A 54,632-nucleotide genomic window follows, 5' to 3' on the forward strand; every position below is an offset into this window, starting at 1 on the left:
GCTGACCGAGGCCGACGAGGATGTCGCCGAGCTGATGATGTCCGGCGACGAGCAGGGCACGCTCTTCTCCCTGCTCGGCTCCCGCGCCGAGAGTCTCGAGTCCGGAAACCAGGCCCTCGACCAGGTGCTGGACCAGTACCCCGAGCACCCGCTCGCCGTCTATGCGCGCATGGTCAAGGGCTTCGGCGTCTCCAGGGACTTCAAGAACCTCACCCCCGGCAAGGAGCTCCGCATCCATCACGCCAACACCGAGGAGGGCATCAGGCAGCTCAGCACGGTGGTGGAACTGTCCGCCGGTGACGAGGGCGTCGACAACATCACTCTCGGCCAGGTGATGCGGCGGCTGGCACTGGTGGAGGCCAAAGCGGGCAATCCGCAACGGGCGACAGAGGTGATGGACGAGATGACGCAGATCTTCGACCGCAAGAACCTCAAGCCCCACGTCATGCGGGACATCCGGTCGGAGGCCGAACGGACCAAGGAAGAGATCACCCGCCGGTAGCCATGTCCCGCCCCTCCCCCTCCGACAGCCCGGGCGGCGGTCAGCGGCCGTCGCCCTGCGCATGATCCTGCGCGCGGCGACCGGCCCGCAAGGAGGGAACGCGCGACCGTCGGAACAGCGCTGGGGAGCAGTTCCAGTGCCTCAGGGGGTCGGTGCGGCGCCTTCGAGGGAGGCCAGGCCGGCTTCGATCTGCGATTCCGGGTCGTCCGGGCTGCTGCGGGTGCGCTGGGCCAGTGCCTCGGCTGCGGCCGTGACGAGCCGGTCGGTCATGTCCCGGTGGTAGGCCCTGAGCGAGGGCGTGGACCTGGCCAGTGCGCCGAAGCGCCTGATCATGGCAGCGGCCTGGTGGGGGTCGTCCTGGGCAGCGATCCACGAAGTCATGGCTCGCAACTCGTCGGAGAGGATCCGCAACGCCGCCTCGGCCCACCGAGCAGTCCGTGTCGCCCAGTCCGGCGTGCAGGGCGGCCAGCGTGGACTCGCCCTGGTGCAGGATGAGCGATTCCTTGGTGGGGAAGTAGAGATGTTCCTGGAGCGCGGATTCGACGGCGTCCGCGTATCGGAGATCGCCCAGGCCTGCGGAGTCTCGGGCACCAAGGTCTGGCACGCCGTCACCGACCCTGGGCTCGTACAGCTGTGGACCGCGACCGGAGCCGGCGCACGCCCGGAAGGATTCACCACCACCGTCGGCGCGCAGTTCCAGTTCATCGCCAAGCCCAGGCCCGGCTGGAGCGGCATCGTCGACTGCGTCGTGCTGGAGGTGGACCAGCCCCGGCTGCTGCGATTACTCGTGGACCGACCACGGCGGCGGTGAGACCGCCGAGGTTGCCTACCGCATCGAACCTCACGGCTCAGGAACGCGCTTCACCTACGACCACACCGGCTTCACGGGTACGGGCGGGCTCCTGATGACCCGGATCCTGGGGCACGTGCGGCGGAAGATGCTGCGCAACGGCCTGCCCGCCGTGCTGAACGATCTGGACGAGGACGGCAGACTCCGCCCCGGAAGCACGCTCAGGCCGATGAGGAACCGGCCGGATTCAAGGTCGTACGAGCAAGGCGGGTGAGGCTGCGGTCGTGTACGCGGCTGAGGACCAGCAGCGAGCATGTGGCGCCGATCAGGGCGCAGAACATGTCCCACTGGGTGTCCCACACGTCACCCTGGGTGGCGAGGAACGCGTCGGCGGCCTGTCCGCCCGTCACGGCCGCCGCCCACTCCAGCATCTCGAAGACCGCGCTGAAGGCGAGGCAGGCGCAGACAGTGAGCGGGGGAAGCCAACGGCTGCCGCGCAGGGGCGAGGTGCGGATGAGGAGTTCCCGGATCAGGATCGCCGGGACGAAGCCCTGCGTGAGGTGGCCGAGGCGGTCGTAGGGGTTGCGCTCCAGTCCGAGCCAGTCGCGCACCCAGTCACCCGCAGGCACCTCCGCGTAGGTGTAGTGCCCGCCCACGACGAGGACCAGGGCGTGCGCCGCCAGCAGGCAGCACAACAGGTTGCTGAGCGGGAACCGCTTGCGCAGCAGGAACGCCAGCGGCAGACCCACCATCACCCACACCGTCTCCAGCACCCAGGTGGTGGGGTCCTTGGCACCCCACGCCGACGCCATCAGCGCGACCCCGACACCGGCCGCGAGGACGGCGGGCAGCCGACGGCGTGCGCGTCGGGGGCTCGTCCGTGCGGCGTCCGACGGGGCGTCCGGCGACGGGCTGGCGAACGTGTGCAGTGCGGACATTGCTGGCTCCTGGTGTCTGAGGTGGCACCATCCTCGGACGGGTCGTGATGCGGCGGCATGAGTACGTCTACTCATCGCGCCATGAGGCGTGCAGAGAAATACCTACGCCGCTGCGCCTCGGGCGGGTGACTCGTCTTCACTTCGACCGACTGCTCCAGGAGTCCCCCGCCGGGGTTCCTGCGCCGGCCCTGGCTCCGCAGGGCCTCCGTCGCGGGCGCCGGCGGACCTGAGCCTGCGCGCATACGGAGCTGTCGGCATGCGAGGGGCAGTCCCCGCCGGGGCGGGGTCAGGAGCGATAGTGGCCCAGGGTGCGCAGCCCGGGCAGCGCCTTGTCGTCGAAGTCGAACAGGGCGAGGTTCTCCCACGCGTTGCCCGACGTCGGGTCCTCCGGGTTCCAGCCGCTGCCGGCGCGGTACGTCCACACGCCTTCCCAGTAGCAGTAGCCCAGCCCCTTGCCGTCGGGGACGGCGGCCGCCAGGTCGGCCACCGCGCGCAGCCATGCGGCCTGCCCTTCGGGCGTGGCCGGGTAGCCCGCGGTGAGCTGCGAGGGGCTGTTCATGATGTCGTTGGTCTCGTCTTCGCTGCTCAGCGAGAACGGGTAGGCGGTCTCGGCGATCACGCAGGGCTTGCCGTAACGGGCGGTGATGTCGGCCATGTTGGCAGCGGCCTGGTCCAGGGAGCCGTGCCAGAAGGGATAGTAGGACAGGCCGATGACGTCGAAGTCGACGCCGTAGGACACGGCGTTGTCGAACCACCAGCGGTACAGGCCGTTGTCGCCGCCGTTGGCCAGGTGGAGGATGGTGCGGATGCGCGGGGTGGTGTCGCGTGCGGCGCGCAGGCCGGCCTTGAGGAAGGCGGCCAGGTTGTCCCAGTGGTCCCAGTTGCCGGTCGGCCAGAGCATCCCGCCGTTGAGTTCGTTGCCGATCTGCACCAGGTCGGCGGGCGTGCCCTGGCGCTTGAGGGCGCCGAGGACGTCAGCGGTGTGGTCGTAGACGGCCCTGGTCAGGCCCGCCACGTCCAGGTCGGCCCAGGCAGCCGGCTTGGTCTGGTGCGCCGGGTCGGCCCAGCTGTCCGAGTAGTGGAAGTCGATCCAGAGGCGGATGCCCGCCCGCTTCAGGCGGCGGGCCAGGGGCAGAATGTGCTTCTTGTTGTTGTAGTCGTCTGCCGGGTCCACCCAGACCTTCAGCCGGGCGTGGGTGATGCCCGCCTTGGCGAGGATGTGGACCGGGTCGTCGAGTCGGCCGTCGGCGCGGCGGTAGACAGCGCCGTGGTCCTCGTTCTTCGGCAACGAGGAGATGTCCATCGCACGGATGGGGAGGCAGCGAGGCGAGGGACTGTCCGTCGTGGTGCTCGCCAAGGCCGGTGCGGCGCTCATGGTCGGTACTGCCAGCGCGGTGGCACCGGCTGCGGTGAGAATCGTGCGTCTGCGCATCTCAGGGGTCCTTTCTCAGGGGCGACTCGGAGAGGGGACGGGGGTTTGTACGGCGGCGTACTGCTGCGCCACCCGGTCGGATCTGCCATCGGCACCCGTCGGCGAGCCGTGGCAGGTGTGGTTCACGAAAGAAACGGAAGGCGCCCGGCTCGTCATCCTCCACGAGGCTCAGGCGGGTGGACCTGCCGCGGGACGTCGGTGGGGCACCGGCCGTAACCCCCGGCCAGCTGGTCGGCGACCTTCGCGGCCGACGCCCGTCTTCCCCGTCGGCTCGATGCCCTCCTGCCGTAGCCCGCGCTGCCGCTGCTCGGACTTCACGTCACCCCACATGCGCGCGGCAGTGGTCGAACGGGGAGGAAGGCATGTCTTGCTCCGGGGGGATCGGCGGGTTGGCGCCAACCAAATCCGTGAACGTACACAGTCCGGGTCGTCGGTTGACACCTTTGATCTAGAGGTAGATAACCCGAGGCGCGATCTGCTGGCAAGAGGAAGAACGAACTTCACTGTGAACGCTCACAGCGCCCGCGGGGTTGAGGCGCCAGGGTCACTGCCCTTGCTTGCCTGTGGCAGCACCGGCGAAGGACTCGGGGAGCCGGGATCAGGGCGGCTCCGGCCGGCACGCTCGCGTACCCGACCCTGTGCGCCACGGCGGCCACCGAATGCTCTGTGGTGACGAGCAGGTTCTCGGCCAGGTAGCGGATCGGTGAGCGGCCGAGGACCTGGCGGAAGCGCTCGTCCAGTGTGGAGCGGGACACCGCGACGGCGGCGGCGAGCTGCTGAACGGTCCAGTGGTGGCCCGGCGCGGCATGCATGCGCGCCAGCACCGGGGCGAGGATTCGCCGTCCGGTCGGTGCCCGGCACCGGGGAACCGGATGTCAGGGCGTAGTCGATGCTCGACCGGATCCACGTCGCCGCCGGCCCCTCGGGCAGGCGCATCACGAAGAGGGGCGGCAGCGCCGTGAGGGCAGGGTTGAACAGCGGATGGTCACTGTGCAGATAGCCGCACACGATGTCGGTACGTCCGCCGCCCGCGCCATGACGCAGCAACCATGGCGCTGTACCTCGACGTCCACACGATCAGCGGTGGCGTCACCGCGGCAGACGCGGCAATGGCTCACAGGGCGGACCTGGAGACGCAGGACAGGTTCGGGGTCCGCTATCTGCGCTACTGGGTCAACGAACCGGAGGGAAAGGTCTTCTGCCTCATCGAGGCCCCCTCTGCGGAGACCGCCGGCGCGGTGCACCAGGAGGCGCACGGCCTGCTCGCCGACGACATCTTCCCCGTTCAGGAGGGCGACGACTGAGAACCGCCTGCCGGGACAGTGCGAGCCGGCCGGGTGCAATACGTCGCGGGACTCGCCGCCCGGACCTGGAGCTGCGCGGCGTACTCCAGGTGCCGGACGGGTCGTGGGCGGGCCCATGTCGGCAATGCGAGTGGGAGGAGTCAGCCCGGCTGTCGTGTGGGCCTGGGCGGCGCCGACGCGGCTTCTACTCATGTGGGTTGAGACCTCGGACGCCTTCCCCGACAGCGCGTCAACGAGCAGGCGTGCCCCCTTCACCTGGCTGGCGCCAGGTATTGACGGCGAGCAGTTCCCGCAGAAGTTCGACGACGAGATCCGGCTGTCCTACGAACGGTGAGTGGCCCGTCTGCCACTCGCGCGTGTCGGTGCAGCGCGAGGCCATCTTCCGCTGCAGGCCCGGGTCGATGGCCCGGTCCTGGGCGCAGACGACGTAGGTGGAGGAAGTGCGCTTCCAGCTGTGGTGCTCCGGGATGCCTCGCCCGCAGCCGGGGGCTTGCGTACGCAGGAGGCCCGCCGCCCAGGCGGCGAGAGGTTCGGGACAGTCGCCGTAGAGGGTGCCGACGGCCCGGTCGGCGTCCAGGCTGGTCGAGCCGTCGGGCTCAGGGGTGATCGCATCCCGCAGCTGAAGGGACGCGCCACCCAGAGCGGCGGCGCTCTCGCCCGCGTCCGGCACGAAGGCCGCCAGATAGACCAGGTGTCCCGCCCCGCGCACCCCGGTGATCACTGACCCGCCGTAGGAGTGACCGAGCACGGTCGGAGGCTCCGGCAGCGAGTCGATGACGGCCTGGACCGCGGCTGTGTCAGCGGGCAACGAGCCCCGGTGGAGCTCGGGAACGACGACCTCGATTCCAGCTGTCCGTAAGCGTTGTGCTACCGGAGCGAAGTGTCCGGGACGGTGATACAGGCCATGAACGAGCACTACGGCGGCCAATGCGTACGCCTCCTCGGGTCGGGTCGGGTCGGGTCGGAGGAGTGATCCAGGGCGGTCAGCCGTATCGCCGCAGCAGTCCGTCCACGGACGCCTCCGTCCGTTCTGCCAGTACTACGGACGTCAGATCGTCCCGCCCCAGGTCGCGCCAAGGCCAGGCGGCCTCGCCTCGTCGGGGCGGTAGGTCCACGACATGGCTGATCCGCAGCCCCGGCAGAGGGCGGCCTTCGTACGGCGGCGGATTGCGGCGGATCACGTCCAGGGCCCGCCCCCGCAGGGGGCCGTCCGCGGTCCGGACACGCTCTGTCCGTGTCAAGGCGCGATGAACAGAGTCGGGAAGCGGGGCGCGAACCAGGGTTTGCGTCCCCAGGCCAGGACTCGTCCCTGCCCGATGGCTCGCCATGGGTTGAGACGGCCCAGCGCTATGAGGAGGAAGGCCACGGGCTCGATCAGGATGGTGCAGTCCGGTCGTTCCAGCGGTGTCGCGGACACCCGCACGGCGCCGTCGGCCAGGCTGACGCCGAACGCCGCGCCGCCCCGCAGCCGGATGGCGTAGCGGACGGCCAGATCCGCGATGGCGACGGTGTCGACGACGCGTGGCATGACCGCGAGCATGAACGGCATGCACAGCCCGACCCGGTCACGGTCGATCATGTGCGGGCGCTTCAGTGCACGAGCAAGGTCGTAGCCGTGGCCCAGCATGTGCGTCAGCAGGTAGGACGCGAGAACTTGCCGGTCCATCGGGCCAAGCGGTGTCATGAGCACCGGGTGAGTAGTGCTCTCGTCCTTCGCGGCCCGTTCCACGGCGTCGAGGAACAGGTCGGCCTGCGCTGTGATCATCGACGCCAGCGGCTGTGCGCCGCGTTGCGCGAACGCGCCAAGGGCCTGCGCGTTGGCAGCGGCCAGACTCTGCGGCGTACCGTCCCCGTAGGAGCTTTCGTGCCCAGCCGCGAGGTCGGCCATCAGCTCATTGGCCAGTGCCAGATGGGCGGCCGCCTCTCCGACCGTCCATTCCGAATCCGGTACGGGGGCGGTTGTGTCGCGTGCGCTGCTCAACAGCACGGCGATGTCCTCGGCGGTCTCCCGTATCGCTCGTGCGAGGGCGTCGGGTAGCGGCCCGCGAATGTCCTGCTCCGCCATTGGCTGCACGTTGCCTCTTCTCTCCCGTCCGCCGCGTCTCTCGCGTATGCGGCGCGCCGAACCCAATCAGACTCGGGGGCGTCCGACAAGCCTGGGCGTCCGCTGTGCGGTCCGGCCTCAGGGTGCGGTCGGATGGTTGCCGGCGGATGGGCGGTGCCGGTGCTGACCATGGCGCGGGCTGGATGGGTGAGTCCGATGTGTGTGCTGCTCGCGGCCACAGCGAATGCCGTCCTCCCTGCGCCTCCCGTAAAAGAACGCTCGTTCTTGACCGATCATTCTTTTATCGCATACGTTCATGGGCATGGGACGACCACGCGCCTTCGACACCGATCAGGCCGTCAGTACCGCGGCCGCCCTCTTCGCCACCCATGGCTACGAGGGCACCTCGGTGGACGACCTGGTCACAGCCACAGGCATCCACCGAGGCAGTCTCTACAAGGTCTTCGGCTCCAAACGGGGCCTGCATCTGACCGCCTTGCGCAACCACCTCGACCACGAAATCCACCCGACCAGCGCCGCCATCGCCACCCTCACCGACCCCGCGCAGGCACTGGCAGCAGCCATTGCCTCCTACGACAACGGCCCGGCCGCCGGCCTTCTCCTCCTTGCCGCCGCCGAACGCGCCCCCCATGACCCACAGGTTGCCGCGCTGGTCGCGGAAGGCATCACCGCGCTGGAGGACGCCCTGCGCCCGACCCACGGTGACGCAGCCCGTCAACTCGCCTCCACCGTCCTCGGCGCCCGCCTGCGCCTGCGCGCCCAGCCGCCCTCTCCCAAGGAGCACTGACATGGCCCTGATCTCCGTCGACCGCGAACGCGGCCTGCTGACCGCCGAATTCCAGGGCCTCGACAAGCTCTGGACGTTCAAGAGCCGCCTGGAAATCCCCCTCACCCACGTCCGGGGCGCCACCCACGACCCCGGCATCGCCCGCGAACCGAAGGGCATCCGCGTCGGTGGCACCCACTTCCCCGGTGTCATCACCGCCGGCCGCTTCCGCCGTGACGGTGAACGACTCTTCTGGGACGTGAAGAACCCGGACAAGGCGGTCGTCATCGAACTCGCCGACGCCGAGACCTACGACCGCCTCGTCATCGAGGTCGACGATCCCCGCGCCACCGTGGCCCTCATCGAACAGACCATCGCGCGCGGCTGAACAGTGACTTCCGGCTATGACGCCCTTCTGGGGCCCTGTACACGCTCATCGACAACCATGCGCCGCCTCGTCGCCGGATCCGGTCGACCGCCAGGCTGACGGACGCGGAACCGCTGCGCCCACGCCCGACTGCGGCATTTGTTCCCCTATCGGCTCTGTCCGCAGTTTCGTGAGCCCGTTCAGAAGGACCGGTAAATCCCCTCAGGATCATGTCGGCCTGCATGGTTGTGCGGTCAATGGATCCTTCTCCTCGCGGTTCACATGCCGCGTTCACGGCGTCGGCTCGGCGAGCGAGAGGTGCGGACCGTGGCACTGGAACCCGATCATCACCTGATCTGGGCCGGGCAGGTGATCCTGGCTGACAAGGGCTTCGCCGGGCGGGAGTTCGAAGGATTCGTCACCGACCGGCTCGGAGCTCACCTTGGAGCAGCGCGGATGTCGCACCCCAGCCGGGTGTTCCGACACCACCGTCGACGCACAACAGCCCCGTGCCCCGTCCGACATGGAACTGCAAGCCGAATCCGGTCCGCGACCCGAGCAACATGGCAGCCTTTCCAGCCTTGGCGCGGCGGTGGAGCGGCAACAGGGATGACGGCCCACTGGAACTCAGTCGTCGTTTCCGGTGTTCTCACTCGGCAGGAACGTCTGGCGGGCCCAGAGGCTCAGCAGAGCCATCCCTCCGACCAGCACCGGCACCGGATCACCGGCGGGAGGCGCCAACACGTATCCCAGCGCGGTGACCGTGCAGACCGTAAAGGGAATGAACGCTGCCGCACTCTCCATCCCCCACCGCAACGTCGGCTGAGCGGTGCCCAGAACCTTCGCCCCACCGGGCACCCAAGGGCCGGCGGCGACCACCAGCAGGCCCACGGTGTTGCAGATGCCCGCCAGCTGACAGGACATCGCCTCGGGGCTGTGCGGGCCGACCGTCCACAGGCGCAGGGTGTCGCCGGTCAGCATGAGGGACAACCCGACGATCCCCACCCACAGGGTGGCTCTCCGGTCGCTCCGTACGAGACGGCGCAGGGCGAACAGAAAACTGAGGAACAAGACCTCCGCGGCCCAAAGGACGCCCACCATCCCCGTGCCCAGTCGCCAGCCACCACTGGCGCCCCGCAGCAGCACCCATCCCGTCATGAACACGGCCCCTGCCGTGACGACCCCGTCAAGCACGCGCCGCAGCAACACCCTCCGGCCCGTTCCGGCATCGGCCGCGACCACCAGACCCGCCATCCCCAGGCCGACCGCCAGCGTCACTCCGAAGACCACCACCGAACCGAGCAGCGACGGCTCGTCCGGTGCCGACCCCGTCGGCTGGGACGACAGCACGTTGACCGCCTCCCGGTACACACCCCCGGCCACCGCCGAACCCCCCAACAACAGCAGCCGCATCCGTACCCGTCCAGCGGCCCCCCACGCACGGAGCACCAGGGAGACCGCCAACCCCCAGCACCCGGCGGTCGGCCCGAAGGCCACTGTCCATGCCGCCACGTTCCCGGCCGCCCATGTCCTGCTGAATGCCAGCGCTGTTGCGACGAGGCAGGCCACACCCGCCGCGCCCCAGGCCCATGCCCCGGTCCGGCGGCAGCGGCCCGCCCAGCCCCTGAGCACGTCCGGAGACTTTCCCAACCCCGACATCAGGTGCGCCTTTCCCCCTGTCCCCCCGCCCGCCGGGCCTGCAGCTCCCGGATCCAATCAGAGACGGTAGGAGACTCACCACCTGTCCCGACCTCAATGATCGGGTCATTCACCCGTACTGCGTAAGGAAAAAGAGATCACCGGCCCTCGGCCCAGCGGTGCGGGGAGGGTGGAGGCCGACGGTCCGTCGGCCGTGCCGGTGCGGGCCGGCCCCCACCCTTTCAGGGCAGCGCGTAGATGGCCCCTGGTCGGCGGCTCAGGGTGCCACCGCGCGGCCCGTCTGCGGAGAGATCACGCCGGAGCAGAGGCCGCGCGCGGCCAGCCCCTGCGCAATGCGCGGGATCGCGGCGAGCGAGTTGGCGGCCCAGTCGTGCATGAGGATGACCTGACCGTTGGTGAGCCGCCCTGCGGCCTGCACGATCGCATCCGTACTGGCGCCGTTCCAGTCCTGGGAGTCCACGTTCCAGAGGATCTCGGTCAGCCCGTACCTGGCTTCCACCGCCCTGACCGTCGCGTTGGTCTCGCCGTACGGCGGCCGCACCAGTTGCGGCGTGCCGCCGCCCGCCGCCGCGACGGCCTGCTGGGTGCGGAGGATCTCCGAGTCGATCTGCGCCTGAGTGAGCTGGGTGAGATGGGGGTGCGTGTAGCTGTGGTTGCCGACCTGCATGCCGGCCGCGACCTGTGCCCTGACCTGGGCGGGGTAGGCGGCGGCGTACCGGCCCTCGTTGAACATGGTCGCCCGCAGCCCGTTGCGCTGGAGCGCGCTCAGCAGGGCGGGGGTGTTCCCGGACGGGCCGTCGTCGAAGGTGAGTCCGACGTATCCGGCGCAGGCGGCGGCCCGGGCCGGCGCGGCCTGGACGGTGAGGGTGCCGGCGGCGGCCAGGGCCAGGGCGGCCAGGGTGGTCGTCAGGCGGCGAGCGCTCGGGTGCGTGCCGGCCGGGCTCATGCCGCCACCGTGATGGTGGAGCTCCCGCTGCTCTGATAGCCCTCGGTCGCGAGGATCATGTAGTACTTGAGGGTGCCGAGGGGCATTCCGGCGCGGGCCCAGGCGTCGAAGTGGTTGCCGGTGGTGATGGCGCCGCCGGTCCGCTTCGACTGCCGTACGCTCCAGTACTGGTTGAAGGTCCTGGTGCCTTCGACGGACGGCGCGTTGTACCGCGTCGTCTGGTAGATGTCGTAGGTGCCGCCGTCACTGGTCACGGCCCCCTTGTACGTGCCGGTCGGCCGGTAGGTGCCCCAGTTGTCGACGATGTAGTACTCGACGAGCGGGTTGGACGACCATCCGTAGAGGGCGAGATAGCCGTTGCCGGACGGGCTGAAGGAGCCGGAGTACGTCACGGTCCTGCGGGAGCCCGTGCTCCAGCCCTTGCCGGCGACGAAGTTCCCGGTGTTGCGCCAGCTCGTGCTGTAGGTGCCGCCGGAGTCCAGGGTCATGGAGACCGTGCCCTGCGCGTCGGTCCAGAACGAGTAGGAGAAGCCGTTGTTGGTGCCGGTCTGGTTCGCGGTGATGACGGTGGCCGCGCGGGCGGTGCCGGGCAGGACCAGCGTCGACGCGGCGCCCAGCAGTAAGGCGCATGCGGTCCTGCGGGAGGTGGGGTGTGCGGGTACGGCGTGCATGCGGGGGTTCCTCCTCCTTCTGAGGCCTGAACGAGTTCCGCAGTGTTGACCCGCCCTCGTCAACTGTCAATAGTTTCGGCCTCTACTCCGAAATGTTTCGAAGCCTTACAACGCAGATTGAGACAGAACTCACCCTCGGGAACCGAGAAGGTCGCGAGCGGATCCGAGAGGTGAGGCTTCGAATGTTTCGAAGACCTTCCGGAGTGATCGGTCGTCCTGATCAGTCCGCGATCAGTCCGCGATCAGTCCGTGCCGATGGTCGGCCGCACAGGCGGCCTTCCGAGCGCCTTCTCTCGCAGGGGCGAGCACCAGGTGTGCGCCCTGGCCTCCGGCCTCGGGGCGCCTGCAAGCGGCCCGGTCGCTCGCCGGTCATGCGCCCGGCGAGCGCAACACCGTTGAAAAGGTGACGGGTTGACCGAGGTCAGGTGCGCGTGGCCTTGCTGACCGCGGTGCGCAGGTCGCTCTCCCCGGGAAGCAGCGGCGGCAGGGGCGTGGCGTTGGCAGGGTTGAGCGAGTCGAACAGCAGGGCGACATAGCGGGCGCGCAGCGAGGGTGCCGCGCCGGGGAGGGCGAGGCCGGCGACGGCCATGACGAGGAAGTGCGGGATATCCTCGGCGGTGATGTCGGAGCGGATCTCTCCGGCCTGCTGTGCGCGGACCAGGAGCGGACCGAGTGAGGCGCTGAAGCGCTGGAGGACGTCCACGGCGACGTCGGCGAAGTTGCCGGCGAAGGTGACCAGCCCCCGCTCCTGGGTGATCAGTTCGAGCAGTCGCGCGGCGATGTCCTGCAGGGCCCGGCGAGAGTCCGGGGCATCGGCGGCGCGTTCGACGAGCGGGAGCAGATCGGTGTCCAGGATGTCCTCGAGCACGGCCCGGACGATGGCCTCCCGGTTGGGGAAGTGGCGGTAGAGCGTGGCGATGCCCACGCCCGCTTCCGCCGCGATCTGCTCCAGGGACGCCTCGCCCCTGCCGAGCACGGTCCGACCCGCGGCAGTGATGCGCTCGACGCTCGCACGGGCATCGACTCGGCGCCGTGGAGCGCGATCGTTCGTGGGTGCCATCCGTGACTCCTCCCGCCCCGCGACCTCACCGGGATGATAGTACGCTACCGAATTGATAGTGCACTATCGTTTTGATAGAACCCTCTCAGTTTTCGACGTGCTCTCGGCTGCCAGGCCGACGGGAGATGGGGAGAGTTCTGTGTCCGTTCTGCTGTACCGGCTGGGAAGGTTCGCCTACGGCAAACCCTGGTATGTCATCGGCGGCTGGCTGGCCGTACTGGCGTCCGTCCTGGCGCTCCTGGTGGTCTATCCCGTGCAGCTCAGCAGCGAGGTGCGGATCGACGGCACCCCGGCCCAGAAGGTCATCGACGATCTGGCCACCTCGCTCCCCGAGGCGTCAGGCGGCCAGGGCATGCTGCTCTTCAACGCACCGGACGGCGTCCGGATCGATGACGAGAAGCATCGAACCGCCCTGCTGGCGGCGGTGGACGCCGTCTACCGCCACGACCACGTCATCGACACCCGCGAGGTCCTGGCCCGGGAAGTCGCCAAGGGCGGGAAGAGTCCCCTGCTGAGCGCCCAAGCGGCGGTGGCCCGTGCCGCCGGCCTGCTGGACTCCGACCGGACACCCGTCCCCTTGCAGGTCGGCGGCCGGCCGGTGCCGGGAGTGATCGTCTCCGCCGACGGCTCGACGGCGTTGATGCAGTTCCAGTTCGACGAGCAGACCTTCGCGCTTCCCTCCGGGACGATCAGCAGCACCGTCCGGGTCGCCGAGCGGCAGGCCTCGCGCGGCGGACTCGAGGTCCTGCCGTCCGCGGCCATGATGGAGATCCCCGAGATCGTCGGAGTCGGAGAGATCGTCGGCGTGGCCGTCGCGGCCGTCGTCCTGTTGATCACTCTGGGGTCGGTCGTGGCGGCCGGCCTGCCCCTGGCCATCGCCCTCGTCGGGGTCACGGCAGGAGTGGGCGGCGCTTTCACCCTCTCCTCCGTGTTCGAGATCCACTCGCTCGCCGCGGTACTGGCGCTGATGCTGGGCCTCGCCGTCGGCATCGACTACGCCCTGTTCATCGTCAACCGGGAACGCCGGCTGATCCTGGACGACGGCCTGGACGCGCACGAGGCGACCGGCCGCGCCGTCGGCACCGCCGGCAGTGCCGTCTTCTTCGCCGGCAGCACCGTCGTCATCGCCTTGGCGGGACTCCTGGTCGTCCGGATCACCCTGCTCACCACGATGGCCCTCGTCGCGGCCTCCACGATCGCGATCGCCGTCCTTCTCGCCCTGACCCTGCTGCCCGCACTGCTGGGTCTGGTCAAGGAACGCGTCTGCCCCGCCCGGATCCGGCACCGGGTCCAACCGCAGCGATCCGGCACCGGCCACGGCCGAGCCGTCCGTTGGGGAGCGCGGCTGACCCGCCACAGGTACGCCGCCCTCGCGGCCTCGGTCCTCATCCCCGTGATCCTGGCGGTACCCGCCGCCGACATGAGACTGGGCCTGCCCTCCGGCGCCGGCTACAACCCCGACACCGGGCAGCGGCGCAGCTACGAGCTGGTCAGCGACGCCTACGGACCGGGCTACAACGGGCCGCTCCTGATCGCCGTGCACTCCACCACGAGCGGAGCGCCCCTCACCCCCACCGCCCTCGCCGCGGTGACCTCGAACCTGCGAGCCGTCGAGGGCACCACCTCGATCTCGCTGGCCGGGATGAACACGACCGGCACCACGGCCATCCTCAGCCTCGTCCCCGGCAGCGGCCCCAACGACGAAGCGACCAAGGACCTCGTCACCGCCCTCCGGGACAAGAGCGCGCCGATCAGCAGGGTCCACGGCGTGGTCATCGGCGTCACGGGTTTCACCGCTCTCGCGGTCGACGTCTCCGACCGGCTCGCCGACGCCCTGCCCATCTACCTGACGACCGTCCTGGGGCTCTCCCTGATCGTCCTGCTCCTGGTCTTCCGCTCCCTCATGGTCCCGGTGACAGCCACCCTCGGGTTCCTGCTGAGCATCGCCGCCACCTTCGGCCTCACCACAGCCGTCTTCCAGTGGGGATGGCTGCAGGGCCTGATCGGACTCGACGCCACCGCACCGGTCGTGAGCCTGCTGCCCATCATCATCACCGGCGTCCTCTACGGGCTCGCCATGGACTATCAGATGTTCCTCGTGACCTCCATACGCGAAGCCCATGTCCATGGTGCGACCGCGCGGGACGCCACCGTCACCGGCTTCGCCCGCGCGAGCTCCGTCGTCCTGGCGGCGGCCACCATCATGGTCTCCGTCTTCGCCGGGTTCGTCTTCAACGCCCAGCCCATGATCAAGCAGGCCGGCTTCGCGCTGGCCGTCGGAATCCTCATCGACGCCTTCGTCATCCGTATGACACTCATCCCGGCCACGATGGCACTCGCGCAGGAGAAAGCCTGGTGGATCCCCGCCTGGCTGGACCGACTGCTCCCCGACCTCGACGTCGAGGGCGACAGGCTCGCCCAGAAGATCCCCCCGTCCCTCCCTGCTGCCGAGCAGCCGCACACGGCGGCACGACAGGCCGGAACCACCGGCTGACCGACGCCACACAGCCGGGCGTCCCTTCCGGCACCGCCCGCGGGCTGCCCCTCGGATCCCGGCAGGTGATCCGAGGGGCGCCGCATGACATCGGCGGCACCGCCCCTGCGGCCGTCGGCGCAACCGCCCTCGTGGAGCCAGGGCGGCACACCGCCTCGGGCAGATCGAAAAGGGCTGCGTGCGTGCCCTGCGTCGACGGTCGTACGGCAGGGAGGCGACGGCATTACGTACATCGCGTATGTATTTCTACCGACGTGCCCCTGGCACCTGTGCCGTTTCCTTGCGTTCATGACGACACCGGGCGTGAAACCGCAGATGCCGAAGAACGTCAGGCTGGCGGTGGTGGGGGTATGGGTCCAGGCCGTGCTGAACCTGGCGGCGGGCGCCCTGTTGCTGGCCGTGGTGAACGACGCGGCGGACCATGGCCAGGACGAGGGGGCCGGGCCGCTCCGGTTCGTGGCGGTGCTGTCGCTGCTGATCGCGGGGGCGCTCCTGCTGTGCGGCGTTCTCGCGGGCACGCGGTCGAACGGTATTCGTGTCACGGTCATCGTCATCGAGGCCCTGAGCCTGCTGAGCGGTGTGCTGGGCCTGTTCCAGGGGGGCGGTGTCTCGGTTCTCCCGGGTATCGCCCTCGCCCTCGCCGTGCTGCGGGGCTTCAGCTCCGCGGAGGCCAGGAACTGGTTCGACCGGTGAGACACGTACCGAGGCACAGCCCCGGGCCGAAAGCACCTGACACCGACGGCGTCCTCCGCGCGTGCACCGACCTCTTCACCACATCAACAGGCCCTGCCACCCGGACGGTCCGGCAGGGCCGCCGACCTCATCATGGGGGAATCACATGCGTATACGCACTGCGGCCACCGCGCTATCCGGCGCCGTCGTCCTCTCCGCGCTCGTCCTTCCGGGCACCGCCCAGGCAGCGGAGGACCCCGGGGCGGCGACGGGTCTCACCGGCTTCGCCTCGGAGGGCGTCCAGCGCAGGGACGCGCTGGGCGGCACCACCTTCAAGGACGGTGTCGTCAACAACGGCAAGGACATCGTTCTCGGCGTCACGGGCAAGAAGGCCGTTCCCGTCACGTTCACCGCCTTCGACGCAGAAGGCGTTGCCCTCACCCAGGCCTTCCTGTGGCAGGGCACCGACAGTTCGAGCACGGACACCATCACCGGCGGCCTGGAGTCGGACGCCTACCCCACCTGCACGGAGACACCGGTCCAGGACGGCTACAGCTACCGCTGCAAGACCGTCTTCACCATCGACCCCGCGGTCGCCTTCAAGGACGGCAACGGCACCGCGGGGACCTGGAAACTCTTCCTGGGCGCCTACGACCTCTACGCGAACGCCAGTTACGACGACGACGTCGCCAGGACCAGGATCAAGCGCGCGGCCAAGCTGACCGCCGACGCCTCCCCGGAGCCGGTGCGCAAGGGCAGGACCCTCACGGTCACCGGCAAGCTGACTCGCGCCAACTGGACCACGGGCAAGTACGCGGGATACGGCACCCAGCCCGTGCAGTTGCAGTTCCGCAAGAAGGGCAGCAGCACCTACACCACCCTCAAGACGGTCAAGACCACCAGCACCGGCGCCCTGCGGACCACCACCAGGGCCGGCTCCGACGGCTACTACCGCTTCGTCTTCGCCGGCACCACGACAGCCGGCTCCGCGGCGGCGACCGGCGACTTCGTCGACGTCAGGTAGGCAGCGTCCCGGCCGAGACCGCGGTGGCCGGTCCGCCTGGGCACACCGGTCACCGCCGAGGGCATCCGGACCCGCTCAGTCCTGCTCCCCGCGGGTGTCCCCGAAACGGCTCCCGGTGCGGCGGCGGGCCATCAGCGCGGCCAGGGCCGTGCGCGAGGAGACCCCGGTCTTGCGGAAGGTGCGCGAGACATGGGTCTCGACGGTGCGTCGGCTGAGGTAGAGCCGGTCCGCGATGGCCTGGCTGGTGAGCCCCTGCGCCACGAGTCCGGCTATCTCCAGCTCCCGGGCGGTCAGGGAGGCCAGCCGCTCGGCGAGTTCGCCGCCGTCGGGGGAAGCGTACGGAGCCTCGGAGCCGCCACCGGGCGGACGGGTGGCGTCGGCGAGGCCGACCAGCAGGGCGCTGGCGCCCGCCTCGGCGAGCCGGCGCCCCCTGAGCCAGGCGCGCGTGCCGTCCCGGCCGCGGCCCGCCGCCGCTTCCAGCGGGGCGCCGAGCAGCAGGGAGTGGGCCTCCCAGAAGACCGCGCCGCAGCGTGCGCTCTCCGCCGCGGCCTCGGCGAACAAGTCCGCCGCCGCTGCGGTGTCCCCCTGCGCCAGCGGCAGATGCGCGGCGCTGCGCAGCGCGGACGCCCGCTGCATCGGCAGCCCCAGCTGCTCGGCCTCCTTCCGCGCGCGCTCGGCCCAGCCCCGGGCCTCCTCGGACCTGCCCGTCACCAGGGCGGACGTGACGAGGATCTCCAGGTAGAGCGGTCGCATCGAGGGCTGGATCCGCTGCAGTTCGGGGCCGCCCGCCTGCAGCATCGCGTCCCGGGCGCGGACCGGATCGCCGGCCATGAGCGCGGCCCAGCCGAAGATGCACCAGGCGGTGGAGGCCCACCAGTCGACCCCGTTGCCGGCCGCGGCCACCGCCTCCTCCGCCACGGCGAGGGGGCGCGGATCGCCTGGCGGGCAGGCGGCGACGAGCGCCGCGGCCTTGCTCGCCAGGACGAACGCGAGCAACTGGCCGCTGCCGATCCCGCGGGCGATGTCCTCGGCCCGGTCGGCGAGTTCCAGCGCCGAGGAGATCCGGCAGGTCTGGACCCGGACATGCGACAGGCACAGCAGCAGATGGGGCACGACGTAGAGCTGGCCGCTGCGGCGGGCGATGTCCAGACCGCGCTCGGCGTGCCGCTCCGCGTCCGGGTAGTGCTCCAGGAACGCCTCCGCCCAGCCGAGACGTGCCAGTGGTTCGCACAGCGCGGTGAGGTCGTTGTCGGGCAGGGAGTCGACCAGGGCGGCCGCCTGCCGGGCGAGCCGGTGCGCCGCGGCCATATTGCCTTCGTACGCCTCTCCCAGGGCGGCGACGGCGAGGACGCCCGCCTCCCCGACCTCGTCCCCCGTCGACTGCGCCGCCGTGAGAGCCGCCTCGACCTCGGTGCGCACCTGGGCGTACGAGGTGCTGCTGTCCTGGGGCGCGGCCGAGCCGAGCTCCAGGCCGAGCCGCACGACGTCGGCCGGTGCGGGGCCGCGGGCCAGCTCGCGGCGCAACAGCGCGACCGCCTCGGTGCAGCGCCCCAGATGACGCTCCACCAGCGCGCACAGGACGACCGCGCGCACCCTGAGGTCCCGGTGCTCGGCGGCGGTCGGGCCACCGGGTGACCGCTGCGGGGTGGCGATCAGCTCCTGGAGCAGGTCGCGGCTCTCGCGCAGGCCACCGCACGCGGCCAGCGCGCGGGCTCGTCGCAGGGCCAACTCGCCTCTGCGGGAGGTGTGTTCGGGCGTGTCCGGAAGGTGGCGGAGTGCCACCTCAAGCCAGTGGGCGCTGCTCGCCGGAGCCGTTCGGGCGGTTCGTGCGGCGGCCTCGTCGAGCACGGCCACCGCTGCCGGGTCCCAGGCGGTCAGCGACCGTTCCACATGGTGGGCCCGCTCGGCTGCCGGGGCGCCGACACGGGCCAGTTCCTGCGCGGCAAGCCGGTGGATCTCGACGCGCCTGAGGAAGGGCGTGCTTTCGTGGACGAGGGTGCGCACGACCGGATGGCGCAGGGTCAGCAGGCCTTGCGGGGCGGAGCGCAGCAGATCGCGGCGGGTGAGGGCGTGGATGTCGTCGGTGAACGCGGTGCCGGAGCGGCCGGTCACCCGGCTCACCATCGCCGGGGTGGCGTGCTCGCCCAGTACCGCCACGGCCTCGACGATGCCGCGCCGGGAGGGGGTGAGCACGGTGAGTTCGTCCAGCAGCAGGCTGCCGAGCCCGGGCGGCGCGGAGTACTCGGTCGGCGTGTCGCCACGGTGGGCCTGGAGGAGGGTCAGGAAGTAGAACGGGTTGCCCTCGCTCGCGGCGTACAGCGCGGCGGTCTCGGTCGGCGGCACGCTGGGGCCGGCCAGTTCGGCGCAGTCGCGGGCGCTCAGCGGTCTCAGCCCGAGTCTGACGACCCTGCCGGTGTCGAGTCCCCGGGTGAGCCCGGCGGCGAGGGACTCGGGGCTCTGGCGGTCACGGCGTGTCACGGCCAGCACGACGGGGCCGTGCAGGGGATGGCGTACGAGGTGGTCCAGCAGCTCCAGTGACGCGGAATCCGCCCAGTGCAGGTCGTCGAGGGCCAGCAGCAGCCCGGACGGGGCGGCGAGCCGGGCGAGCAGGACGGCCGTGGACCGGTGCAGCCCGAAACGGTCGGCCGCGCCGCTCCGCTGCAGGAGGGGCGCCACGGCATCCGTCTCCTGGAAGCGGTCCAGGGTGTGCGGGTCGAGGTGGGCCAGCGCGTCGGTGAACACCTGGAACGGCACCTGGCGCTCGTACTCCGTGGCCCTGCCGCGCAGAACCGTCATACCGCGTCGGTGCGCCCGCGCACAGACCTCCCCCAGCAGACGGCTCTTGCCGATGCCGGCCTCACCGGTGATGTCGACGAGTTGGGGACGGCCGCGGTCTCGGAACTCCTCGCCCCTCCCCGTGGAGCGCGCGTCGCCTGCCGTACGGTCGAGCAGCCCGTCGAGCCGGGCCAGTTCGGCGGACCTGCCGAGTAACGGAGCCCTGTACCCGCCGTCCCCAACCACCCCGTCCGCCGCCACGGTCGCCCCCTTGTCTTTACATTCCCCTCACACATCATTCTCTCCTGTTGATCGTCGCAACCGCCACGACGGCGGCATACGCGTGTGACCGCCGCTTCCTGCGAAGCGGCGGTCACACGCGTGTCGTCCGTCCGTCGTGAGCGTGGGGAGTCGAGTCGGGTGGCGGTCAGTCGGCCGGTGTCAGGGCGACCTCGGCGCTGCCGGAGAGGGACGGCAGGCCGTCCGGGGGTGAGTCCTGGTAGGTCGCGTTGAAGACCGCCTTCAGGTTGTCCGCACCGGAGTGGCCACCGTCCAGGAAGGTCTGGAACGATCCGGAGCAGCCGCTGCTCGACGACAGCGGGTGCCCGTGGGAGTCGTGGCCGAGGATGAACGAGACGGTGACCTTCGAGCAGTCCACCGGCTGGTCGTCGGTGACGTACACCTGCCAGGTGACCGTGTCGCCCCAGTGGAACGACGTCCCGCCGTGCGGGGCCGGGTCGGTGGTGAGCGAGACGACCGGTGCCTTGTTGCCGACGACGACGGGGACCGACGCGGATGCCGAGCGTCCGGTGCTGTCGGTGACCTTCAGGGTGGCGTCGAAGACGGCGTTGCTGGTGAAGGTGTGGCTCGGGTTCGCCTCCCTGGAGTCCACGGTGCCGTCGGCGTCGAAGTCCCAGGCGTAGCGCAGGGCGTCACCGTCGGCGTCCTGCGTGCCGGCGCTGGAGAACCGGACCGTCAGCGGGCTGGTGCCGTTGAGCACGTCCGCGGCGGCCTTGGGCTCGGGGGTGCGGTTGCCCCGGGTGAAGTCGATGCGGGACAGCTGGGCCTCGGGCAGCTCCGCGAAGTACCCGGTGCCGTACTCGAGGACGTACAGCGCGCCGTCCGGGCCGAACTCGGCGTCGATCGGGCCGTCCGTGGTGATCGAGGGGATCGCGTCCTCGATTTTCAGCACCTCGTTCTTGCCGCCGAGGGTGAGGGCCTTCATCTGGTCGCGGGTCCACTCGTAGAAGAGCGGCTTGCCGTCGAAGTAGCGGGGCCAGCGGTTCTCGGCCGTGTTCCGCTTGTCGTAGCGGTAGGCCGGGCCGCCCATGGGGCCGATGCCGCCCGTGCCGAGTTCGGGGAACGTGTCGGAGGCGCCGTAGCCGTAGACGATCTCCGCGTCCGTGACCGGGGGCAGCACGCTGCGGCCGGTGTTGTGGCGCGAGTCGTTGACCGGCCTGGCGCAGTCGAAGGCCCCGCTCGACTCCTGGGTGGCGAAGTCGTAGTCCTGGTAGGGCAGGTCGCGGGTCACGCAGAACGGCCAGCCGTAGTTGGCGGGGCGGTCGACGACCATCCAGCGGCCCTGGCCCGCGGGGCCGCGGTCGGGGTCGGCGTTGTCGGCGTCGGGCGAGTAGTCGCCGACGTACAGCACGCCGGTCCTGTCGTCGACGGCGAAGCGGAACGGGTTGCGCAGGCCCATGGCGTAGATCTCGGGGCGGGTCCGGGCAGTGCCCGGCGCGAAGAGGTTGCCCTTCGGGACGGTGTATCCGCCGTCGGGCTTCACCTTGATGCGCAGGACCTTGCCGCGCAGGTCGTCGGTGTTGCCGGCGGTGCGCCGCGCGTCGTAGGCCGGATTGCGGCCGGGGCGGTCGTCGATCGGGGCGTAGCCGTCGGAGGCGAACGGGTTGGAGTCGTCTCCGGTCGACAGGAAGAGGTTGCCCTTGGCGTCGAAGTCGATCTTGCCGCCGACGTGGCAGCAGATGCCGCGGTCGGCCGGTACGTCGAGGATCTTCTGCTCGGTGGCGTAGGCGAGCCTGTTGCCCACGAGCTTGAACCGCGACAGCCGGGTGACGCCCTTGTACCGGGCGAATTCCTCGGCCGTGCCGAACTGGGGTGCGTCCCCTTCGTTGACTCCCGCGGTGGCCGGGTCGTCCACGGGGGTGTCGAGGCGGGGCGAGTAGTAGAGGTAGACCCAGTGGTTCCTGGCGAAGCCGGGGTCGACGGCGATGCCCTGCACGCCTTCCTCGTCGTGCTGGTAGAGCCCGGCGGGGCTCTTCTTCATGTCGGCGGCGAGGAAGTTGACACCGCTCTTGGGGTCGTGGATCCGGACCTCTCCGGTGCGCGCCGTGTGCAGCACGCGCCGGTCGGGCAGGACGGCGAGGGCCATGGGCTCGCCCGGGCGGTCGTTGAGCGTGACCTTCTGAAAGTCCGACGCGGTCGGCGGTGCGGGGTCCGATGGGGTGGCCTGGGCTGCGGGGAGGGGCAGGAGCCCGACGGCTCCGGCCAGGGCGGCCGCCCCTACGAGGCTGACGATCCGTCTGCTGCGCACTCAGAACTCCTTTGGTCTGGGAAGGGCCGGGCGTCAGTTGCGGGTGCGCAGGGCGGCGAGGTTGTCGTAGCCGATCCGGGCGAACTCCAGGGACTGGCCGGGCGCGCTCGTGCTCGGCGCGTTGTCCTGCTCGACCATCGGGTTGTGGTGGTTCTTCGCCCCCACCCGGGTGAAGAACCTCCGGTAGTCGATGTCGCCCGTGCCGAACGGCACCATGTCGTAGCCGAGTCCGCTCTGGGGGTTGATGACGCCGTCCTTGGCGTGGAAGAGCGGGAAGCGGGGGGTGTTGCGGACCACGAGTGCGGCGGGGTCGAACACGCGCTCGCGCGGTGTGCCGTCGTGGGCGGTGTAGGTGTGGAACTTGTACTGGGCCACGTGCGCCCAGAAGACGTCCAGCTCCAGATAGACGCTCCCTCGGTCGGTCACGTTCAGGAAGTACTCCAGCTTCCGGATGCCGGAGCTGCGGGTCGGCCGGCCCTGGGCGTCGAGCGGGCCGCCGTCGAGCAGGAAGTCGTAGGCGCTGTCGTGGTTGTGGGTGTAGAGCTTGACGCCCTCGCGGCGGGCGATGGCCCCCAGGGTGTTCCACTTCTGGGCGGCGACGTCCCAGTCGGACCGGTAGGGGGTGTTCGTGGGGTCGGCGCCGGTGCCCATGTGTTCCATGCCGAGGATGTTGGTGATCTCCAGCCAGCGCTTGAAGGTGTCGAGGTCGGACGGCGTCAGCGGCCAGGACGGCGGGATGTAGCCGTGGCTGCCCTGCGCCCGCAGCCCGTAGGCGTCGAGCCAGGAGCGCAGCAGCCTGGCGCCCTTGACGGTGCCCAGGTCGGCGCCGCCGGGCGCGCCCGCGTGCTGGCCGTAGCCCGCGAACTCCACCTGGCGGTAGCCGAAGCGCGACAGCTGCTTGAAGACCTCGCGGAAGCCGGAGGGCAGATCGGAGGCGAGCGGGTCGCGGGCGATCGCGTCGCGGACGGTGTACAGGATGATGCCGCGCTTGTGCGGCGGGATCAGAGCGGAGTGACCCCGGTCGCCGTGGGCGGCCTCCGCTCTGTCCTGCGCCAGGGCGGGCGCGGCTCCGAAGACCGGGGCGGCGATCGCCGCGGCGGTGGCGGCCGTGCAGGTGCCGAGGAAGCGACGGCGGCTCACGCCGAGCGTGCGGCGCAGGGCGTCGTCGGTGACGGTTTCGTCGTGGAAAGCGGTCACAGTGGTTCTCTCCTTCTGTTTCGTCGTCACGGTGCTGCGGTGCCCGGCGGCTGCCGTCTCAGGTGAGGCCGGCGAGCCTGAGGAGCAGGGACTTCACTTCGGTGGCCGCTACGCGGCCGGATACCGCGCGGGGGGTGGAGACCAGGACGAGCGGACCTTCGTCGTCGCTCGTGGGGAGGCGGCCGTGGCTGCCGCGTACGGGTGAGGGGTCGAGGGGGACGACGGCGAGCCGGTAGCGCATGCCGAGCTTCTTGCGGGCCAGCGCCTTGGCCGCCTTGAGCCGCACGTAGGGGTCGTCGGGATCCATGAAGAGCTCGACGGGGTCGTAGCCGGGCTTGCGGTGGATCTCGACGAGCCGGGCGAAGTCGGGGGCGCGGGCGTCGTCGAGCCAGTAGTAGTACGTGAACCAGGCGTCCGGTGCGGCGACCGCGACCAGTTCGCCGGAGCGGGGGTGGTCGAGTCCGTTCGCCTTCTTGCCGTCGTCGTCGAGGATCTCGTCGAGGCCCGGCAGGTCCTCCAGCGCCTCGCGGGTGGCCGCCAGGTCCTCGGTCCGTCGGACGTAGACGTGCGCCAGCTGGTGGTCGGCGACGGCGAAGGCGCGGGACGTCATCGGGTCCAGGTACTCCATGCCGTCCTGAGTGTGGACCTCGAGCAGTCCGGCCCTGCGCAGGGCGCGGTTGATGTCGACCGGACGGCTGACGCGGGTGATGCCGTACTCGGACAGGGCCACGACCGTACGGCCCTCGGCGCGGGCGTCGTCCAGCAGCGGGCCGATGACGGCGTCGAGCTCGGCGGCGGCGCGGTGGGAGCGGGGATCGTCGGGGCCGAACCGCTGGAGGTCGTAGTCGAGATGCGGCAGGTAGCACAGGGTCAGGTCGGGCCGGCGGGTGCGCAGGACGTGGCGGGTCGCGTCCGCGATCCACCGGCTGGAGACGATGTCCGCGCCCGGTCCCCAGAAGTGGAAGAGCGGAAAGGTGCCGAACCGTGCGGTGAGTTCGTCGTGGAGGGCTGCCGGGCGGGTGTAGCAGTCGGGTTCCTTGCGGCCGTCGGCGTAGTAGATCGGCCGGGGTGTGACGGTGATGTCGGTGTCGGCGCCCATGGCGTACCACCAGCAGATGGCGGCGACGGTGTAGCCGGGGTGGGCGCGGCGGGCGGCGTCCCAGAGCTTGTCGCCGGCGACCAGGCCGTTGTGCTGGCGCCACAGCAGTACGTCGCCGAGTGCGCGGAAGTACCAGCCGTTGCCGACGATGCCGTGCTCGTCGGGGAGCGCGCCGGTGAGGAAGGTGGACTGCGCGGTGCAGGTGACGGCCGGGAGCACGGTGGACAGGGGGGCCTGCGAGCCGGAGGCCGCCAGCGCCTTGAGGCGGGGCATGTGGTCCAGGAGTCGGGGGGTGAGGCCGACGACGTCGAGGACGAGGAGCGGCGTGGGGCGTGTGCTCATGGCAGCTCCTTCAGGCCGAGGCCGGTGAGCAGGTCCCGGGCGAGGGTCAGTTCGGCGGCGATGCCGTCGACGAGCTGGGTCCTGGTGCGGGGGCGCAGCTCGGGCGGGAGGGCCTGCCAGGTGTAGGTCTCGACCTCCAGATGCCGGGTGCGCGGCTCGGCGCCTCCCACCAGCAGGGCCAGGGCCTCCTGGAGCACGTGCAGCGTGGAGGTGAGCGGTGGGGCGGGCGGGGCGTGCAGGGGGACGTGGAAGTGCGCGCGCCAGGGTGCGTCGTCGGGCAGGGCCCCGTCGGCCAGTGCCTCGCCGAGGTCGTCGGTGCCACGCAGTCCGGCGGGCGTGAGGGTGCGCGTCTGGTGCAGGAAGCGGGGTTCGGCGAAGGCGGCGAGGGCTTCGCGGACCTCCGGTCGGCGGGGCTCCTCGGCGTGCAGGGCCGCCGACAGCTGCGCTTTGGGGATGCCGATGCCAGCCGCCTCGAGCGCGGCCAGTGCCGTGGCCGGGTCCTCGAAGGAGGTGGCGAGGTGACACGTGTCGACGCATACGCCGACCCGGTCGCCGGGCAGGGCGGTGAGCGGTCCGATGGCGTCCGCGGTGGTCTCCACCGTGCACCCGGGCTCCGGTTCGAGGGCGATGCGGATCGAGTTGCCGGTCAGTTCCTCCAGCGCGTCGAGCCGTCCGGACAGCGTCGTCAGTGCCGCGGTGGCGGTGGCGGCGGCGCGCTCGTCGAAGCCGGTGCGCCAGGCGAGCGGAAGGGTGGAGACGGTCCCCTCGGTGACGTCGTCCGGCAGGAGCGCGGTCAGGAGACGGGCCAGGTCGGTGGTGTGCGCGAGGCGTTCGGGGTCGGCCCAGTCGGGCCGGTAGACGCGGTACTTGACCTCCGCGGCGCCGAACCCGTCGTAGGGGAAGCCGTTCAGGGTGACCACTTCGAGGCCGCGGTGGTCCAGTTCGGCCCGCAGTCCCCGCAGTGCCACCGGGTCGGTGATCAGCGCGCGGGCGGCGTCCTTGGCGAGCCACAGGCCGATGCCGAGGCGGTCGCGTCCCAGGCATCTGCGGACCGGCTCGCAGTGGTCGCGCAGCTGGGCGAGGACACCGTCGAGGGTTTCTGCGGGGTGGACGTTGGTGCAGTAGGCGACGTGGACGGTGGAGCCGTCGGGGTGTCGGAAGCGCATGCCCTACTCGCCCCCGCGCAGGACGGAGTTGCCCTCGTGCAGGCCCGGCGCCTGCGGCACGTCGAGCCGGAGACGGCCGCCGAGTCCGTAGAAGGCGACCGGGTTGCGCCACAGCACCCGGTCGACGTCGTCCTCGCCGAAGCCGGCCGCGAGCAGGGCGTCGGCGGTCCTGCGGGTCTTCAGCGGATCGCTCTTTCCCCAGTCGGCGGCCGAGTTGACGAGGACCTTCTCCGTTCCGTACGTCCGCAGAATCCGGACCATGCGGTCCTCGTCCATCTTGGTGTCGGGGTAGACGGAGAAGCCGAGCCAGCAGCCGCTGTCCTTCGCGTCCTCGACGGTCGTCTCGTTGAGGTGGTCGAGCAGCACCCGCTCCATGGGCAGGCCCGACTCGCGGACGACGTCGACGGTGCGGCGCAGCCCGGCGAGCTTGTCGCGGTGGGGGGTGTGGACGAGGGCGGGCAGACCGTGGTCGGCGGCGAGCTGGAGCTGGGCGGCGAGCGCCGCGTCCTCGGCGGGTGTCATGGCGTCGTAGCCGATCTCGCCGACGGCGACGACGCCGTCCTTGACGAGGTAGCGGGGCAGGGCGTCCAGGACCGGTGTGCAGCGGGGGTCGTTGGCCTCTTTGGGGTTGAGCGCGAGGGCGCAGTGGTGGGCGATGCCGTACTGGGCGGCGCGGAAGGGTTCCCAGCCGAGGAGGGCGTCGAAGTAGTCGAGGAAGCTGGCCGGGGAGGTGCGGGGCTGGCCCAGCCAGAAGGAGGGTTCGACGACGGCGCGCACCCCGGCGGCGGCCATCGCCTCGTAGTCGTCGGTGGTGCGGGAGGTCATGTGGATGTGCGGGTCGAAGATACGCATCACAGCTCCTTGGGCGCTTCGCCCGTCAGGGTCAGCACGCGACCGAGGTCGCCGGGGACGTCACGGCCGGCGGCGGTCCGCTCGGCCGCGTAGTCGCCGAGCATGCGGGCCAGTTCGGCGTCGCCGGCCGCCCGGTGCGTCCAGCGCGCGACCTCGTCGAGGGGGACGCCGGTGAACAGGCACTTCAGGACCGCGTGGCGCCAGGCGGGCGGATCGAGGTGGGCGGCGGCGTACGGGCCGACGGCGGCGCAGACCAGTCCGGTGTCGTTGCTCCGCAGGGCGTCCGCGACGAGGTGCACGGCGTGCGGTCCCTCGACCAGGGCCGGCAGGGCCAGGAGCACGGCGCGGCGTTCGGCGCCGCTGCCGTGGCGGTAGAGCCGGGTCAGGGTCTCGGCTCCTGCCCGGGCCTCGACCAGCAGCAGCGTACGGACGGCGTCCGCGTGCCGGTGGCCGCAGTGCCGTCCGGCGGCGGCGAACCGCAGCTCCCAGGGGTGGGCGAGGTACGGGGAAGGCGCGGCCGGTGGTGTTCGGGCCGCGCAGGCGGCCTCGGCCAGGGCCTCGTCGAACCAGGCGCGTGCGGTGGGGTCGGGCAGCATCGCGGCGACGGCGTCGCGGGTCCAGGGAGGGGGCTGCGTCATGACGTCGGCGCTCCCGTCGTGGCGGCGGCCGCCGTGGTCCGCAGGAACTGGAGGGAGGATCGGGCCAGTTCGGGCCCCGCGTGGGAGTGACGGGGCAGTTCTACGACGGTGAGGCCCCGGTAGTCGACGGCGGCGAGTGCGTCCAGCACGGGCGGGAAGTCGATCTCGCCGTCACCGAACGGCAGATGCTCGTGCACTCCGCGGCGCATGTCCTCGATCTGCACGTGCCGCAGCCACGGCGCGGCGGCCCGGACGCACTGCGCGGGCGGTGCCGGCTCTCCCCACTGGCAGTGTCCGATGTCGAGGGTCACGCCGAGGGCGGAAGGGTTGTCGAGCGAGGTGCGCAGGTGGTGGAAGTCGGCGAGCGTGGCGAGGAGATGGCCCGGTTCGGGTTCGATCGCCAGCGGCAGGCCGGCGGCGGCCGCGGCGTCGAGCACGGGCACGAGCGCCTCCTGGAGTCGCTCCCACGCGCTGTCGTCGTCGGTGCCGGGCGGGGTGACACCGCTGAAGCAGTGCACGGCGTGCGCCCCGAGGTCCGCCGCGACACCGACCGCCGTGATCAGCAGCCGGGTGCGGGCGGCACGCCCCGCGGGGTCCGGGTCGAGCAGCGACGGACCGTGCTTGCGGTGCGGGTCGAGCACGTAGCGGGCGCCGGTTTCGACGGTCGCGGTGAGACCGAGTGCGCCGAGCCGACGGGCCACCCGGGCGGTACGGGTGGCGAGATCGGGGGCGAGCGGGTCGAGGTGCATGTGGTCGAGCGTCAGTCCGACGCCGTCGTAGCCCAGGTCCGCGAGCAGGCCGAGGGCGTCGTGGAGTCGGAGGTCGGTGAGGCCGTTGGTGCCGTAACCGAGGCGGAGTCGCTGCCGGGGGCTCATGTGGGACTCACCTTCCGTGCGAGTGCGCGGGCCACGGGTGCGAGGCCCAGTACGGCGAGAGCGGTGCCGTTCGCCCCGGCCCGGGCGGCGAGCGCGGCCTGGAGCGGGATCAGGGCGCGGATCCCACCGGCGACGGCCCGCCGGGTGAGGGGCGGGGACGGGTTGAGGGCGGCGTGCAGGCTGGGTACGGCGGCCGTGCGGACGTACGCGGCGGCCGCCCAGGCCGGGACGATCCCCGTCGACGCACCGGTCCGTGCCGTCAGCAGGCCGAGCGCGGTCGTGGCACCGGCGGCGGCGAGGGGTGCGAGCGTCGAACCGCCGTGCTCCTCGTGCCGCGAGACGGCCGTCACCGCGTAGGTGTGAGCGGCCAGCGCGAGGGCGGAGCCGGCGGTGCGGAGGGCGGGTGCGGGCGATGCCGTGCCGGCGGCCCTTCGGCGGGAGCGCGTCGCGTCGGGGACCGTCGCGGTGGCCGTGGCGCCGAGCAGCAGGTCCAAGGCGCGGGCCGCGGCCATCGCCGCCGGGGCCGCGGGGGTGTGCTTGGCCCCGAGGTCGTAGGCCCAGACGGTGGCGGTCAGGGCCGACGCCGCCACGAGTGCGGGGCGGCCGGCACGGGCGGCGCACGTCAGGCCCGCCGCGGTCAGGAGTCCGGCCGCGGCCAGCGCCGCCGTCGGGGAGATACGGCCGGAGGGGACGGGTCGATGGGGACGGTCGACGGCGTCCTCGTCGCGGTCGGCCCAGTCGTTGAGCGCCATGCCCGCCTGGTAGAGGCAGAGCGAGGCGCAGACGGCGTACGCCGTGCCCCGGTGGGGCCGCAGCCCGGCGGCCGCGGCACCGGCGAGGGCGTCACCGGGCACGGTGAACAGCGCGGGGGCACGGAGGAGTTCGGCCCAGTCCCGCAGCCGCGCCCACGTGGCGGGCCGGATCACCGCGCCTCCCGCAGCCGGTCCGCGAACGCCAGCAACGCGGCGAACTGCTCCGACAGGGCCGACGGGCCGGCGTCGGGGTCCTTGAAGTAGAAGCCCAGTTCCGGAAGCGGTCCGGACAGGCCCGCCTCGTGGGCGCGGGCGACCAGTCGGGCCAGGTCCAGGACGAGCGGTGCGGCCAGGGCCGAGTCGCAGCCCTGCCAGATGGTCTGGAGGATCATGCGCGAGCCGAGGAAGCCCTCGAAGGCGATGTGGTCCCAGGCGGTCTTCCAGTCGCCGAGCACCGGTACGTCGTCGATGTGCACCTCGCCCTGCGGCGTGTGCCCGAGGGTCTCGGTCAGGACGCGTTCCTTGCCGGCGTTCTTCGCCGCCGCCGCGCCCGGGTCGGCCAGCGCCGCCCCGTCGCCGCCGCCCAGCAGATTGGTGCCGGACCAGGCCCGTACCGCCAGGGCGCGCTGGACGAACATCGGGGCGAGCACGGCCCGCAGCAGCGTCTGGCCGGTCTTGCCGTCCCGCCCCGCGTGGGGAAGCCCGCCGGCCGCCGCGGCGCGGGTGAGGGCCGGGGTGCGCAGCCCGGTGGACGGTGTGAAGTTGACGTAGGGGCAGCCGGCGCGGACGGCCGCGGCCGCGTAGAGGGAGCTGGGCGGCAGCCGTACGGCGTCGGGCGCGGGCGGCGGCTCCGTGGAGGAGACGTTGACGACGACCACCCGGGCCAGTGCGTGGCGCACCCGGAACGCGGTGAGGTCCGCGGTGAAGTCCGCGATGAGTTCCTCGTCGCCGCGGGTGTCGTCCGGGAGGGGGCCGCCGAGCCGTATCTCCTCGTCCGCCACCTGGAGTTCGGCCCGCACGGCGGGGGCGAGGCCGTACGGCAGGACGCCCGCCGCGGTGAGGTGTTCGGCTCGCTTGGGCAGCGGACCGTGGGCGGTGTCGTGGCCGCCGAAGACGAGTGAGGGCAGGGCCGGCAGACCGGTGCCGTCGAACGGTGGGGTCTCGGTGACCATGCCGGTCGGCGGATGCAGTCCGGCGGTGACCGCCGCGCATCCGGCGACGGCAGTGGTGGCCACCGATCCGCGGGCTCCGACGAACCAGACTCCGGTCCGGGGCTCCGATGCGTTCCCGTCGTGGGTCACGGGCTGCCTCCCTGCCATGTCGATGTTCCGGTGCGGTGAGAAGAACGAGTGATGTCCGAACGCTCGGCGAAGACGGATCAGGGCAGCGCGGACCGGCCCGGCGGCGCTCGGCTCTCGGCTCTCGGCGTCGGGGGAATTCAGCTACGGTCCGGCCTAGTCGCCGGCGCCCCCGAAGGCCGCGTCGAAGGACGCCGCGGGCGGGTCGAAGTCGAACTGCTTCAGATGGGCGAGCGCGCGCGGCGCGCCGACGAGGCGGTCCATGCCGGCGTCCTCCCACTCCACGGAGACCGGACCGTCGTAGCCGATCGAACGCAGCATCCGGAACACGTCCTCCCAGGGGACGTCACCGTGCCCGGCGGAGACGAAGTCCCAGCCGCGCCGCGGATCCCCCCAGGGCAGATGGGAGCCGAGCCGCCCGCCTCGCCCGTCCAGGCGCTTGCGGGCCTCCTTGCAGTCGACGTGGTAGATCCGGTCCCGGAAGTCGTAGAGGAAGCCGACCGGGTCCAGGTCCTGCCAGACGAAGTGGCTGGGGTCGAAGTTGAGGCCGAAGGCCGGCCGGTTGTCCACCGCCTCCAGGGCGCGTGCGGTGGTCCAGTAGTCGTAGGCGATCTCACTCGGATGGACCTCGTGGGCGAAGCGCACGCCCTCGGTGTCGCAGACGTCCAGGATGGGGTTCCAGCGCTCCGCGAAGTCCTCGTAGCCGCGTTCGATCATCCGCTCCGGTACCGGGGGGAACATCGCCACCAGATGCCAGATCGACGATCCGGTGAAGCCGACGACCGTGTCGACGCCGAAGGCGGCCGCGGCCCGTACCGTGTCCTTGATCTCGGCCGCGGCCCGCCGCCGTACGCCTTCCGGCTCCCCGTCGCCCCAGATGCGGGCGGGCAGAATCCCCTGGTGCCGTTCGTCGATGGGGTGGTCGCAGACGGCCTGGCCGACGAGATGGTTCGAGATCGCCCAGCAGCGCAGGCCGTACTTCTCCAGCAGGGCGTGCCGGCCGGCCAGGTAGCCGGGATCGGCCAGGGCCTTGTCGACCTCGAAGTGGTCGCCCCAGCAGGCGAGTTCGAGGCCGTCGTAGCCGAACTCGGCGGCCAGCCGGCAGACCTCCTCCAGCGGCAGATCGGCCCACTGACCGGTGAACAGGGTGAACGGGCGTGCCATGGTGCCTCCCAACGGGGTCCCTGCCGGTTCCCTAACGGACTTCGGCCTCGACGGCCTGGACGGGTGTGTAGACGGAGTTCTTCTGCGCGCTCTCCTCCACCGCGGCGAGCACCCGCTGCACCTGCAGACCGTCGGCGAACGACGGCATCGGGTCGGTGCCGGACGCGATGGCCTCGACCAGGTCGCGGGCCTGGTGGGCGAAGGTGTGCTCGTAGCCGAGCGCGTGGCCCGGCGGCCACCAGCCCTCCAGGTAGGGGTGCTCGGGCTCGGTGACGACGATCCTGCGGAACCCCGCCGTGGCGGCCGGCTCCCGGTGGTCCAGGAACTGCAGTTCGTTGAGCCGTTCCAGGTCGAAGGCGAGCGAGCCGGACGCGCCGTTCACCTCCAGCCGCAGGGCGTTCTTGCGTCCCGAGGCCATCCGGGTCGCCTCGAACGTGGCGAGCGCCCCCGAGGCGAGCCGACCGGTGAAGACGGCCGCGTCGTCCACCGTCACCGGACCGCGCCGGGTGCCGCCGGCAGCGGTCAGGCCGGAGGAGGCGCCGTCGAGGCGGGGGCGTTCCTTGACGAAGGTCTCCAGCTGGGCGGAGACGCCGACCAGCGGCTCACCCGTCAGATACTGCGCGAGGTCGACGATGTGCGCGCCGAGGTCGCCGAGCGCCCCCGATCCCGCGTGTTCCCGCTGCAGCCGCCAGGTCAGCGGGAAGTCGGGGTCGACCAGCCAGTCCTGGAGGTAACCGACCCGCACATGGCGCAGTGTGCCGAGCCTGCCCTCGGCGATGAGCCGGTGAGCGTAGGTGAGGGCGGGAACGCGCCGGTAGTTGAAACCCACCATGGCCAACTGCCCGCGTGAGCGGGCCGCTTCGGCGGCGGCGACCATGGCTTCCGCTTCGGCGACCGAGTTGGCCAGCGGCTTCTCGCAGAGCACGTGCTTGCCCGCCTCCAGGGCCGCGATCGCGATCTCCGCATGGCTGTCGCCCGGTGTGCAGATGTCGACGAGGTGCACATCGTCGCGGGCCACGAGGGCGCGCCAGTCGGTCTCCGCCGCGGCCCAGCCGTGCTTGTCGGCCGCCGCCCGCACCGCGTGCGCGTCACGGCCGGCGATCGCGGCCAGGACCGGCCGCAGCGGCAGGTCGAACACGTGCCCAACGGTGCGCCACCCTTGTGAGTGCGCGGCTCCCATGAACGCGTAGCCGACCATGCCCACACCGAGTGCCGGCGGTGCGGTCCGACCGTCCCTCTGTTCCATACGGATTCCTCCACGTCGGAGTGTCAGTGACTCGTCGCTGAGTGCGCGGGCGCGCGGCCCGGACCGGTCAGATGAAGCCGGTCGGCAGGTACTGGCCGACGTTGTCCTTGGTGACCACGGCCGAGTAGAGCGTCAGGGAGGAGGGGATCTCGAACTCGGCGAGGCCGCCGACACCCTTGCCCTGGCCGAGCGCCCGGGCGAGATCGATGGCGGAGGCGGCCATCGTCGGCGGGTACAGGACGGTCGCCTTGAGCACGCCGTCGTCGGCCTTGATGGCGTCCATCGCGGACTTGGCCCCCGCGCCGCCGACCATCAGGAAGTCGTCGCGGCCGGCCTGGTCGATGGCGCGCAGCGCGCCCACGCCCTGGTCGTCGTCGTGGTTCCACAGCGCGTCGAACCGCGACTGGGCCTGCAGCAGTTGCGCCATCTTGGCCTGGCCGGACTCGACCGTGAAGTCGGCCGCCTGGCGGGCCACCTTCTTGATGTTGGGGTAGTTCTTCAGGGCGTCGTCGAAGCCCTTGGTGCGCTGCTGGGTCAGTTCGAGGTTGTCGAGGCCGGCGAGTTCGACGACCTTGGCGTTCGGCTTGTCCTTGAGCCGTTCGCCGATGAAGTGGCCGGCGTTGAGACCCATGCCGTAGTTGTCGCCGCCGATCCAGCAGCGGTACGCCTGGGGGGAGGCGAAGACGCGGTCCAGGTTGATGACGGGGATGCCGGCCTTCATCGCCTGCAGGCCGACCTGGGTGAGCGCCTTGCCGTCGGCCGGCAGGATCACCAGGACGTCGACCTTCTTGTTGATCAGTGTCTGGATCTGGCCGATCTGCTGGGCGATGTCGTTGGAGCCCTCGGTGATCTCCAGCGTGACGTCGGAGTACTTCTCGGCCCGCGACTTGGCGTTGTCGTTGATGGCGTTGAGCCAGCCGTGGTCGGCCTGGGGGCCGGCGAAGCCGATGGTGACGGCCTTGCCCGGCTTGTCATCGGCGGCCGGGGCGTTGTCCGCGGCCTGTTCCTGCTTGGCGGGCTCATTGCTGGTGCAGGCCGTCAGCAGCGCGCCGGCGGAAACGGCCGCGGTGCCGAACAGCAGTGCCCTGCGGCTGGTGGAGGGGATTCTTGCCATGGCGGATCGACCCTTCGACTGGGCGGTGCGCGTCGGACGGGGAGGGAAGGTGAGGGGTGCCGTACGGCGGTGTCAGGTGTCGCCGTGCGCCGAGCGGCGCTGGACCAGGACGGCGGCGACGATGATGGCGCCCTTCGCGATCTGCTGGACAGCGGTCTCGAGGTTGTTCAGGGCGAAGATGTTGGTGATCGTGGTGAAGACCAGGACACCGAGGACGGAGCCGAGGATGGTGCCGCGACCGCCGCTGAGCAGGGTGCCGCCGATGATGGCCGCGGCGATGGCGTCCAGTTCGTAGAGGTTGCCGTTGGTGTTCTGACCCGAGCCGGCGAGCACGATCAGCATGAACGCGGCGATACCGCAGCACAGTCCGGACAGCAGGTACAGGTACAGACGCTGGCGGCGTACGTCGATGCCGGCGAGGCGGGCCGCTTCCGCGTTGCCGCCGACCGCGACGGTGCGCCGGCCGAAGGTGGTGCGGTTGAGCAGCAGCCAGCCGATGACGGTGACCGCGGCGAAGATCAGGACGAGGGGCGGGATGCCGAGCACGTAGGCGTCCCTGGCGCCGAGATCGAGCACGGATCCGACGGTCACGATCTGGGTGCTGCCGTCGGTGATCTGCAAGGCCAGGCCGCGGGCGGAGGCGAGCATGGCCAGCGTCGCGATGAACGGCACCATCCTGCCGTAGGCGATCAGCAGACCGTTCACGAGACCACAGCCCACACCGACGGTGACCGCGGTGAAGAGGATGCCCGCGAAGCCGAACTCCTGTGTGGCCACGGTCGTCGCCCACACCGAGGCGAGCGCCACGATCGCGCCGACCGACAGGTCGATCCCGCCGCTGGTGATGACGAACGTCATGCCGACGGTGACGACGCCGATCACGGACGCCTGGGTGAGGACGAGCTGGAGATTGCTCGTCGCCAGGAACGCGTCCGGTGCGGTGATCCCGCCGACCGCGACGAGGACGGCGAGGACACCGAGCAGGGACAGACTGCGCACGTCCCACCGCAGCCCGAGTCGGTGCGCACTCCCCTTTCCCCCGGTGGACTTGGCGGCGGACGTCGCCGCTTCCTGCTGCGCCGCGGTGACCGGCTGCGTCATGGCGTCGGACTCCCTTCCATCACAAGGTCGAGTACACGGTGCTCGTCGAGCTCGCGGGCGTCGGCCGTGTGCACGACGCTGCCTTCCCGCAGGACCAGCACCCGGTCGGCGAGACCCAGCACCTCGGGCACCTCGCTGGACACGAGGAGCACGGCGAGGCCCTCGTCGGCCAGTCGGCGGATCACCGCGTAGAGCTCCGCCCGGGCGCCGATGTCGACACCCCTGGTCGGCTCGTCCAGCAGCAGCACCTTGCAGCCCCGCAGCAGCCAGCGTGCGAGGACCGCCTTCTGCTGGTTGCCGCCGGACAGCGTCCTGACCGCGGCATCGGGATCGTCCGGCCGCAGGGACAGTTCCCGGACCGCCCGGTGTGCCGCGGCCCGCTCGGTACGCCGGTCGAGCCAGCCCGCGCGGGCGAACCGGGACAGGGTGGAGACCGAGACGTTGCTGCTGACGGACTCCAGCATCAGCAGTGCCTGCGCCTTGCGTTCCTCGGGCGCGAGGCCGATGCCCGCGCGGACGGCGGCGCGGACGCTTCCGGGGCGCAGGGGGGTGCCGTCGACGAGGACACGGCCGCCGTCGGGCCTGCGGGCTCCGTAGACCGTCTCCAGGATCTCGCTGCGCCCGGACCCGACGAGCCCGGCCAGACCGACGATCTCACCGGGCCGCAGCTCCAGGTCGACGGGCGCGAACTCCCCCCGTCGGACCAGCCCTTCGACCTGCAGCACCGGTTCTCTCCCGGCGGCGAACCCGGCTTCGGGGCGTTCGGGGAAGACGTACTCCACCTTCCGCCCGGTCATCAGCGCCACGATCTCGTCGGTCGGAGTCGACTCGGCGGGCAGACCGCCCGCGACCGACCGGCCCTCCTTGAGGACCGTGACCCGCTCGCCGATGCGCCGGATCTCCTCCAGACGGTGGGAGATGTAGACGACGGCGACACCGTCGGCCGTCAGATCGCCCACGATCCTGAAGAGGTTGTCCACCTCCTCGGGGTCGAGCGCCGCCGACGGCTCGTCCATCACGATCAACCGGACGTCGTGGGACAGCGCGCGGGCCATCGAGACGATCTGCTGCTGTGCCGCGGACAGTTCGCCGACGAGCCGCGCGGGGCCGATCTCCGCGTGCCCGAGGCGTCGCAGCAACCGCGCGGTCGCCGTGCGGGCGGCGGATCCGCGGACGACGAACCCGGCGGAGGTGGGTTCGTGCCCGAGGAAGACGTTCTCCGCGACGGACAGTCCCTCGATGAGATCGAGTTCCTGGTAGATGGTGGCGATGCCGAGACGCATGGCGGCGATCGGGGACCCCAGGGTCACGGGCGCGCCCTGCCAGGTGATCTCGCCGCCGTCGGGCTGATGGGCGCCGGCGAGTACTTTGATCAGGGTGGACTTGCCGGCCCCGTTCTGGCCGAGCAGGCAGTGGACTTCACCGGCCTGGACCTCGAGATCCACGCCGTCCAGGGCGCGGACACCCGGGAACGACTTGGTGATACCGGACATGGTGAGCAGGGGTGGTTGTGGTGCCATGAGGAATCCCCTCGGCGGGTGCGGGGCCGTGAGCGGGCAGGGCCGGGCGCGGTGGTTCGGGTACCTGGGCGGCTCTGGAGAGCCCCTGGCGTCGTATGCGCCGGGGCGTACGGGCTGAGCAGGGCACGGCAGCGCGCGGCAGGGCAGGGCCTGAGGGCCTTGCGGCCGTTGCGGTGGTCGGAGCCGGCCGCCGAGGTGTCATACGGTGTCTGCGGCGGGGCCGGCTGTGGAGGGTGCGGCGGCTCTATGGGATGTCGCTGTGCCTCAAGGGGTCTTGCGAAGGCTCCGTGGGGTCACCGAGGCGCGATGGGGCGGCGGTGACGCCGGTGGGGTCGCAGTGACACGTGGTCGGGGTGACGTCGTGGGTGGTTTCCCGTGGCGCAGGTGATGTTGTTCCGTCCTTCCGGCGCCCACGGGGTCGGGTAGAGGTCAGGCCGGTGAGAACACGTGGTCGCTGATGAGCCGGGCCGCGCCGATGACTCCGGCTGCCGGTCCCAACTCACCCAGTACGATCGGCAGGTTGCGGGTGGCGAGCGGCAGGGACTGCCGGTACACCTGGGTCCGGACACTGGCCAGCAAGGTGTGCCCGAGCCCGGTCACACCGCCGCCGATCACCACCAGCCCCGGGTTGAAGAAACTGACGAGCCCGGCGATGACCTGCCCCAGGCGCTTTCCGCCCTCCCGGATCAGGTCGAGAGCCACCGGGTCCCCCGCTGCCGCGGCGGCCGACACGTCCTCGGCCGTCAGACGCCCGGCCGTCTCCAGCCTGGCGGCGAACTGCGCCGACCGGCCCTCACGCGCGGCATGCTCCGCGTCGACGGCCAACGCGGCACCGCTGAAGTGGGCTTCCAGGCAGCCGCGGTTGCCGCAGGCGCACGTGCGGCCTTCCGGCTCCACCTGGATATGACCGATGTCGCCGGCGCTGCCCGTCGTCCCGCGGTAGACCTCGCCGCCGACGACGATGCCGCAGCCGATGCCGGTACCGATCTTGACGCACAGGAAGTCGCCCACGGAGCGTGCGACGCCCGCGTGCTGCTCCCCCATCGCCATCAGGTTCACGTCGTTGTCGACCATGACCGGGCAGCCCAGTTCCTGGCTGAGCGCCTCCCGGACCGGGAAGCCGTCCCAGCCCGGCATGATCGGCGGCGCGACCGGTACGCCCTCGGGGAAGCGGACCGGTCCCGGGACGCCGATGCCGGCGCCGTCGAAGCCCTCCGCGACACCGGAGGCCTTCAGCTTGGCAGCCATCGACAGCACCTGCTCGAAGACCGCCACCGGCCCCTCTCGGACGTCCATGGGCTGAGTCAGATGCCCGAGGACCTCCAACTCCGCGTTGGTCACGGCGACATCGACCGACGTGGCGCCGATGTCGACGCCGAGGAAGCGCAGCGTGGGCGCCAGCCGGATGTTGTGCGACCGCCGGCCGCCCCGGGAGGGGGCCAGTCCGTCCGCGACCACCAGTCCCGTCTCGAGCAGCCGGTCCACTTCCACGGCCAGCTTCGAGCGGGACAGGTCCACGAGATCGCCCATCCGGGCGCGAGAGTTGGACCCGTTGTCACGCAGGAGACGGAGCAGCCGCGCCTGATGCGCGTTCTCAGGTCGAGCGGTCATCCGCCTCACGATCCCTCCCCTCTCCGCTGCCTGTGTCATCAGGCCGTTGGAGAGGAACGTAACAACGATTGTCCAACCTGTGAAGTAGTTGCGCAGCGATAGGGTGCCACTTTCTCCACCCGCAGGACAAAGTCGGTAACAGGTCAGACTCGGCAACCGGATACAGTGCGCGAGACGGCAGCCCGGTCAGGGAGGGGAAACGTGACCGACACCAGCGACACCCGGCCCGCCGAGGGGCAAGCGCAAGTGGCGCGGCCGAGTCGACTGCACCGCCTGATGCGCTACCTCCCCCTGATCGCCCCCGTGCTGCTGTGGGTCGTGCCCTGCGGGGTGCTCCTGTACGGCGGCCAGCACTGGCCGCTGCCCGTCACCCTGGTCGGCACCGCCCTGTTCGCCCTCGGCCTCGTCGGCATGCCGCTCGCGATGGTGCGCGGCCACGGCCGGCGCCAGCAGGACCGGGCGGCGATCGTCGGCGACTCCCTGCTGGGGACCAGCTGGATCCTGTTCACCTGGTCCGTTCTGCTCGGCGTCCTCCTGCGGCTCGCCCTGACCGTGGCCGGCGTCGGCGAGAGCCAGGACCGGGCCCGGATCGTCACCTGGGCCGTCCTCGGCGTCACCGCCGTACTGCTCGCCTGGGGGTACGCAGAGGCCCGCCGGGTGCCCCGCGTGCGCCGAGTCGACGTACAACTTCCGCGGCTGGGTGCCGGGTTGGACGGCCTGCGGGTCGTCCTCATCACCGACACCCACTACGGCCCGCTCGATCGCGCCCGCTGGTCGGCACGGGTGTGCGACACGGTGAACACCCTGGACGCCGACCTGGTCTGCCACACCGGCGACATCGCGGACGGCACGGCCGAACGCCGCCGCGCCCAGGCCGTGCCCCTCGGCACGGTGCGGGCGACCCGGGCCCGTGTCTACGTCACCGGCAACCACGAGTACTACAGCGAGGCCCAGGGCTGGGTCGACCTGATGGACGAGCTGGGCTGGGAGCCGCTGCGCAACCGCCATCTGCTGCTCGAACGCGGGGGCGACACCCTCGTGGTCGCCGGCGTGGACGACGTCACCGCTGAGTCCTCCGGCCTGGCGGGCCACCGCGCCCACCTCGCCGGAGCCCTGAACGGCGCGGACCCCGACCTGCCCGTCCTGCTCCTGGCACACCAGCCCAAGTTCGTCGACCGGGCGGCGGCCGCCGGCATCGACCTCCAGCTCTCCGGCCACACCCACGGCGGCCAGATCTGGCCCTTCCACCACCTGGTCCGCCTCGACCAGCCCGCCCTCGCCGGCCTCAGCCGGCACGGCACCCGCACCCTCCTCTACACCAGCCGCGGCACCGGCTTCTGGGGCCCGCCGTTCCGCGTCTTCGCCCCCAGCGAGATCACCCTGCTCGTGCTCCGCTCCCCGGACACGACGACCTGAGACCACCCGGGATGAGGGATCAGAGACACGCGCCGAGACAGGGAGCCATGGCCGTCACCTACTTGATGCTCGCGCGGTTGCCTGAAGGGGGCTTGGACGCCTTCGACGCCTATGAGCGGGCTGTCCTGCCCCTCCTCGCCGAGTACGGAGGGCGTCTTGAGCGCCGCCTGCGCACTCTGGACGATCAGGTCGAGGCCCATCTCCTGGCCTTTCCCAGCAGCGAGGATCTCGCCGCCTACCGGGCGGATCCCCGGCGTTCCGCCGCCGCACCACTGCTGGAGGCGTCCGGGGCAGCGGTCGAACTGCTCGCGGTGCGCGACGTTTAGACGCGGCGCGGGAAACGCCGCAGGGCAGGTGCCCATCAGTAGCGGCCGGTTCCGACGGTGTCGTCCCGGTAGAAAGTGATGTCGACGTCTTCTCCGAGATGGCCCACGGCGTCGTTGTCGACGCTGCTGAAGACGAGGTTGTTGTCGGCTCTGCCGAAAGTGTCCGGTCCGACGATCGCGTCCCGGGTGAGCCCCGGCCGAGTCGCCATCCGGTCTGCCGGTAGCCGCGAAGCAGGCCTTGCACGCGCTATCCGACGATTCATCCGAGCCCCCCCCCGTGAAGCGACCATGCCATGTCGAGCTCGACGTGGGTGCACCGTAGGGGACCGAATCGGTTCAGGCCATGTCCGATCCGGCCAACCTTCACGCATTCTCCATACTCCGGCCGCGATGGCTGGAGGACGTCACGTCCTTCTCGGTGGCGACCGCGGAGGCGGAGAGGAGTGTCGTGGCGGCGAGGCTCCCCCAGAGGGCGGTGGGGCCGTGGGGTGCGAGAGCGGTGATGACCGCCGGGGAGACGGCGAGGCCGAAGCCCGTGGAGAGTTCGAAGCGGGCGAGGGCGCGCCCGAGGACATGGGCCGGGGCCAGTGCGGTGACGAGCGCGGTGGCGCTGCCGGCGTAGATGATCTCGCCGAGGGTGCAGACCACGGACACCGTGGCGACGGCCGGCGCCCCCCAGCCGTGTCCCAGTGAGGTGGCCGCGAGGAATCCGAGGTAGGACACGGCCAGCACCACGCCGGAGAGGGCCAGCACGGTCCGCCGGGAGAAGCGGGACATGAGGACGGTGACCGGCACCTGCAGGGTGACGACCAGTACGGTGTTGGCCACGAAGACGGCCGCCGGCCACACCGGGGAGGCGTGCAGCTGGGTCACCAAGACCAGGGGGAGCGCGATTTCGGGGACGTTGAGGCAGAAGACGTAGACCACGTTGGCGGCCAGCAGCGCGCGCATCCGGGGCGCGGGCCCGTCGGGCCCGTCGGGCGCGTCCTGGGCCGGGGAGGCCGCCGGCTGCGCGTGCAGGTGGACCGACGACGCCAGGGCGGCCGCGGCAAGGTAGGCCAGCCCGGTGACGGCCGCCAGCGCCCGCAGCGCGGTGGTGCCGCCCGCCAGGCATACGGTGGCGATGAGCGCGCCCACCCCCAGAGCGGCGTTGCGCAGGGCGCGGGCCGCCGCGAGGGCGGTGTCGCGTTCCCGCCCGTGGGCGACGGTGGCCACGAGCGCCGCGTGGGCGGCCGGCCAGGTCTGGTTGCCGATGCCGAGGAAGAGTGCCGCCGTCGCGAAGAGCCACACGTGCCCCGCCGGGGCGGCCAACAGCAGGGCCACGCCGAGCACCCGTACCAGCATCGACGCCGCCACGACCGTGCTGCGCGCGCCGCGGTCGAGCCATCGGCCCACCGCGGGCAGGCACACCAGACCCGCGACGATGCCGGCTGTCATGGCGGCGCCGGTGACCGGTGCGGACAGCCTCAGCACCGTCAGGCCGTAGAGCAGCAGAAAGGGCCGCAACAGGCCGGTGCCCAGAGCGTCCACGGCCAGGGCGACGGCATAGCGGGGGCCGCCGAAGGCGCGGACGAGGGCGCGGGGCTGGATTCCGGTGAGGGGTGCCATGGCGTCAGACGGTGCGTCCGGCCGCCGGGGCGGGGCACGTGGGTTGACACAGATCGTCAATCGGCGCCGTTGCCGGGCCGCCGTGGCGGTGATGATGGGGGGATGACGCTGAGGATCGACATCGGCGGTCTGCCGTCCGAGCCGGTGCGGTTCGCCGCCTCCCCCCTGGCCGAGCTGACCGCGATGCTGCACGTGCTGGCCGAACCCGGTCACCATCCGCAGTCCGCCGGCTGGGCCGCGGACGTCTGGGCGGGGCTGCGGCCGGAACTGGCCGAGCGGCTCAGGGAGGCGGAGTTCCTCTGGCGTTCCTCACAGGCCGACTTCCTGATCCCCGCACGGCCCCGGCCGACCCTCGCCGAGGAGCTGGACGACGTGGACCGCATCGACGACGAGACATATGTGACCGCCGCGCTCGTCACGACGTGCGGCAGCAACCGGGTCCGCTTCCCCGGGGCGTCACCGCTCACCGACCCGGGCGCGCGCGAGCGGGCCCTGGACGTGGCCCAGGCCCGCGGTGCCCTGCAGGAGGCCTTCGCGGAACGGCTGCTCGCGGACCCGGCCGCGGTGCGGGCACGGGTGCGCGACACGCTCGAGGCATGCGCCGAGGCCTTCTTCGACAGCGCCTGGGCGAGCGTCGCGGTGCAGCTCGCCACCGATCTGCGTCTGAAGAAGGAACTGCTCAGGCGCCAGGGCATCGGGGCAGCACTCGCCTCGGTCTCCGGCGCGGTCACCCTGGCCCCGGACGGCGACTGCATCATCGTGGACAAGGTGCAGGACAAGGCGACCGCCGCCCATGGCGCCGGGGTCACGTTCATCCCCAGCGTCTTCGGCCGCCCCCACCTCGTCGCGGTCCACACGCCCGGCTGGCATCCCGTGGTGCAGTACCCCGTCGCCGAGCCGAGTCCGGCGGAACCGGTCTCCCTGGAAATGGTCACCCTCCGGCTGGAGGCGCTCACGCATCCGGTACGGCTGCGGCTGCTGCGCACCCTGGCCCGCGGCCCCCACACCACCGGCGAGCTGGCCCACTTCTGGGAACTCACGCCCCCGGAGGTGTCCCGCCACCTCACCGTCCTGCGCCGCGCGGGCCTGCTCACGGCTCGACGGCACGGCCGATACGTCCGCCACACCCTCAACCTGACCGCACTGACGGAGCTGGGCACCGACCTGCTGGCCGCCGTACTGCGCTGAGGGGCGGGTCCGTACGGTGAACCACCCCACATGACTCACATCACCTACTACCCGCCCTAGTGGTGCATAACGGACGCCATGTCCACGCCATCAGGCCCTCTGACCTGCGCTTTGAGAGCCAGGTCACACAAGCGACCTTCACCCCAAGTACGGCCACAACTAGCAAAAGGGGTCTTTGCGGACGGCTTCCGATCCTGCTTCTCTGGATGACGTCGCACGGCGCCGACAAGCCCACGGGCCTCGGCGCCGACGCATGCGGGCAGTCCGCCGCAGCACACCGCGACCGCATCTGCTCCCGAAGAAAAAGGTTCCCGCGTGTCTGTCTCGATCATCCGCCGCATCGCCGCCCCGAAGAAGGCCCTCACCACCGTCGCCCTGGCCGCCGCCACCGCCGGCATCGCCATGACCGCGGCACCGGCCCACGCGGCCACCGTGAGCAGCGCCTCCCAGGCCCAGGCGATCGCACACAAGATGATCCCGGACGCCGGCCAGTACGCCGCCTTCTCCCACATCGTCCAGCACGAGAGCAACTGGAACGTCAGCGCCACCAACTCCTCCTCCGGCGCCTACGGCCTCGTCCAGGCCCTCCCCGGCTCCAAGATGGCCTCCGCCGGCTCCGACTGGAAGACCAACGCCGCCACCCAGATCAAGTGGGGCCTGGACTACATGAACTCTCGCTACGGCAGCCCCGCCGCCGCCTGGAACTTCTGGCAGGCCAACGGCTGGTACTGAGCCACACCCCCCGCACGACCCGCGAAGGCGGCGCTCCCCGATCCCCGGGGACCGCCGCCTTCGCCGTTCTCAGGGGCAGTGCTCCCACAGCCTTCGACGGAACGGGACAGCACGGAACGGGAATTTCTTACCGAATTCGCAATCTCACGGCGGAGGTCGCCCGTATGTCCTAGTGAACCGGCGAGACGAAGGGAAAGACCATGTCCCTCTTCAGTCACCTGGCACCCGCCAAGCGGCACTCCAAGGGCAAGAAGTCATCGAGCAGCACGAACGGAAGGACGTCCCACCACCGCAAGCACCACCGTCGTACCTCCAGCACCGGCACGCACAAGTGACGCCGGGACGACATCCGGCAAAGTCGCGGTTCCCGTGAAACTCTGCCGTCGCACCGCCCGCAGCGCCGCCCCGTTCGCGGCGCTGCGACGGTCGTTCACCGTCGCCGAGCAGGAGGGCGACCAGCTCGTCGCTGCCGCGCCGGCACTGCCGGTGCGGCAGATCTTCCGGCGGTTCTGGCCGTACACGCGCGGCGGGCGGAGGTGGCTGCTGCCCCTCGTCGCCTTCTGCGTCGTCGGCCCCGCCATCGACGCGGCCGAGATATGGCTGTTCAAGGTGGTGGTGGACGACGTCCTCGTCCAGCGCGACCTCAGCGCGTTCCCGTCGATCGCCCTGGCGTACGTCGGGCTCAGCCTCGCTTCCGGCCTGGTGTCGTTCGCCGACGACGTGACCTCCGTCTGGGTCGGTGAGCGTTTCCTGCTCGCCCTGCGGGCGGACGTCTTCCGCCACGTGCAACGCCTCTCTCTCGGATTCTTCGAACGCCGCAGGCTCGGCGATGTCCTGGCCCGGGTGACCGGTGACGTCGACGCCGTCGAGACGTTCCTGCTCTCGGGCGTGGCCCAGGCGCTGTGGTACGTGATGCGGCTGGGCATCTTCCTGGGCATGCTCTTCTACCTGAGCTGGGACCTGACGCTGTTCGCCCTCGTCGTCGTACCGCTGTTCTGGTGCGCGGCCCGGTACTTCTCCCGGCTGGTGAAGGCCGCCTCCCGGGAACGCCGCCGACGCAGCGGTTCGGTCAGCGCGATCGCCGAGGAGGTACTGGGCAACATCGCTCTCGTCCAGGCGTACAACCGCCAGGAGTGGGAGCAGAGCAGGTTCCAGCGCGAGATCCTCGGACGCTACCGCGCCACCATGGCCTCGACCAGGATCCGTGCCGTCTTCGGGCCGCTGGTCGACCTGGTCGAGCTGAGCGGGGCTCTCCTCGTGATGGGCCTGGGCACCTGGCAACTGGCCCGCGGCCGGCTCACCCTCGGCGAGCTTCTGGTCTTCCTGGCCCTGCTCGGCAAGCTCTACGGCCCGATCCGGGGCATGTCCCACCTGACCAGCACCTTCTACGCGGCTTCCGCCGCCGCGGAGCGCATCGTCGAGCTGCTCGACCAGCGCCCCCTGGTGGGCGAGGCCCCCCGTCCGGCCCGGCTCGGGCGCGCTCGCGGGCACGTGGAGTTCGAGGGCGTCGACTTCACCTATCCGGGAACCGACCGGCCCGCGCTGAGCGATGTGTCGTTGCGGGTGGAGCCCGGGCAGACCCTGGCGCTGGTCGGGGCCAGCGGTGCGGGGAAGTCCACCGTCGCCAAGCTCCTGCTGCGCTTCTACGACCCCGAGCGCGGCGCCGTACGGCTGGACGGCGCGGACCTGAGGACCCTGCGGCTCGACGGCGTCCGGGACAACGTGGCGGTGGTGCTCCAGGAGACGCTGGTCCTGCACGGCACCGTGCGCGAGAACATCCTCTACGGCCGTCCGGACGCCACCGAGCGGGAGGTCGTCGCGGCGGCCCGCGCGGCGGACGCGCACGATTTCGTCACCGCTCTGCCCGAGGGCTACGACACCGTCGTGGGCCAGCGGGGCAGGCTGCTGTCCGGAGGCCAGCGCCAGCGCCTGGCGATCGCCCGTGCCATGATCCGCGACGCGCCCGTCCTCGTTCTGGACGAGCCGACCACCGGCCTGGACGCCGCGTCGGGCCGACGTGTCATGGAGCCGCTGCGCCGGCTCATGGCCGGACGCACCACGATCCTCATCTCCCACAATCTGCTCACCGTCCACGACGCGACCTCGATCCTGGTGCTGGACCACGGCCGGGTCGTCGAGCAGGGAACCCATCACGACCTCCTGGTGAGCGGCAAGGCCTACGCCCGGCTGCACCGGCTACACGCTCCCGCGGAGCCCGCCGCCACATTCTTCGCCGCCTCCACGACCAAGGCCTTCCCATGAGCGCTCAGCACCTCGCCCCGCCGCGAGCCGTCCCCCGGCACCGGACCGCCCCGCCGCCCGCGCCCCTGCCGCCGGGGACGAGACCGGTGGCCGGCTACGAGATCCTCGCCCATCTGACCAGGACGGGCTGGCTCGATGTGTACGACGCCTGGAGCGACGAGCGGGACTGCCGCTGCCTGCTGAAGACGCTGCGTCCGGATCGCCGGCACGAGCCGCGGCTGCGCGAGCGGCTTCTGCGCGAGGGCCGCTGGCTGCAGGCGTTCAGCCACCCGCATCTGGTCCGCGCCTACGAGACCGTCGAGGCGCCCGAGCCCCTCGTCGTCCTGGAGACCCTGAGCGGCGAGACCGTCGCCCACCTCATCGGCCGTCTGCACCATCGGCTCGCCGCCCAGGACGTGGCTTTCCTGGGCCTGCATCTGTGCTCCGCACTGCACTATCTGCACGGCCGGGACCTGCTGCACCTGGACGTGAAGCCCTCGAACGTGATCATCGACTGCCGGCGCGCCAAACTCCTCGACCTCAGCGTCGCCCGCCCGCCGGGGCCCGCGCCCCCCGGCATCGGCACCCCCTGCTATCTCGCCCCCGAGCAGGCACGCGGCACCGGTCTGTCCGCTGCCGCGGATGTCTGGGGCGTCGGCATCACCCTGTACGAGGTCGCCACCGGTGGCCTTCCCTTCCCCGAGGTCACCACCACCACGACGGACGGCGAGCCGTCCCGTGACGCCGATGCCGACGCCGACGGCCCGTCCACGTCCGTGCCCCCGGACGACAGCGTCACCTACGACCGGCAGGGCCGCTACCCGCAGCTGGAGGGCAGGGCCGCACGTGTGGGCACCCTGCGCCGTCTGCCGCGTGCGCTCGCCACCGCCGTCGACGCCTGCCTGGAACCGGACCCCACCGCCCGGCCGGACATCGGTTCCCTCGCCGCGGCGTTCGACGCGCTGCTGCCCTCCCACCGCAAGGACGTGGAGCCGGCCTCCTCCGGATCTGCCCCCGGGGAAGCCCTCCGCGAGGAGGCCGCGTATGAGTGAGCACCCCATGGGGCTTTCTCCCGAGTGGATGCCCGATGACGCGCTGCTGGCGGGGCTGACCACGGACGACCCCGAGTTCGCGGTGGCGTTCGTCCGCCGGTTCCAGCACAAGGTCTACGGGGTGGCCATGACGGTCACCGGCGACGCCCAGCTCGCCGAGGACGTGGCCCAGCAGACCTTCGAGCAGGCCTGGCGCCATGCCCAGGTCTACGACTCCCGCCGCGGATCCGTCCGTACCTGGGTGACGGCCATCGCCCACAACCTGGCGATCGACACCGTGCGCTCCCGCAGAACCGTCCCCGTCGACCCCACCCGGATGGCACCACTGCTGGAAGCGGCCACCGACACCCCCGAGCGGCTGGCGGTGGCCGACGAGGACTCGGCCGAGTTGCGGCGGGCTCTCGCCGAGCTGCCGCCGAGCCAGGCCCGCGCCGTCGTCATGGCCGGCGTCTACGAGATGACCGCGCAGCAGGTGGCGGACCTGGAACAGGTGCCCCTCGGCACCGCCAAGACCCGCATCAGGACGGCGCTGGCCAAACTGCGCAAGACGCTGACGCACCGGCAGGGCACGCCGTCATGACCCGCGACGACCCGTTCGTGTGCCAACGGCTGCGGGACGTCGCCGCCGAACTGGCACTGGGAATCCTGCCCGCCCGGGAGCGCGCCGCTGCCCTGGCCCATCTGCAGCACTGCCCCGCCTGCCGCGAGAACGTCCGGGAACTGACGAGCGCGGCCGACGAACTGATCCACCTGATTCCCGGACGCGAGCCACCGGTGGGGTTCGAAACCCGTGTGCTCCAGCGCATCGGAATACCGCCCCGACACCGTCGGCGGACACCGCGCCAGCGGTTCGCCCTCGGCCTCGCGGCCTGTGCGGCGGCCGCGGCGCTGACCGCGGGCGGATGGGCGATCGGCGTCACCACCGTGCCCTCGCCCTCCGCCGCCGGTCCCGACCGGCTGCTCAGCGCCGATCTCACCTCCCGCAGCCGGGATGTCGGACAGGTCTTCGCCCACACGAACCGGCCGCAGTGGATCTACATGTCGGTGGACACCGACGACCTGCCCGCGCCCGCCCGGACGGCCCCGCACACCACACTCACCTGCCAGATCGAACGGGCGGACGGCTCTACCACGACCATCGGCACCTTCTCGCCGACGACCGGCTACGCACAATGGGGCACCCCCTACCCCGACGGCTCGGCGCCCGTGACCGAGGTCCACCTGCTCGCGGCCGACCACTCGGTCGTGGCGAGTGCCACCCTCCGTCCGTCCGACTGAGCCGCGCACGTCCGCCAAGCCGACTCGTCCACGAGGAACGGCGGTGAGCGGGAACGGCCCCGGGCGCCCGGTTGCCCGCGCCGATCGGGCTGCCCGCGTGGAACGGCGACGGCATCGTGCGGCTGCTCGACCACGCCCCGGAGAGCGGCGCCGTACTGCTCCAACGCCTGGACGCCTCACGCACCTTGACTTCCGCCGAGGACGACGACGTGGCCCTGAGCGCCTCGGCCGCCCGCATGGCCCGGCTGCACTCCGTCCGGCGCCCGAGGGCCTGCGCGGCCCCGGAGACGTCACGCGCGACATGCTCGCGTCCGTGCCGACGGCCGTCACCGCCCTGCCGGACCCGGAGGACGGCGGCGGCCGGGCAGCTGGGAATCGGACGTCACCGAGCTGGTGGGCGGGCCCGGCGACCGGATGCAGCGCGGGGACCCGCCCTACGACTACGTGCGCGCCGCCGGGCGCGAGCCGTGGCCGGCCATCGACCCCGAACCCCTCGTCGGCGACCCGGGGTTCGACCTGTGGCCGGCGCCGGACACCGGCCGGGACGGACTCCGCGCCACCGGAAACGCCTACCGGGCGGTGCGGCACCGTTTCGGCCTGCCGACCGGGGCGCTCGGGCCGGACCGTGGGCGCGCCATCGTCTGGCCCCTGCCCGGCTGCTGCAGAACACGCCGGGGGACAACGAGGACGGGCGGACCGCCGTCGCCCCCCCTCCCGGACCGCCGTGGCCGAGGCGCTGCCCCGCCGTCGACGCTACGAGCCGCCGTCCCGGACCCCGGCCAGGGCTCCTCGGACGGCGCCGGAGAGCCTGCGGTTTCCCTCCGCGGAAGGGAGTGCGCTCTGCCAGGCGTCGACCGCCCGCCACCCGTCATCGACCAGGTCGGGGAAGGGCGTACCGGCTTCGAGGTCGGCGGGTGCCGCGGGAAGGCGCAGCAGCAGGGTCGAGGTCCCCAGCCCAGCGGCGGCCGCGATGCCCGCGTAAGCCAGGATCGGGACGCCGTAGGCCGCGTGGAGCGGCGCATGCGGGGCCAACTGGGCCAGCCTCTCCAGCAGATCAGGATGTGTGTGCAGCTGCCATCCGCCCAGCACGTGGTCGTCCGGTCCACTCGGCCGGGATCCCTGTGCCCGCAGGAAGCCCAGCAGTGCGGCGTTCCGGGGGTGTTCCGGCCCCAACGACGGCAGCTCTGAGCGCATGAGCATGACACTACGCTCATGGACGCGGAGAAGCGGGGGACGGTGGTCGCGGCAGGGGCTGTTCCGTCCAGATGATCTTGCCTGTGGAGGTGTAGCGGGTTCCCCAGCGTTCGGTGAGCCGGGCGACGAGGAAGAGGCCGCGTCCGCCCTCGTCCTCGGTCCTGGCCCGGCGCAGCCGGGGCGAGGTGCCGCTGCCGTCGGAGACCTCGCAGATCAGCGTGCGGTCGCGGAGCAGCCGCAGCTGGACCGGGCCGGTCGCGTGCCGGATGGCGTTGGTGACCAGCTCACTGGCGATGAGCTCGGTCGTGAAGGCCAGTTCGTCGAGCCCCCAGTCGGCGAGCCGGCCGATGACCGCCGCTCGGGTGCGGGCGACGACCGCCGGGTCGCTGGGCAGCTCCCACTGGGCGACCTGGTCCGGCCCCAGAGCGCGGGTACGGGCGACGAGCAGGGCGACGTCGTCGGCCGGCCGGGCCGGCAGCAGGGCGTCCAGGACCGCCTCGCAGGTGTCCTCCGGCGCCCGATCCGCGACGGCCAGAACGGTCCGGAGGCGGTCCAGGCCCACGTCGATGTCCTGGAGCCGGTCCTCGATCAGACCGTCGGTGTAGAGCACCAGCTGGCTGCCTTCGGGCAGTTCCAGCTCGGCCGTCTCGAAGGGCATCCCACCGAGCCCGAGCGGCGGCCCGGCCGGCAGGTCGACGAAGTCCACCCGGCCGTCGGGGCGGACGACCGCCGGAAGCGGATGCCCGGCACGGGCGAGGGTGCAGCGCCGCAGCACCGGGTCGTAGACGGCGTAGAGACAGGTGGCGCCGATGATCCCGGTGTCCGGGTGGGTGTTCTCCACCGCCCAGCCCTCGCCCCGGTCGAGCCGGCCGACCAGGTCGTCGAGGTGGGTGAGGAGTTCGTCGGGCGCCAGGTCCAGGGCGCAGAAGTTGTGCACGGCGGTGCGCAGGCGGCCCATCGTGGCGGCGGCGTGCAGCCCGTGGCCGACCACGTCGCCGACCACCAGCGCGACCCTGGCGCCGGACAACGGGATGACGTCGAACCAGTCGCCGCCCACCCCGGCCCGCGCCGGCAGATAGCGGTAGGCGACCTCGACGGCGTTCTGTTCGGGCCTGCCGCGGGGCAGCAGGCTGCGCTGAAGGGCGAGGGCGGTGTTGTGCTCACGTGTGTAGCGGCGGGCGTTGTCGATGCAGATCGCGGCCCGGCCGACCAGCTCCTGGGCCAGCGACAGATCGTCCTCCTCGAAGGGGTCGGGCTGCTGGCAGCGGTAGAAGCTCACCACGCCGAGGGTCACGCCCCGGGCCCGCAGCGGCACCGTGATCAGGGAGTGGACGCCCGCCGCGAGCACCCGTCCGCCGCGTGCCGGATCGTTGGCGATCCAGCCGCGGGCCCCGGCCAGTACCGGTTCGAGCACCGACTGTCCGCTCTCCAGGCTCCGGGCCTGCGGCGTGGACGGGACATAGCCGACCTGGTCGCCGACGGCGTACAGGGCCGGCTCCTCGTGTACGACGCCCAGCGCGACCCGGCGCAGCGGGGTGCCCGCGCCGTCGGGCACCGGTTCCTCTCCGTGCAGCACCGGGTCGGCCAGGTCGACGGCGGCGAAGTCGGCGAACCGGGGAACGGCCACGTCCGCCAGTTCCTCGGCGGTACGGGTGACGTCCAGCGTGGTGCCGATGCGGACGCCGGCGTCGTACAGCAGTGCGAGACGCTTGCGGGCCAGGACGGCCAGCCGCCCGACGCCGGGCTCGCCGACGAGCAGCAACCAGCCCTGGTCCCCGGACCCGTCGGCGGCGTCCGTCACGGCCCCGGGCACGGGTGTGGCCGTGGGGGAGCTCGGCCATGCCGCACCGGGCAGGGGCGACGGCACGACGGCGTAGGCGTCGGCGGGAGGCGTGACGGCCAGGCCCGGCGCCGTGGCCGTCCGTGCGGGGGACGCGGTCGCGGCCGTCGCGGCGGCCCCGGCCGGCACCTCCGGGAGAGTGAGTTCGACGTGCCGCAGACGAGGACCGCCGAGGACACGGGCCTCGATGACCACCCCCGTCTCCCCCGCCGCGCCGATGACCGGGCGGCGCAGCAGGGTGGCGATCCGGCCGTCGGACAGGGTCACCTCGTCGAAGGACCGGTGCGGTGAGGCGATGAGTTCCTCGGCCTTCTCCCGCAGCACGGCGAGGTCGATCCGGCCGAGGTGGCCGTCGTCGTGGCGGGTGCGATGCTCGGGGAAGGCGTGGGCGGGCTGCTGTGGCCATGCGCGCGGGCCGCTCGTGTCCCGCTCGGCCCGCCGGTACGCGGCGAGCAACGCCCGCTCGCGCTGCGTGGCCTCGTCCAGCAGCCGCTCCTCTATACCTTGTACGGCTTCACGGACCAGCCGCAGCATGGCGGGGTCGCCGTCGGCGCGCAGACAGGTGAGGTCGAGGACCGCCTCGACGTGTCCGCTGAGCGGATTGCGGATCGGTGCGCCCGCGCAGGTGAAGGGCTGCAGACAGTCGGCGAAGTGCTCACGGCCGACGACGTAGAAGGGAGAGCGCTCGGCCAGCGCGGTGCCGACGCCGTTGGTGCCCACGACCGGCTCGGAGGCGTCGAATCCGGGGGCGAACCGTATCTCGTCGAGGCGTCGGCGCAGCGTCCGGTCACCGCCGTAGCGCTGGACCATGCGGGCCCGTCCGTCGCAGAGCACGACCGTCATGCTCACGTCGGCGAGCGATGCGGCCAGGTCCTTCAGCACCGGGTCCGCGGCGCGCCGGAACCGGTCGTCCAGCTCCAGGTCGGCCCGGTAGGGGACCAGCAACCGGTGCGGCTCCAGCCCGGCGGACCTGCACCGCTTCCAGGACTCGAGGACCGAGCCGCGTACGTCCGAGTCGACCCGGGCACCGGTCAGGAAGCGCTCGTGGGCATCGGCCAGACCCCCTATCTGGTCCCAGGCGACGGTCATCGGCACCACTTCCTCCACCCGGAGACGACTTCGGCGCACACCGCTGCTCGGCTCGCCCCGGGGGGAAGGGGGAGCCCTCCAAGTGTTTTCACGGTAGACCTGCTGTGATGTGAATCTCAACGCGGGGGCGCTGTCCCTCACGGCAGTGGGGTCAGGCCCGCTTGGCCGAGTTCTGCGGCGCGGCGGCGTGCGTCGTCGGTGCGGGCGTCGTACGTGACGAGGCGGGGCAGCCAGCAGGTCCACGACGTCCCGGCGGCGGCGAGCGGAAGCAACGAGACGAGCACGATCAGCGCGACCAGCGGCAGCAGATACCGGTCGACGTCCTCTCGGCGCGCTCGACTCCCGCTCGCGACCGGGCGGATCTGCCGCGGGACAGCAGGGAGTCGCCGGGCAGGAAGAAACCGATCAGCGCCGACGCCCCGTCCGACCGACTACCATCACGTAGACGGTCTACGACACTGTAGACGATCGAGGAGCGAGGAGGCTTCCCGTGCCCGAGGCGAAGGACGAACGCCGGCCGGCGGGTGAGCTGGAGGCCGCCGTGCTGGCCGCGCTGTGGGCCGCGGGCGCACCGCTCACCCCGGCCCAGGTCCAGGCCCATCTCGCCTCCGACCTGGCCCGCACGACCGTGACCACGATCCTGTCCCGGCTGCACGAGAAGGGGACTCTGGAGCGGCAGCGGCAGGGTCGCGGCTTCGCCTACCGGCCCATAGCGGACCCCCACGGACTGACCGCCCTGCGCATGCACGGCGAACTCGACCGCGACAGCGACCGGGCGACCGTGCTGGCCCGCTTCGTCGACCGGCTCAGCCCGGACGACGAGCAGGTCCTGCGCCGACTGCTGGAGGAGGGACCGTGATGATCGCCCTGCTCCTGGTCCCGCTGCTCCTCCCGTGTGCGGCTCCCGCGCCGGCGCGCCGGGTCCTCGACCGCTGTGCGCCGGTCGCCGCGCTGTGGACCCTCACCGTCTCGGCGCTCCTCCTCGCGGGCGGCAGCGTCGCCGCGCTGGGCACGCTCGCACTGACCGGCCTGCTCAAGATCCCGGCCTTCGCCGCGCTGGGTGAGCTGGTCCACCCCTTGCGCACCTCCTCCGAGCGGCTGGTCCTGCCGATCGCCGCGCTGGCGGCCGGCCTCCTCGTCCTGGCCGCCCTCACGCTCGGGCTGTCCCTCGTGCGGCAGGCGGCGGGGCTGCGCACCGCCCGCGCGCAGGCAGACCGCCGACCGGCCGCGGGCGACCTGTGCATCGTCGACTCCCCCCGCCCCGACGCCTACGCCCTGCCCGGCCGCCCGCACCGCATCGTCGTCACCACCGCCATGCTGCGCAGCCTCGACGCGTCCGAGCGCGAGGCGCTCTTCGCCCATGAACGCGCCCACAACAGCGGCGGCCACCACTACTTCCTGGCCACGGCCGAACTCACCGCCCATTGCCACCCGGCCCTGCGTCCGGTCCGGGACGCCATCCGGCTCGCCGCCGAACGTGCCGCCGACGAAGCCGCGGCCACCGCCGTCGGCGACAGGCACCTGACCGCGCGCGCCATCGCCCGGGCCGCGCTGGCGACGAACGGGCACGACGCCGCCCGGCCGACGGTCGCCCCCGCGGCGACGACGGGTCCGGTTCCCCGGCGCGTGGCCGCCCTCCTGGCTCCCGCCCGCGCCCGGCATGCGCACGCCGTGCCGTGGATCGCCGCGCTGCTGGCCGCCTGCGCCGTGCTGTCCTGCGCCACCGCGGCGGCCGGCGCGTTCCGCGTCCACGAGGACATCGAGATCGCCCAGGGCGAGACGAACGGTTGAGAGGAACAGCTGGGTCGGCCGGCTGAAACGAACGGCTGCGCCACGCGCCCGGCATGTCCGGACCAGGGGCCTCGAAGGCAGGGCTACCACAGCCCGCCCTGGCCGGTCGGTCCCGGCTCTCGTCCCGGTCCCCGGTCAGTCTGCCGGGTGGCCTGGGCTGATGTCGCGGCAATCGCCGAGTCGCAGCAGCGGTCCGTCGATCCCCTCGCCCCACTGCAGGGGCGCGAGGACGAAGCCGACGTGGTCACCTCCGTCGACGCGCCCCTCGACGGTACCGACGAACCACGCGGCCGTGTCCTCCAGCACCACCGCTCCGCCTTCCCCTCGCCGCCAGCGGACCTGCGTGAACTTGTCGACCCGGTCACCTGTCTCGCCGCCGAAGAGAACCGCCAGCTCGTGCTGGTCGCGGGTCAGCAGATGAACGGCGAGGTACTGTGCGGCGCAAGCCACCGCATACGTGTGGTTGACCTTGGACAGCCACACGACGAACCGCACCGGGTGGATGGAACACTGCCCGGAGAACCCGACCAGGCAACCCGAGCGCACCTCGCCCGCGGCAGCCGTGACCACGCACATGTCGGGTGCGAGTCGGTCCATGAACGCGTCGACGTCCGCCACCTTCCGCACCTCCCGTCGGCCTCCCCTGCGGATCGGGTCACCGCGGGCCTGCAACTTCATCCTCGGCCCCCAGGGCTCGTACCCGCAGTACAACGTCGGCGATGCCACCGTCCCCCCTGCGCGTCGAGGACCGGAGTACGAGGGCACCCGCGCCACGGAGGCCGACGAGATCGGCTCCTTCCACGTGGTCAGCAAGGTGTCGGCCACGACGGCCGTCCCGTCCGGCATGCCCGCGGTCCCACTCGCCCGCGTCGACGTCCCGGCCAACACC

Annotated in this window: 53 protein-coding genes and 3 pseudogenes (2 of these 56 running past the window's edge); 22 read left to right on the plus strand and 34 right to left on the minus strand. The window is 71.7% G+C overall.

All coding sequences use genetic code 11. The features are described 5' to 3' along the window. On the plus strand, positions 1 to 502 hold the final stretch of the coding sequence (locus ACYQ8Q_RS01090; RefSeq protein WP_460060852.1) for a hypothetical protein. Its footprint begins 1,718 nt before the window's first position; the window shows 502 of its 2,220 coding nt (coding positions 1,719-2,220); its start codon lies beyond the left edge, outside the window; it ends in the stop codon at positions 500 to 502. A gap of 141 nt (positions 503 to 643) precedes the next feature. Here ACYQ8Q_RS01090 and ACYQ8Q_RS01095 read toward each other — a convergent pair whose 3' ends face one another. After that, positions 644 to 883, minus strand: a complete 240-nt coding sequence (locus ACYQ8Q_RS01095; RefSeq protein ID WP_460060855.1) for an acyl-CoA-like ligand-binding transcription factor — start codon at positions 881 to 883, stop codon at positions 644 to 646. On the opposite strand from ACYQ8Q_RS01095, the gene ACYQ8Q_RS01100 reads away from it, so the two are divergent. Continuing rightward, positions 882 to 1,313, plus strand: a complete 432-nt coding sequence (locus ACYQ8Q_RS01100; RefSeq protein ID WP_460060857.1) for a hypothetical protein — start codon at positions 882 to 884, stop codon at positions 1,311 to 1,313. The genes ACYQ8Q_RS01095 and ACYQ8Q_RS01100 overlap by 2 nt on opposite strands. A gap of 200 nt (positions 1,314 to 1,513) precedes the next feature. Here ACYQ8Q_RS01100 and ACYQ8Q_RS01105 read toward each other — a convergent pair whose 3' ends face one another. The 4 genes and pseudogenes from ACYQ8Q_RS01105 to ACYQ8Q_RS01120 all read right to left on the minus strand — a co-directional run. Next, positions 1,514 to 2,230, minus strand: coding sequence for a DUF2238 domain-containing protein (locus ACYQ8Q_RS01105; RefSeq protein ID WP_460060859.1), 717 nt, complete (start codon positions 2,228 to 2,230; stop codon positions 1,514 to 1,516). Between the two features lie 286 nt (positions 2,231 to 2,516). After that, positions 2,517 to 3,533, minus strand: coding sequence for a glycoside hydrolase family 53 protein (locus ACYQ8Q_RS01110; RefSeq protein ID WP_460060861.1), 1,017 nt, complete (start codon positions 3,531 to 3,533; stop codon positions 2,517 to 2,519). A gap of 629 nt (positions 3,534 to 4,162) precedes the next feature. Continuing rightward, a complete protein-coding gene (locus ACYQ8Q_RS01115; RefSeq protein ID WP_460073124.1) occupies positions 4,163 to 4,474 on the minus strand; it encodes a helix-turn-helix domain-containing protein in 312 nt (103 codons plus the stop codon). Positions 4,475 to 4,550: 76 nt separating this feature from the next. Continuing rightward, positions 4,551 to 4,709 (minus strand): annotated as a pseudogene (locus tag ACYQ8Q_RS01120) (cupin domain-containing protein); the annotation flags it as partial. Positions 4,710 to 4,711: 2 nt separating this feature from the next. Between ACYQ8Q_RS01120 and ACYQ8Q_RS01125 the strand changes: the two are divergent. Further along, complete coding sequence (locus tag ACYQ8Q_RS01125) at positions 4,712 to 4,966, plus strand: DUF4242 domain-containing protein (RefSeq protein WP_460060863.1); 255 nt, start codon at positions 4,712 to 4,714, stop codon at positions 4,964 to 4,966. A gap of 229 nt (positions 4,967 to 5,195) precedes the next feature. Here the strand turns inward: ACYQ8Q_RS01125 and ACYQ8Q_RS01130 are convergent, their stop codons facing one another. The 3 genes from ACYQ8Q_RS01130 to ACYQ8Q_RS01140 are packed head-to-tail and all read right to left on the minus strand — an operon-like array spanning position 5,196 to position 7,031. After that, positions 5,196 to 5,894 (minus strand): alpha/beta hydrolase, encoded by a 699-nt coding sequence (locus ACYQ8Q_RS01130; RefSeq protein WP_460060864.1) that lies wholly within the window; start codon positions 5,892 to 5,894, stop codon positions 5,196 to 5,198. Between the two features lie 55 nt (positions 5,895 to 5,949). Then, positions 5,950 to 6,207, minus strand: coding sequence for a hypothetical protein (locus ACYQ8Q_RS01135; protein ID WP_460060866.1), 258 nt, complete (start codon positions 6,205 to 6,207; stop codon positions 5,950 to 5,952). Further along, positions 6,204 to 7,031, minus strand: a complete 828-nt coding sequence (locus ACYQ8Q_RS01140; RefSeq protein ID WP_460060868.1) for a maleylpyruvate isomerase family mycothiol-dependent enzyme — start codon at positions 7,029 to 7,031, stop codon at positions 6,204 to 6,206. The genes ACYQ8Q_RS01135 and ACYQ8Q_RS01140 overlap by 4 nt, the downstream gene beginning before the upstream one ends. A gap of 301 nt (positions 7,032 to 7,332) precedes the next feature. On the opposite strand from ACYQ8Q_RS01140, the gene ACYQ8Q_RS01145 reads away from it, so the two are divergent. The 3 genes and pseudogenes from ACYQ8Q_RS01145 to ACYQ8Q_RS01155 all read left to right on the plus strand — a co-directional run. Further along, positions 7,333 to 7,818 (plus strand): TetR/AcrR family transcriptional regulator, encoded by a 486-nt coding sequence (locus tag ACYQ8Q_RS01145; RefSeq protein ID WP_460060870.1) that lies wholly within the window; start codon positions 7,333 to 7,335, stop codon positions 7,816 to 7,818. Between the two features lies 1 nt (position 7,819). Next, entirely contained in the window at positions 7,820 to 8,185 is a 366-nt protein-coding gene (locus ACYQ8Q_RS01150; protein ID WP_460060873.1) for a hypothetical protein, read from the plus strand. Positions 8,186 to 8,464: 279 nt separating this feature from the next. After that, positions 8,465 to 8,608, plus strand: a pseudogene (locus ACYQ8Q_RS01155) (IS982 family transposase); the annotation flags it as partial. 183 nt (positions 8,609 to 8,791) lie between these two features. Here ACYQ8Q_RS01155 and ACYQ8Q_RS01160 read toward each other — a convergent pair. The 4 genes from ACYQ8Q_RS01160 to ACYQ8Q_RS01175 form a co-directional block, all read right to left on the minus strand. Continuing rightward, a complete protein-coding gene (locus ACYQ8Q_RS01160; RefSeq protein ID WP_460060875.1) occupies positions 8,792 to 9,577 on the minus strand; it encodes a hypothetical protein in 786 nt (261 codons plus the stop codon). Between the two features lie 502 nt (positions 9,578 to 10,079). Then, on the minus strand, positions 10,080 to 10,769 hold the full coding sequence (locus ACYQ8Q_RS01165) for a polysaccharide deacetylase family protein (RefSeq protein ID WP_460060878.1): 690 nt from the start codon (positions 10,767 to 10,769) through the stop codon (positions 10,080 to 10,082). Next, the gene (locus tag ACYQ8Q_RS01170) at positions 10,766 to 11,440 is read right to left on the minus strand and encodes a glycoside hydrolase family 11 protein (RefSeq protein WP_460060880.1); all 675 of its coding nucleotides are present in this window, start codon (positions 11,438 to 11,440) and stop codon (positions 10,766 to 10,768) included. Before ACYQ8Q_RS01170 ends, ACYQ8Q_RS01165 begins: the two co-directional genes overlap by 4 nt. Positions 11,441 to 11,861: 421 nt before the next feature. Continuing rightward, complete coding sequence (locus ACYQ8Q_RS01175; RefSeq protein ID WP_460060883.1) at positions 11,862 to 12,500, minus strand: TetR/AcrR family transcriptional regulator; 639 nt, start codon at positions 12,498 to 12,500, stop codon at positions 11,862 to 11,864. Between the two features lie 139 nt (positions 12,501 to 12,639). Here ACYQ8Q_RS01175 and ACYQ8Q_RS01180 point away from each other — a divergent pair, with 139 nt between their 5' ends. The 3 genes from ACYQ8Q_RS01180 to ACYQ8Q_RS01190 all read left to right on the plus strand — a co-directional run bounded on the left by ACYQ8Q_RS01180 (position 12,640) and on the right by ACYQ8Q_RS01190 (position 16,690). Then, entirely contained in the window at positions 12,640 to 14,994 is a 2,355-nt protein-coding gene (locus tag ACYQ8Q_RS01180; protein ID WP_460060886.1) for an MMPL family transporter, read from the plus strand. Between the two features lie 288 nt (positions 14,995 to 15,282). Beyond that, the gene (locus tag ACYQ8Q_RS01185) at positions 15,283 to 15,687 is read left to right on the plus strand and encodes a hypothetical protein (RefSeq protein WP_460060888.1); all 405 of its coding nucleotides are present in this window, start codon (positions 15,283 to 15,285) and stop codon (positions 15,685 to 15,687) included. Between the two features lie 145 nt (positions 15,688 to 15,832). Next, positions 15,833 to 16,690, plus strand: coding sequence for a hypothetical protein (locus ACYQ8Q_RS01190; protein WP_460060891.1), 858 nt, complete (start codon positions 15,833 to 15,835; stop codon positions 16,688 to 16,690). A 75-nt stretch (positions 16,691 to 16,765) separates the two neighbouring features. Here the strand turns inward: ACYQ8Q_RS01190 and ACYQ8Q_RS01195 are convergent, their stop codons facing one another. The 16 genes from ACYQ8Q_RS01195 to ACYQ8Q_RS01270 form a co-directional block, all read right to left on the minus strand. After that, on the minus strand, positions 16,766 to 19,726 hold the full coding sequence (locus ACYQ8Q_RS01195) for a helix-turn-helix transcriptional regulator (protein ID WP_460060893.1): 2,961 nt from the start codon (positions 19,724 to 19,726) through the stop codon (positions 16,766 to 16,768). A gap of 166 nt (positions 19,727 to 19,892) precedes the next feature. Then, on the minus strand, positions 19,893 to 22,013 hold the full coding sequence (locus tag ACYQ8Q_RS01200) for a PQQ-dependent sugar dehydrogenase (protein ID WP_460060895.1): 2,121 nt from the start codon (positions 22,011 to 22,013) through the stop codon (positions 19,893 to 19,895). Between the two features lie 33 nt (positions 22,014 to 22,046). Next, a complete protein-coding gene (locus ACYQ8Q_RS01205; protein ID WP_460060897.1) occupies positions 22,047 to 23,210 on the minus strand; it encodes a sugar phosphate isomerase/epimerase family protein in 1,164 nt (387 codons plus the stop codon). Positions 23,211 to 23,268: 58 nt separating this feature from the next. Beyond that, positions 23,269 to 24,651 carry a nucleotide pyrophosphatase/phosphodiesterase family protein gene (locus ACYQ8Q_RS01210; protein WP_460060899.1) on the minus strand — a complete coding sequence of 461 codons (1,383 nt, stop codon included), beginning with the start codon at positions 24,649 to 24,651 and terminating at the stop codon, positions 23,269 to 23,271. Then, the gene (gene eboE, locus ACYQ8Q_RS01215) at positions 24,648 to 25,817 is read right to left on the minus strand and encodes a metabolite traffic protein EboE (RefSeq protein WP_460060901.1); all 1,170 of its coding nucleotides are present in this window, start codon (positions 25,815 to 25,817) and stop codon (positions 24,648 to 24,650) included. The genes ACYQ8Q_RS01210 and eboE overlap by 4 nt, the downstream gene beginning before the upstream one ends. A 3-nt stretch (positions 25,818 to 25,820) precedes the next feature. Beyond that, positions 25,821 to 26,669 (minus strand): TatD family hydrolase, encoded by an 849-nt coding sequence (locus ACYQ8Q_RS01220; RefSeq protein ID WP_460060902.1) that lies wholly within the window; start codon positions 26,667 to 26,669, stop codon positions 25,821 to 25,823. After that, a complete protein-coding gene (locus tag ACYQ8Q_RS01225; protein WP_460060904.1) occupies positions 26,669 to 27,307 on the minus strand; it encodes an EboA domain-containing protein in 639 nt (212 codons plus the stop codon). Before ACYQ8Q_RS01225 ends, ACYQ8Q_RS01220 begins: the two co-directional genes overlap by 1 nt. Further along, positions 27,304 to 28,182, minus strand: coding sequence for a sugar phosphate isomerase/epimerase family protein (locus ACYQ8Q_RS01230; RefSeq protein WP_460060905.1), 879 nt, complete (start codon positions 28,180 to 28,182; stop codon positions 27,304 to 27,306). The genes ACYQ8Q_RS01225 and ACYQ8Q_RS01230 overlap by 4 nt, the downstream gene beginning before the upstream one ends. Beyond that, positions 28,179 to 29,105, minus strand: coding sequence for an SCO3242 family prenyltransferase (locus ACYQ8Q_RS01235; protein WP_460073126.1), 927 nt, complete (start codon positions 29,103 to 29,105; stop codon positions 28,179 to 28,181). The genes ACYQ8Q_RS01230 and ACYQ8Q_RS01235 overlap by 4 nt, the downstream gene beginning before the upstream one ends. Continuing rightward, positions 29,105 to 30,253 carry an inositol-3-phosphate synthase gene (locus ACYQ8Q_RS01240; protein ID WP_460060908.1) on the minus strand — a complete coding sequence of 383 codons (1,149 nt, stop codon included), beginning with the start codon at positions 30,251 to 30,253 and terminating at the stop codon, positions 29,105 to 29,107. The genes ACYQ8Q_RS01235 and ACYQ8Q_RS01240 overlap by 1 nt, the downstream gene beginning before the upstream one ends. 135 nt (positions 30,254 to 30,388) lie before the next feature. After that, the gene (locus tag ACYQ8Q_RS01245) at positions 30,389 to 31,396 is read right to left on the minus strand and encodes a sugar phosphate isomerase/epimerase family protein (RefSeq protein ID WP_460060910.1); all 1,008 of its coding nucleotides are present in this window, start codon (positions 31,394 to 31,396) and stop codon (positions 30,389 to 30,391) included. 31 nt (positions 31,397 to 31,427) lie between these two features. After that, the gene (locus tag ACYQ8Q_RS01250) at positions 31,428 to 32,642 is read right to left on the minus strand and encodes a Gfo/Idh/MocA family protein (RefSeq protein WP_460060912.1); all 1,215 of its coding nucleotides are present in this window, start codon (positions 32,640 to 32,642) and stop codon (positions 31,428 to 31,430) included. A 67-nt stretch (positions 32,643 to 32,709) separates the two neighbouring features. Further along, positions 32,710 to 33,756, minus strand: a complete 1,047-nt coding sequence (locus ACYQ8Q_RS01255) for a substrate-binding domain-containing protein (RefSeq protein ID WP_460060913.1) — start codon at positions 33,754 to 33,756, stop codon at positions 32,710 to 32,712. Between the two features lie 72 nt (positions 33,757 to 33,828). Continuing rightward, positions 33,829 to 34,857 (minus strand): ABC transporter permease, encoded by a 1,029-nt coding sequence (locus ACYQ8Q_RS01260; protein WP_460060915.1) that lies wholly within the window; start codon positions 34,855 to 34,857, stop codon positions 33,829 to 33,831. Beyond that, a complete protein-coding gene (locus ACYQ8Q_RS01265) occupies positions 34,854 to 36,377 on the minus strand; it encodes a sugar ABC transporter ATP-binding protein (protein ID WP_460060917.1) in 1,524 nt (507 codons plus the stop codon). The genes ACYQ8Q_RS01260 and ACYQ8Q_RS01265 overlap by 4 nt, the downstream gene beginning before the upstream one ends. Before the next feature lie 429 nt (positions 36,378 to 36,806). Further along, positions 36,807 to 37,988, minus strand: a complete 1,182-nt coding sequence (locus ACYQ8Q_RS01270; protein ID WP_460060918.1) for an ROK family protein — start codon at positions 37,986 to 37,988, stop codon at positions 36,807 to 36,809. A gap of 201 nt (positions 37,989 to 38,189) precedes the next feature. Here ACYQ8Q_RS01270 and ACYQ8Q_RS01275 point away from each other — a divergent pair, with 201 nt between their 5' ends. Together ACYQ8Q_RS01275 and ACYQ8Q_RS01280 are read left to right on the plus strand one after the other, a co-directional pair. Then, entirely contained in the window at positions 38,190 to 39,404 is a 1,215-nt protein-coding gene (locus tag ACYQ8Q_RS01275) for a metallophosphoesterase (RefSeq protein WP_460060920.1), read from the plus strand. 47 nt (positions 39,405 to 39,451) lie between these two features. Then, on the plus strand, positions 39,452 to 39,730 hold the full coding sequence (locus tag ACYQ8Q_RS01280; RefSeq protein ID WP_460060921.1) for a hypothetical protein: 279 nt from the start codon (positions 39,452 to 39,454) through the stop codon (positions 39,728 to 39,730). Between the two features lie 35 nt (positions 39,731 to 39,765). Here ACYQ8Q_RS01280 and ACYQ8Q_RS01285 read toward each other — a convergent pair whose 3' ends face one another. Continuing rightward, positions 39,766 to 39,939, minus strand: a complete 174-nt coding sequence (locus ACYQ8Q_RS01285; RefSeq protein WP_460060924.1) for a hypothetical protein — start codon at positions 39,937 to 39,939, stop codon at positions 39,766 to 39,768. Between the two features lie 154 nt (positions 39,940 to 40,093). Beyond that, positions 40,094 to 41,338 (minus strand): MFS transporter, encoded by a 1,245-nt coding sequence (locus ACYQ8Q_RS01290; RefSeq protein WP_460060925.1) that lies wholly within the window; start codon positions 41,336 to 41,338, stop codon positions 40,094 to 40,096. 102 nt (positions 41,339 to 41,440) lie between these two features. On the opposite strand from ACYQ8Q_RS01290, the gene ACYQ8Q_RS01295 reads away from it, so the two are divergent. The 8 genes and pseudogenes from ACYQ8Q_RS01295 to ACYQ8Q_RS01330 all read left to right on the plus strand — a co-directional run. Beyond that, positions 41,441 to 42,526, plus strand: coding sequence for a DUF5937 family protein (locus ACYQ8Q_RS01295; RefSeq protein WP_460060928.1), 1,086 nt, complete (start codon positions 41,441 to 41,443; stop codon positions 42,524 to 42,526). 315 nt (positions 42,527 to 42,841) lie between these two features. Then, positions 42,842 to 43,258: an aggregation-promoting factor C-terminal-like domain-containing protein gene (locus ACYQ8Q_RS01300; protein ID WP_460060929.1), complete on the plus strand. Its 417-nt coding sequence runs from the start codon at positions 42,842 to 42,844 to the stop codon at positions 43,256 to 43,258. 200 nt (positions 43,259 to 43,458) lie between these two features. Then, on the plus strand, positions 43,459 to 43,593 hold the full coding sequence (locus ACYQ8Q_RS01305; protein WP_460060930.1) for a hypothetical protein: 135 nt from the start codon (positions 43,459 to 43,461) through the stop codon (positions 43,591 to 43,593). A 34-nt stretch (positions 43,594 to 43,627) separates the two neighbouring features. Beyond that, the gene (locus ACYQ8Q_RS01310) at positions 43,628 to 45,520 is read left to right on the plus strand and encodes an ABC transporter ATP-binding protein (protein WP_460060932.1); all 1,893 of its coding nucleotides are present in this window, start codon (positions 43,628 to 43,630) and stop codon (positions 45,518 to 45,520) included. After that, positions 45,517 to 46,551 (plus strand): serine/threonine-protein kinase, encoded by a 1,035-nt coding sequence (locus tag ACYQ8Q_RS01315; RefSeq protein WP_460060934.1) that lies wholly within the window; start codon positions 45,517 to 45,519, stop codon positions 46,549 to 46,551. Before ACYQ8Q_RS01310 ends, ACYQ8Q_RS01315 begins: the two co-directional genes overlap by 4 nt. Then, a complete protein-coding gene (locus ACYQ8Q_RS01320) occupies positions 46,544 to 47,131 on the plus strand; it encodes an RNA polymerase sigma factor (RefSeq protein WP_460060936.1) in 588 nt (195 codons plus the stop codon). Before ACYQ8Q_RS01315 ends, ACYQ8Q_RS01320 begins: the two co-directional genes overlap by 8 nt. Further along, entirely contained in the window at positions 47,128 to 47,829 is a 702-nt protein-coding gene (locus ACYQ8Q_RS01325; RefSeq protein WP_460060939.1) for a hypothetical protein, read from the plus strand. Before ACYQ8Q_RS01320 ends, ACYQ8Q_RS01325 begins: the two co-directional genes overlap by 4 nt. A 77-nt stretch (positions 47,830 to 47,906) precedes the next feature. Continuing rightward, positions 47,907 to 48,574: pseudogene (locus tag ACYQ8Q_RS01330) on the plus strand (aminoglycoside phosphotransferase family protein); the annotation flags it as partial. 8 nt (positions 48,575 to 48,582) lie between these two features. Here ACYQ8Q_RS01330 and ACYQ8Q_RS01335 read toward each other — a convergent pair. The 3 genes from ACYQ8Q_RS01335 to ACYQ8Q_RS01345 all read right to left on the minus strand — a co-directional run bounded on the left by ACYQ8Q_RS01335 (position 48,583) and on the right by ACYQ8Q_RS01345 (position 52,236). Then, the gene (locus ACYQ8Q_RS01335; RefSeq protein WP_460073760.1) at positions 48,583 to 49,023 is read right to left on the minus strand and encodes a hypothetical protein; all 441 of its coding nucleotides are present in this window, start codon (positions 49,021 to 49,023) and stop codon (positions 48,583 to 48,585) included. Positions 49,024 to 49,039: 16 nt separating this feature from the next. Beyond that, positions 49,040 to 51,952: a SpoIIE family protein phosphatase gene (locus tag ACYQ8Q_RS01340; protein ID WP_460060941.1), complete on the minus strand. Its 2,913-nt coding sequence runs from the start codon at positions 51,950 to 51,952 to the stop codon at positions 49,040 to 49,042. A gap of 137 nt (positions 51,953 to 52,089) precedes the next feature. Next, a complete protein-coding gene (locus ACYQ8Q_RS01345) occupies positions 52,090 to 52,236 on the minus strand; it encodes a hypothetical protein (protein WP_460060943.1) in 147 nt (48 codons plus the stop codon). 206 nt (positions 52,237 to 52,442) lie between these two features. On the opposite strand from ACYQ8Q_RS01345, the gene ACYQ8Q_RS01350 reads away from it, so the two are divergent. Then, positions 52,443 to 52,811: a BlaI/MecI/CopY family transcriptional regulator gene (locus tag ACYQ8Q_RS01350; RefSeq protein ID WP_460060945.1), complete on the plus strand. Its 369-nt coding sequence runs from the start codon at positions 52,443 to 52,445 to the stop codon at positions 52,809 to 52,811. After that, complete coding sequence (locus ACYQ8Q_RS01355) at positions 52,811 to 53,743, plus strand: M48 family metalloprotease (protein ID WP_460060948.1); 933 nt, start codon at positions 52,811 to 52,813, stop codon at positions 53,741 to 53,743. The genes ACYQ8Q_RS01350 and ACYQ8Q_RS01355 overlap by 1 nt, the downstream gene beginning before the upstream one ends. 135 nt (positions 53,744 to 53,878) lie before the next feature. On the opposite strand, the gene ACYQ8Q_RS01360 is transcribed toward ACYQ8Q_RS01355, so the two are convergent. Further along, positions 53,879 to 54,361: a flavin reductase family protein gene (locus tag ACYQ8Q_RS01360; protein WP_460060951.1), complete on the minus strand. Its 483-nt coding sequence runs from the start codon at positions 54,359 to 54,361 to the stop codon at positions 53,879 to 53,881. On the opposite strand from ACYQ8Q_RS01360, the gene ACYQ8Q_RS01365 reads away from it, so the two are divergent. After that, positions 54,339 to 54,632 carry the 5' portion of a hypothetical protein gene (locus ACYQ8Q_RS01365; RefSeq protein WP_460060954.1) on the plus strand. The gene runs 159 nt beyond the window's last position, so only the first 294 of its 453 coding nucleotides appear in the window; its start codon is at positions 54,339 to 54,341; its stop codon lies off the right edge, out of view. The two genes, ACYQ8Q_RS01360 and ACYQ8Q_RS01365, sit on opposite strands and share 23 nt — an antisense overlap.

Source organism: Streptomyces sp. YKOK-I1, assembly GCF_054660435.1.

Bases quoted from the DNA above. Each gene is read 5' to 3' on its own strand.
- ACYQ8Q_RS01220 (WP_460060902.1), bottom strand. From the start codon at position 26,669: ATGCGTATCTTCGACCCGCACATCCACATGACCTCCCGCACCACCGAC.
- eboE (WP_460060901.1), bottom strand. From the start codon at position 25,817: ATGCGCTTCCGACACCCCGACGGCTCCACCGTCCACGTCGCCTACTGC.
- ACYQ8Q_RS01270 (WP_460060918.1), bottom strand. From the start codon at position 37,988: ATGACCGCTCGACCTGAGAACGCGCATCAGGCGCGGCTGCTCCGTCTC.
- ACYQ8Q_RS01095 (WP_460060855.1), bottom strand. From the start codon at position 883: ATGACTTCGTGGATCGCTGCCCAGGACGACCCCCACCAGGCCGCTGCC.
- ACYQ8Q_RS01320 (WP_460060936.1), top strand. From the start codon at position 46,544: ATGAGTGAGCACCCCATGGGGCTTTCTCCCGAGTGGATGCCCGATGAC.
- ACYQ8Q_RS01290 (WP_460060925.1), bottom strand. From the start codon at position 41,338: ATGGCACCCCTCACCGGAATCCAGCCCCGCGCCCTCGTCCGCGCCTTC.
- ACYQ8Q_RS01110 (WP_460060861.1), bottom strand. From the start codon at position 3,533: ATGGACATCTCCTCGTTGCCGAAGAACGAGGACCACGGCGCTGTCTAC.
- ACYQ8Q_RS01340 (WP_460060941.1), bottom strand. From the start codon at position 51,952: ATGACCGTCGCCTGGGACCAGATAGGGGGTCTGGCCGATGCCCACGAG.
- ACYQ8Q_RS01150 (WP_460060873.1), top strand. From the start codon at position 7,820: ATGGCCCTGATCTCCGTCGACCGCGAACGCGGCCTGCTGACCGCCGAA.
- ACYQ8Q_RS01245 (WP_460060910.1), bottom strand. From the start codon at position 31,396: ATGGCACGCCCGTTCACCCTGTTCACCGGTCAGTGGGCCGATCTGCCG.
- ACYQ8Q_RS01145 (WP_460060870.1), top strand. From the start codon at position 7,333: ATGGGACGACCACGCGCCTTCGACACCGATCAGGCCGTCAGTACCGCG.
- ACYQ8Q_RS01125 (WP_460060863.1), top strand. From the start codon at position 4,712: ATGGCGCTGTACCTCGACGTCCACACGATCAGCGGTGGCGTCACCGCG.
- ACYQ8Q_RS01115 (WP_460073124.1), bottom strand. From the start codon at position 4,474: ATGCATGCCGCGCCGGGCCACCACTGGACCGTTCAGCAGCTCGCCGCC.
- ACYQ8Q_RS01240 (WP_460060908.1), bottom strand. From the start codon at position 30,253: ATGGCAGGGAGGCAGCCCGTGACCCACGACGGGAACGCATCGGAGCCC.
- ACYQ8Q_RS01170 (WP_460060880.1), bottom strand. From the start codon at position 11,440: ATGCACGCCGTACCCGCACACCCCACCTCCCGCAGGACCGCATGCGCC.
- ACYQ8Q_RS01225 (WP_460060904.1), bottom strand. From the start codon at position 27,307: ATGACGCAGCCCCCTCCCTGGACCCGCGACGCCGTCGCCGCGATGCTG.
- ACYQ8Q_RS01210 (WP_460060899.1), bottom strand. From the start codon at position 24,651: ATGAGCACACGCCCCACGCCGCTCCTCGTCCTCGACGTCGTCGGCCTC.
- ACYQ8Q_RS01185 (WP_460060888.1), top strand. From the start codon at position 15,283: ATGACGACACCGGGCGTGAAACCGCAGATGCCGAAGAACGTCAGGCTG.
- ACYQ8Q_RS01255 (WP_460060913.1), bottom strand. From the start codon at position 33,756: ATGGCAAGAATCCCCTCCACCAGCCGCAGGGCACTGCTGTTCGGCACC.
- ACYQ8Q_RS01140 (WP_460060868.1), bottom strand. From the start codon at position 7,031: ATGGCGGAGCAGGACATTCGCGGGCCGCTACCCGACGCCCTCGCACGA.
- ACYQ8Q_RS01250 (WP_460060912.1), bottom strand. From the start codon at position 32,642: ATGGAACAGAGGGACGGTCGGACCGCACCGCCGGCACTCGGTGTGGGC.
- ACYQ8Q_RS01265 (WP_460060917.1), bottom strand. From the start codon at position 36,377: ATGGCACCACAACCACCCCTGCTCACCATGTCCGGTATCACCAAGTCG.
- ACYQ8Q_RS01165 (WP_460060878.1), bottom strand. From the start codon at position 10,769: ATGAGCCCGGCCGGCACGCACCCGAGCGCTCGCCGCCTGACGACCACC.
- ACYQ8Q_RS01335 (WP_460073760.1), bottom strand. From the start codon at position 49,023: ATGCGCTCAGAGCTGCCGTCGTTGGGGCCGGAACACCCCCGGAACGCC.
- ACYQ8Q_RS01260 (WP_460060915.1), bottom strand. From the start codon at position 34,857: ATGACGCAGCCGGTCACCGCGGCGCAGCAGGAAGCGGCGACGTCCGCC.
- ACYQ8Q_RS01315 (WP_460060934.1), top strand. From the start codon at position 45,517: ATGAGCGCTCAGCACCTCGCCCCGCCGCGAGCCGTCCCCCGGCACCGG.
- ACYQ8Q_RS01280 (WP_460060921.1), top strand. From the start codon at position 39,452: ATGGCCGTCACCTACTTGATGCTCGCGCGGTTGCCTGAAGGGGGCTTG.
- ACYQ8Q_RS01100 (WP_460060857.1), top strand. From the start codon at position 882: ATGGCTCGCAACTCGTCGGAGAGGATCCGCAACGCCGCCTCGGCCCAC.
- ACYQ8Q_RS01305 (WP_460060930.1), top strand. From the start codon at position 43,459: ATGTCCCTCTTCAGTCACCTGGCACCCGCCAAGCGGCACTCCAAGGGC.
- ACYQ8Q_RS01175 (WP_460060883.1), bottom strand. From the start codon at position 12,500: ATGGCACCCACGAACGATCGCGCTCCACGGCGCCGAGTCGATGCCCGT.
- ACYQ8Q_RS01105 (WP_460060859.1), bottom strand. From the start codon at position 2,230: ATGTCCGCACTGCACACGTTCGCCAGCCCGTCGCCGGACGCCCCGTCG.
- ACYQ8Q_RS01230 (WP_460060905.1), bottom strand. From the start codon at position 28,182: ATGAGCCCCCGGCAGCGACTCCGCCTCGGTTACGGCACCAACGGCCTC.
- ACYQ8Q_RS01285 (WP_460060924.1), bottom strand. From the start codon at position 39,939: ATGGCGACTCGGCCGGGGCTCACCCGGGACGCGATCGTCGGACCGGAC.
- ACYQ8Q_RS01355 (WP_460060948.1), top strand. From the start codon at position 52,811: ATGATCGCCCTGCTCCTGGTCCCGCTGCTCCTCCCGTGTGCGGCTCCC.
- ACYQ8Q_RS01325 (WP_460060939.1), top strand. From the start codon at position 47,128: ATGACCCGCGACGACCCGTTCGTGTGCCAACGGCTGCGGGACGTCGCC.
- ACYQ8Q_RS01190 (WP_460060891.1), top strand. From the start codon at position 15,833: ATGCGTATACGCACTGCGGCCACCGCGCTATCCGGCGCCGTCGTCCTC.
- ACYQ8Q_RS01295 (WP_460060928.1), top strand. From the start codon at position 41,441: ATGACGCTGAGGATCGACATCGGCGGTCTGCCGTCCGAGCCGGTGCGG.
- ACYQ8Q_RS01160 (WP_460060875.1), bottom strand. From the start codon at position 9,577: ATGCGGCTGCTGTTGTTGGGGGGTTCGGCGGTGGCCGGGGGTGTGTAC.